Here is a 57671-nt window from a genome sequence, read left to right as displayed (position 1 = left end):
GGCCCGCAACGGCACGGCCGTGCTCGTCCCCTGCGTGAGCCCCTACAAGTCGAGCCGCGAGGAAGTGCGCCGCTCGGTGGGCAAGTACGTGGAGGTCTACGTGGACTGCCCCACGGAGAAGCTCATCGAGCGCGACACCACGGGCAAGTACAAGAAGGCGCTCAACGGGGAGATCCCCAACTTCATCGGCATCACGGAGCCGTACGAGCCGCCCACCTCCCCTGAGGTGACCATCTACTCCGACACGGAGTCGGTGGAGGACGGCGGGACGAAGATCTTCCAGGCGCTGCTGGACCTGGGCCTGATGTCCACGGACGAGCTGAAGACCATCACCGGGAAGAAGATGAAGGCCAACCCGCTGCCGCCGAAGAAGGCGCGCCGCGACGAAGAGGACCCGCCGGCCCGCGTCGCCGCCGTGAAGGCCGCCAAGGCCCCCAAGGCGGACAAGGGGTCCAAGGGCGCCAAGGCGCGTCCGGCCACCCGTGCCGCCCGCGTGGGCAAGCCGGCCCCGGCCGCGAAGAAGAAGGCCGCCAAGGGCAAGGCCCGGTAGTCCCCACCGCAGTCCTGACTGTCGAAGGGCTCCAGGTTGCCCGCGCGATGCGCGTGCAATCCGGGGCCCTTCCGTTTTAGGAGTTCCCCCATGCTGAGCCCCGAGCGTATTGAAGCCCTGTGTGAAGCGTCCCGCCCCAAGCTGGAGGCGATGCGCACCGCCCTGCGCGCCCATGGCAGCGCGCTGGTGGCGTTCTCCGGCGGCGTGGACTCCACCTTCGTCCTCGCGATCGCGGCGGAAGTGCTGGGCGAGCGCGCCCTGGCGCTCACCGCGCTGTCCGCCTCCGTCGCCCCGGAGGAGGAGCGCGAGGCCCGCGAGCTGGCGGACCGGCTGGGCGCCCGGCACGTCGTCGTCTCCAGCAACGAGCTGGCGAACCCCAGCTACGCCGCCAACCCCACCAACCGCTGCTACTTCTGCAAGACGGAGCTGTACGACCTCTGCGAGGCGAAGCGCGCGGAGCTGGGCCTCGCCGTGGTGCTGGACGGCTTCAACGCGGACGACTTCAAGGATCACCGCCCCGGCCACAAGGCCGCGAAGGAGCACCAGGTGAGCTCGCCCCTGGCCCAGGCGGGGCTCACCAAGGATGAGATCCGCGCGTGGAGCCGCAAGCTGGGGCTGCCCACCTGGGACAAGCCGCAGATGGCGTGTCTGGCGTCGCGCATCCCCTATGGCACGTCCGTGACGCGCGACCGGCTCCTGCAGATCGCCGCCGCGGAGTCGGAGCTGCGCGCGCTGGACTTCAAGCAGTTCCGCGTCCGCTACCACCAGGACGTGGCGCGCATCGAGCTGGCCAGCGAGGAGTACCCGCGCTTCTTCGAGGCCGGCATCCGCGAGCGGATCAACGGCGCCTTCAAGTCCCTGGGCTTCAAGTTCGTGGCCCTGGATCTGGAGCCGTTCCGCTCCGGCCGCCTCAACGAGGCCGCCGGCATCGCCCCCGCGGCCGGGGCAGGGCAGGGCAAGGCCGAGGGCTTCAAGCTCCCGGTGGTGGGGTGAGGGGTTTCCTGATCGCGCTGCCCCTGTTGCTGGCCACCCCCGCTGGCGCCGTGGAGTACCTGGACGACAGTCCCTACGCGCGCCGGCGCTCGCTGATCCTCACGGTGGGGCCCGGGGCCACGTACTCCGAACGGATCAGCGAGGAGGCCGCCGTGTCCGGGCTCGCCGGACAGCTGGACCTGGGGGCCGCGATCACCGTGGGCTACGAGGGAGATGAGGTGTTCCTCCTCGCGCGCGGCAGCACCGGCCGCCCGGGGGAGGAGCTGGCGCTGATCACCGGCTACCGCAGCATGTTTGGATCCGAGTCCTGGCGGACCTTCTTTGATCTCGGCGTTTCCGTGCGTCCGATTTCTGGGCCGTGGCTGGGGCCTCGCATAGGGTTCGGCGCCAGACACACCCTCTCGGATCATTTCGCGCTGTACGGCGGGCTCGGCTTCACGTTCGGGTTCGGCTCCGGACTGCGCGCGGACACCGAGCTCTTCACCGGGTTGCAGTGGATCATCCCGGTGGGTTCGGCCTCGTAGGTTGTTTTCTTGAGGTTGTCCGACATTGTGAGAGGGTGTGTGCATCTGTCGGAGGCCACGCACTTGGACATGAATCCCCGCCTCACCTCGGTCGTGTTTCGTCTCAACCGCGAAAAGCTGGACGCCCTGAAGGAGCTGTCGCGCACCACGCGCATCCGTCAGAGCGAGTACCTCCGGGAGGCCATCTCGGATCTGCTGGCGAAGTACGAAGCGCGCTTCGTGGACTGAAGCGCCACGTCAGCCCGGCGGCGCTCCCGTGAAGGGTGGCGCGTCGGGCAGACCGGGCGGGTGGAGGCGCTCGCCGGGCCCGAAAGGGTCCACCGCGGAAGGATAGCGGACCTCCCACAATACCAGCCCATGCGCCGGGGCCTTGAAGCCGGCCAGGGCGGTCCCCGAATCCAGCGCCGCGTGCCACTGCTCCTCGGACAGGAGCCCCGCGGCCACCTTCAGCGCGCTGCCCACCAGGTACCGCACCTGGTAGCGCGCGAAGCCGTCTCCTTCCAGCCGCGCCTCGAAGAGCCCTCCGCCCAGCTCCCGCAGGGTGGCGGACTGGAGCGTGCGCGGCTTCTGGGGACTGGAGCGCTCGTGGAACGCGGTGAAGTCCCGCGTGCCCACGGCGCGGGCGAGCAGCGCCTCCAGCTTCTCCGGCGTCACCCGGTGGCCTGCCTGGAGGGTTTCGTCCGCCGCCACGTCCAGCGCGTACGGCCTCCAGGTTTCCGGAGGCGGAGCGCCCAGCGTCAGGTGGTAGCGGTACTCCTTGCCGCTCGCGCTCCACTGGGCGTGGAACGCGCCCGGCGGCCGCTTCGCGATGCACAGCCCCACGTCCGGGGACAGGTGCGGCGCGAGCTTCGCGGGCAGCGACTCCAGGGGCACGTCCTCATTGAGGCGCAGGCTGATGACCTGCATCCGCGCGTGGACGCCCCGGTCGGTGCGCCCGGACGGCATCACCGTGGCCGGTGAGCCTGCCTGCTCCAGGGCGTTTTCGAGCGCGTCCTGGACCGTGGGACCTTCCACCTGGCGCTGGAAGCCGCGGAAGTTTCCACCGCGATACCAAGTCCACAGTACGGCGGGAATTCGTTTGGGCGAGGACCTGGCCACGGCGTTGCGGTGTCGGCGGGAGAAACACGATACTCCCGCGCGAATGCTGGCCGCTCAAGAACTCGCGATGGACAGTGATGGGCAGTGGCTTTTCCGACAGGGCGACCTGGTGCTGGGGCCCATCACCGCGTCCCAGGTGGTGGAGAAGCTCTACACGGGGGAACTGACCCCCGACAGCCCGGTGGCCCCGGCCGGTGAGCGGGAGTTCCGCAACCTCCGGGACACCGCCGCCTTCCAGGTGCACATCGCGCGCTTCGAGGCGCAGGGCCGCGTCGCCCAGACGATGCTCGTCGAGCAGGCCCGCAACCAGAAGCGGGTGAAGGTGCTGGCCGGCGTCGCCGCGGGCGTGGCGCTCCTCTTGGGCGTCACCGGCTGGTACCTGGCGCGCAACGCCGCCGTGTACGGCCTGTTCGGCGCGACGGAGGAGGGCGACGGCATCACCATGGACCCGCCCACCATCCGCCTGGCCCAGGCGCGCGGGGACGACGAGGACCTCTTCGCCTACCCGACCCATGATCCGCGCCGCCCGGATCGCCCCGCGGGGCAGGGCAGTGGTGGCACCAAGACAAGCGGAAGTGGCGCGGTGGCCACCGCCGCCGTCGCGGGCAGCCGGCCGCCGCCTCGCACGGGCAGCGTCTCCACGGATCCGGACGGCCTGGAGATGGCCCAGCAGTTCGACCAGGGCGCCATCAACCGCGTCGTCGCGGGCAACCAGTCCAAGCTCTTCCGCTGCTTCAAGGAAGAGGCCGAGCGCACGCCCGGCCTGGCCGCGAAGATCCCCATGGAGTTCGTCATCGGGAACGACGGGCGCGTGAACAAGCTCTGGGTGGACAACCCCCAGTTCAAGCAGGGCCCGCTCTACGAGTGCTTGTTCTCGGAGCTGAAGAAGTGGCCCTTCAAGGCCTACGACGGCGAGCGCGCGACCGTGGGGCTGTCGTTCAATATCGGCAAGCGAGGGTAGGGCGACTTTCTTGCCCACCCTGCGGACGTGCCCGATACAACAGGCATGTCCGCCTCTGTCGCCGAAGTCGAAATCGCCAAGAAGGCCATGAGCGTCCCCCCGGGGACGTTCCGCCACACCGTCCTGCTCGCCGCCAAGCGCTTCAAGTCCACCTGGGCGGAGCTGGGCAAGCTGCTCGTCCAGGTCCGGGACGAAGCGAAGTACGAGGAGTGGGGCCACGCCTCCTTCGAGGCCTACTGCCTCAAGGAGCTGCACATCAAGAAGCAGACGGCGCTCAAGCTCACGCGCTCGTTCAGCTTCCTGGCCAAGCACGAGCCCCCGGAGGAGCTCCAGCAGCACGAGTTCCCGGAGAAGGCCCCCGCCTTCGAGGTGGTGGAAGTCCTGGCCGACGCCGAGGAGCGGGGCCAGCTGTCCCCCACGGAATACAAGTCGCTGCGCGACAGCATCTGGAGCCCGGAGAAGTCCCCCACGGAGCTCAAGAAGGAGTTCGCCGAGCGCTTCCCCCGGCCCCCGCCGGAGCCGCCCCCGGAGAGCATCCAGGTGCGGAAACTGGCGCAGCTGGCGCGAAAGCTCGCCTCCGAGCTGGCGGGAAGCCGTCGAGTCCCCAACGCTGTCGCCGAGCGGGCGGCCTCCCTGGCGGACGATGTCGAAGAACTCGCGTCGAGCGTGACGGACGCCTGAGTCGCTGTTATCCAAGACCGACCCGTTGACCTGGGCTGAACGCTCCCAGGAAAGGGCGCTTCCACCGGGCTTCCTGCCCGACGGGGAGGGCCCTATAGTGGGTTCAGGGCCTGTAGCATGTGGGCCTGGAGCCGTCGTAAAGACGTGGGCGGCTTCGCGGGTGTTGGAGTGCGGTGGTCGGCGGAGAAGGTCCCGAACCGGGACCGGCGAACTCGGAGGCGGCAGTGAAGAAGGAGCACCACGTCAACCTGTCCTGCTCGTTCTGCGGCAAATCGCAGCGCGAGGTTCGGAAGCTCATCGCCGGACCCACGGTCTACATCTGCGACGAGTGCATCAAGCTGTGTAACGACATCATCGCGGACGAGAACGAACGCGAGGAGGGCAAGCCGCAGGTCAGCCTGCCCACGCCGCTGGAAATCAAGGCGTTCCTCGACGACTACGTCATCGGCCAGGACCAGGCGAAGAAGGTCCTCTCGGTCGCGGTGTACAACCACTACAAGCGCATCTATCAGAAGAAGCCGGCCGCCCGGCCGCGCCCCGGGGTGAAGGCCCCTGGCGGCGAGGACGTGGAGCTGCAGAAGAGCAACATCCTGCTCATCGGCCCCACGGGCTCCGGCAAGACGCTGCTCGCGCAGTCCCTGGCGCGCTTCCTCAACGTCCCCTTCACCATCGCGGACGCCACCAGCCTCACCGAGGCCGGCTACGTGGGTGAGGACGTCGAGAACATCATCCAGAACCTCCTCCACAACGCCGATTACGACGTGGAGAAGGCCGCGCGCGGCATCGTCTACATCGACGAGATCGACAAGATCGCGCGCAAGGGCGACATGCCCAGCGCCACCCGCGACGTGGGCGGCGAGGGCGTGCAGCAGGCCCTGCTGAAGATCATCGAAGGCACCCGCGCCAACGTCACCCCGCGCGGCGGCAAGAAGTACAACCAGCAGGAGTACGTCCAGGTCGACACGACCAACATCCTCTTCATCTGCGGCGGTGCCTTCCACGGCATCGACGGCGTGATCAAGCGCCGCGTGGGTGAGAAGGGCCTGGGCTTCGGCGCGAAGATCACCCACAAGGAAGAGCGCAGCGTGGGTGAGCTGCTGGCGATGACCGAGCCGGAAGACCTGATGAAGTTCGGAATGATTCCGGAGTTCATTGGCCGTCTGCCGATGATCGCGACGCTCAACGACCTGAAGGAGGATGACCTCGTCACCATCCTCACGATCCCGAAGAACGCCCTGGTGAAGCAGTACCAGAAGATGTTCGAGATCGAGAAGGTGAAGCTCACCTTCACCAAGGAAGCGCTGCGCGCCATCGCTCGCGAGGCGATGCGCCGTCACTCCGGAGCGCGCGGCCTGCGCGCCATCATGGAGGACGCCATGCTGGAGATCATGTACGACGTGCCGTTCCGCGAGGGCGTCAAGGAGTGCAAGATCACCGAGCAGGTGATCACCAAGCACGAGCCTCCGCAGATCGTCATGGAGAAGGAAAAGAAGACCGCCTGAGGTTTCCCTCGGCGGTCGTTGTTCCCACCCGGCGCCCCTCGCCTCACAGCAGGCAGGGGCGCCGTGGTGTTCCTGGCGCCTTTCAGCTCTGCGTGACGCGCACCGTGGTCTTCATCTCGCGGCCGGTGGCGGGGTCCTTCGCGCGCATGGTGAGGATGCCCTCCACGCTCACGTCGAAGATGATCTCCACGTTCACCGTGCCGGCCTTGGCGGGCATGATCCCGGAGAAGGTGAACTCGCCCAGCAGGTCATTGCGCGCCACCGTGTCGTGGTCGCCCTGGTAGATGCGCATGGCGAGCTCGGTCTGGTTGTCGATGCTCGTCGTGGCCAGCAGTTGCTTGGCGTTGGGGATGGACGCGTTGCGCGGGAAGACGACGTGGAAGCCGCCGTCGCCGCGCTCCAGGCCAATGGCCATGGGAATCACGTCCAACAGCTGGATGCGCAGGTTGGTGTTGTCCTCCAGCGAGTGCGCGTAGAGCGCCGCGCCAATGGCCACGGCCTCGTCCGGGTGCACGCCCTTGCTGGGCGGCTTGCCGAAGAACTTGGTGAGCCGGTCCTGCACGACGGGCATGCGCGTCTGGCCGCCCACCAGCATGACTTCGTCGATGTCCTTGGTGGACAGGCCCGAGTCCACCAGCACGCGCGCCACCATCTGCAGGGTGCGGTCCACCAGCTGGTTCGTCAGCTGCTCCAGCATCTTGCGCGTGAACTTCATCTCGATGTTCAGCGGCTGGCCCTGCGCCGTCATCGTGATGAAGGGGATGTTGAAGGGGACTTCCTCGCGCGCGGACAGGTCGATCTTCGTGCGCTCGGCCAGGTCCTTGATGCGCTGCATGGCCACCGGGTCCGTGGCCAGGTCGATGCCCGTCTTGGCCGCGAAGTCCTTGAGGACGTGGTGGATGATGGCGTTGTCGAAGTCGATGCCGCCCAGGAACACATCGCCGCCGGTGGCCTTCACCTCGAAGACGCGGTCGCGGATCTCGATGATGGAGACGTCGAAGGTGCCGCCGCCCAGGTCGTAGATGACGACCTTCTCCTTGAGCGTCTTGCCCACGCCGTAGGCGAGCGCCGCCGCGGTGGGCTCGTTGATGATGCGCACCACCTCCAGGTCAATCAGCTTCCCGGCGTCCTTCACCGACTGGCGCTGCCGGTCGTTGAAGTACGCGGGCACCGTCACCACCGCGCGCTTGATGGGCGTCTTCAGGTAGTTGGAGGCGACATCCCGGATCTTCCCCAGGATCTTGGCGCTGATCTCCTGGAGGGAGAATTCCTTCTTGCCGACGTCCAGGGTGACGTCGTTCTTGGCACCGGCGCGCATGTTGTACGCGACGGCCTTCTTCATCGTGCCGACGACTTCGCTGCTGTAGCTGACGCCGACCAGGCGCTTGGAGCCGTAGACGGTGTTGCGCGGGTTGAGCTGCCACTGGCGCTTCGCCTCGAAGCCGATGAGCTCGTTGCCCTTGTCGTCGATGGCGAAGATGGAGGGGATGGTGTACTCGCCGCCCTTGTAGGGGATGAGCTTGACGTTCCCGCTGTCCTCGACGATCGCCGCGCACGAGTTCGTCGTGCCGAGGTCGATGCCGATGATGGGCTCCTTGTGCATCGCGTGTGGGCTCCGGGTGAGGCGCTGCGGCGTGAAGGGGTGTGGCTTCCCGGGACCGTATCTCACCCATCCCGGGTGCGCGAATCACGAACCATCCGTCATCCGGCGGACGCCCTCAAACTTCCAGCGCGCCTGAACCTGCCACCCCCGGGCCGCCCGCCTGGCCGGGTGGGACACGGCCGGTACCCAAGCGCGCGACCCCGAACACACCGGCCCCCAGGGGAGGGCCCGTCGCTTTACATCCCCATGGCCGGGAACGAAGGTCGTCCCCGGGGGTTCACATGCGACGGCGAAGCGCCGTGGCTACATCCGAGAGACCACCCATCCACAGAGGGGAGCCGCCGTGGAAGCGAAGGGCTATCTGCAGGAGGTGGGCGCACAGGTCAGCGCCGACTTCGTCAAGAACCGGTCCATCCTGTCCTTCGAGGAGTACCTGTCGCTCTTCTTCACGGACCCGAAGGGGCAGTCGCGCAACGCGGCGCAGTACCTGCGGGATGTGATGGACCACTACGGCACGGAGCTGGTGCCGCACCCCACCGGCACCATCCGGCGCTTCAAGGTCTTCGACGTCCCGTCCGCCGAGCATGACGGCCGCGTCGCCGGGCAGGAGGAGGTGCAGAACGCCCTCTACCGCATCCTGGGCAACTTCGTGCGTGCGGGCCGCATCAACAAGCTCATCATGCTGCACGGCCCCAACGGCAGCGCGAAGTCCAGCCTGGTCAACGCGCTGAAGCAGGGCATGGAGGACTACTCCCGCCAGGCCCAGGGGGCCCTCTACCGCATCGCGTGGGTGTTCCCGTCGGAGAAGCTGATCAAGGGCTCCATCGGCTTCGGCGAGCGCGCGGGCGCGAAGTCCGCCGAGGACGACCTCACCACGTACGCCCACCTGGACGCGGAGGCGCTGGACCTGCGCATGCCCTGTGAGCTGCGGGACCATCCGCTGTTCGCGGTGCCTCCGGCGGAGCGCAAGGGCCTGCTGGAAGGGGCGCTCAAGAAGAAGGGCCTGGGCAACGGCGACGGGGCGACGGGGGACTTCCTGTTGTCCGACTACGTGCGCGAAGGCGAGCTGTGCGCCAAGTGCCGCCGCATCTACACGGCACTGCTCAACGCCTACGGCGGGGACTACCTCAAGGTCCTGCGCCACGTGCAGGTGGAGCGCTTCTACGTGTCGCGCCGCTACCAGGTGGGCACGGTGACGGTGGAGCCGCAGATGAGCGTGGACGCCGCCGCGCAGCAGATCAGCGCGGACCGCACCCAGCTCAACATGCCGGCCGCGCTGCACAGCACGGTGCTCTTCGAACCGCACGGCCCGCTGGTGCACGCCAACCGCGGCCTCATCGAGTACGCGGACCTGCTCAAGCGCCCGCTGGAGGCCTTCAAGTACCTGCTGGGCTTCAGTGAGACGGGCGAGGTGCCCCTGGAGCCCTTCGTGCTCCAGCTGGACGAGGTGCTCATCGCGTCCTCCAACGAGAAGCACCTGGGGGCCTTCAAGGAGCTGCCGGACTTCGCGTCGTTCAAGGGCCGCATCGAGCTGGTGCGCGTGCCGTACCTGCGCCGCTACAAGGTCGAGCAGGAGATCTACGACGCGCAGATCACCGCGACGTCCGTGGGCAAGCACGTGGCGCCGCACGCGACGGAGGTGGCCGCGATGTGGGCGGTGCTCACGCGCCTGAAGAAGCCCATCCCGGACCGCTACCCGGCCCACGTGAAGCCGCTGGTGGATCAGGTGGCCCCGGTGGAGAAGCTGCACCTGTACCAGGAGGCGGGAGTGCCCGCGCGGCTGTCCTCCGCGAACACCAAGGAGCTGCTCAAGCTGCGCGAGGAGATGTACGAGGAGTCCGACGCGTACCCCAACTACGAGGGGCGCTCCGGCGCGAGCGCGCGCGAAATCAAGACGGCCCTCTTCAACGCCGCGCAGAACCCCGACTACAAGTGCCTCCACGCGCTGGCGGTGCTGGAGGAGTTGCACGCGCTCTGCAAGGACAAGAGCGTCTACGAGTTCCTCCTCCAGGAGGTGATGGACGGCTACCACGACCACGAAACCTTCGTGCGCGTGGTGGAGGGCGAGTACCTGGACCGCGTGGATTCAGAGGTGCGCGACTCCATGGGCCTGGTGTCCGAAGGCCAGTACCGCGAGCTGGTGGAGCGCTACATCCAGAGCGTCAGCCACTGGGTGCGCGGGGAGAAGATGCGCAACCGCGTGACGGGGGAGATGGAGAAGCCGGACGAGGCGCGCATGGCGGAGGTGGAGGCCATCGTGATGCCGCAGGGCGAGGCCCCTGCGGACTTCCGCCGCGGGCTGATTGCCAGCATTGGCGCGCACCGGCTGGACAACCCGGATGGCGCCATGGACTACCCGCGCATCTTCCCGGACATGTTCAAGCGCCTGCGCGACCACTACTTCGAGGAGCGCAAGCGCGTGCTGCGCAAGAACAAGGAGAACGTCCTCAAGTACCTCTCCGAGGACCGCAACCAGCTCTCCGCGCGCGAGCAGGCGCAGGTGCAGGACACGCTCAAGACGATGGCGGAGCGCTACGGCTACTGCGAGTTCTGCGCGAAGGACGCCATCCTGTTCCTGATGCGTCAGCGCTACACCTGACGGGTGGGGGAGGGCAGGCATCCTGGAAGCCGATGCCTGCTCGTCTGCTTCCCAATCCGGGCCGAGGCTCGGGATGATGGGACTTCGCACCGAGTTTGCGCGTGTGTCGTCGTCTTTTCGTCCCGCCTCATCCTTGCGCCTGGAGAGTTGATGAACCGGTTGCTGTTGGGCACCCCCCTCCTGTGGGCCCTCGTGTCGTGCGCCAGTGCCCCGTCGCAGTCCTCCGAGGACACTCCGGTCGCGACGCACACGCAGGCTCCGCTCCGGGTGGAGCGGGCGCTGTCCCGGCCCGAGCCCACGCCGCAGCCCACGCGCAAGGCGATGGTGCGGCGCATCCTCCCGCTCAACGTGCGGCTGGTGACGACGGAGGACGGCAAGGTGCGCCGCTCGGCGTCGGGCGTCGTCATTGGCACGGAGGCCGGTGAGGCCGGGCCCGTCAGCTACGTGCTCACCAACGCGCACGCGGTGGAGCAGGGCGACCTGAAGGACCCCGTGCTCAAGGTCATGTTGGACCGGCGCGCGGAGACGCACGAGTACCTGGCGGAGGTGGTGGCCACGGGCCAGGTGCCGGACCTGGACCTGGCGCTCCTGCGCGTGACGGGCGTGACGTGGCCCGTGGCGGAGCTGGCCGCGGACGACGAGCCGGAGCCCGGCGAGGACGTGGTGGTGGCGGCGTCCCCGTACGGCCGCGCGCTGTCCATCTCCGGCGGCATGGTGTCCCAGGTGGAGTGGGACAAGGAGACGAAGCACCCGCGCATGCTGAAGACGGACGCGCCCATCGGCTACGGGGCCTCCGGCGGCGGCATCTTCAGCCTGGAGACGGGGCGGCTGTTGGCCATCGTGGAGGGCTACCGCACCGCGAAGGTGGACTTCGAGGTCGCCTCCCAGAACTTCAGCTTCGACGTGCCCATGCCCGGCGAGACGTTCGCCGCGCCCAGCGCCAAGGTGCGCGGCTTCCTCCAGGCGAAGGGCTTCGGCCGGCTCCTGGAGCGCTCCGCGGACCCGGAGGGTGCGGGGCCCCAGAAGACCGCGAGTCGTTGAGCCAACAGCCCCGGACCGAGAAATTGGTGCGGGCCTGATCCAGCGTTAGAGCTGCGGGCTCTTTCGCTGGAGGGTTCACGCGCATGTCCGCTCGGGGCAATTGGGATCAGTACTTCATGGACATCGCCCAGCAGGTGGCCACCCGCGCCACCTGCGACCGCAAGCACGTGGGCGCGGTGCTGGTGCGGGACAAGACCATCCTGTCCACCGGCTACAACGGCGCCATCCGCGGCCTGCCCCACTGCGATGAAGTGGGCCACATGATGGAGAACGGCCACTGCGTGGCCACCGTCCACGCGGAGGCCAACGCCATCATCCAGGCCGCGAAGAACGGCGTCGGAATCGACGGGGCGACCATCTACACGACCGCCAGCCCCTGCTGGCCGTGCTTCAAGCTGATCGCCAACAGCGGCTGCACCCGCATCGTCTTTGGCGAGTTCTACCGGGACCCGCGCATCTTCGAGTACGCGGCCCGGCTGGGCCTCCAGCTGGTGGGCCTGGGCGCCGCCGCGCAGCCGCCGTCGCCCGCAACCGGCACCTGAGGGCGGACGCGGTGTCCGGGGGTGGACACCCCCTGGACACGCTGATCGCGCAGGGCGGGGTTCCCGTTCGTTGAATGACACTTGCGAGTGGTCCTAAGTGGCTGTTCCGACACGGGAATTTTAGAACTCCGGCAAGAATTACCGACCCAGGGTTGACGATCCCAGGGGTGCTCCCTAAATCCTGGCCTCGGTAGGGCGGCGGCGGGGGTGGGGCGACGGAAATTCCTAGGAGTTCCAGGTGGTTAACTCATCTCTCATGGCCAGCAGTGTGCCTTCTGTCCAGGATGTGTCGGACCCGGTGGTGGGCGCGGCCCGCTACGACGCGGTTCCGCCCTTGATGGACAGCCTGCTGCACGACGTGCGCAACCCGCTCAACGCGCTGGCCATCCATCTCGAAGTTCTCTCCGAGAAGCTCAAGGGCGAGTCCGGCCAGGTGCCGGCCACGCAGGAGAAGAACCTCAAGGCGATGCGCGAGCAGATCGCCCGCGTGGACGGCCTGCTCAAGCTCTTCTCGGACTTCATCGTGTTTCGCGGGGCGGGCCCCTCCGGGGACGCGCCGCTGTCGGACGCCACCGGCAAGGCCCTGGACGTGCTGGGCCATGAGAGCCGCCGGCGCCGCCTCCAGGTCCAGCGCCTCATCGAGCCGGACGTGCAGGCCCACCTGGAGGACACCACCGAGCTGGGGTTCTTCCTGGTGCAGGTGCTGATGCGCGCCTTCCAGCGCGCGGAGTCCGGCGCCACCGTCGTCGTGTCGGTCCGCGCCGAGGGCGCGAACGCGGTGCTGGAGGTGTCGGACGGCTCCTCGGCGCCCGAGCGGGCGACGGACACCGTGGCCGCGCTGACGCTCCGCTCGGCCCAGCTGGGCCTCGAATTCTTCGTGGAGGCGGGGACGTGCCGCCTCGTGTTCCCGCGCGCCTGACCTTCCCCCCAGGCGCGGTCGGTTATCCATCCGGTTTCATCACGCTTCATCGCAGTGGAGGTTTTCACCTTGGGCAGCGCACGAATCCTGGCCGTGGATGACGAACGTGAGACCTGCGAGGCCCTGGCGGAGATGTTGTCCGCCTGGGGTCACAAGGTCGAAACGGCGTTCGACGGGCATGACGCCCTCCGCAAGGCCGGTGAGTTCCGGCCCGACGTCGTCCTGTCGGACCTCGCCATGCCGGAGACGGACGGCCTGTGGCTGTTGCGCAACCTGCGCGACGAGCTGCCGGATTGCCCGGTGGTGTTCCTCACCGGCCGCGGCACCATCGACACCGCCGTGGAGTCCATCCGCGAGGGCGCCTACGACTTCATCGTGAAGCCGCTGGACACCGCGCGGCTCAAGGTCTGCATCGACCGCGCGCTGGAGAAGAAGGAGACGATGCGCGAGGTGCAGACGCTCCGGCGCCGCCTCAAGCAGCTGGGCTCCACGGACCTCATCGCCGGCTCCACCGGGATGCGCAAGGTCATCGAGATGATCGAGAAGGTGGCCCCCTCCAAGGCCAGCGTCTCCATCAGCGGCGAGTCCGGCACGGGCAAGGAAGTGGTGGCCCGCACGGTGCACAACCTGTCCCTGCGCCGCGACAAGCCCTTCATCGCCATCAACTGCGCGTCCATCCCCGCGACGCTGATCGAGTCCGAGCTCTTCGGTCACGAGCGCGGCGCCTTCACCGGCGCGGATCAGCGCCGCCCGGGCGTGTTCGAGATGGCCCACGGCGGCACGCTGTTCCTGGACGAATTGGGTGAGATCCCCATCGACCTGCAGGCCAAGCTCTTGCGCGTGCTGGAGGAGGGCCGCCTGCGCCGGCTGGGTGGCAAGGTGGAGATCGAAGTGGACGTGCGCGTGCTGTCCGCCACGAACCGCGACCTGAAGCAGGAGATCAAGAACCAGCGCTTCCGCGAGGACCTCTACTTCCGCCTCAACGTGTTCCAGCTGCACCTGCCGCCCCTGCGCGAGCGCCGGGACGACGTGCCCATCCTGGTCCAGCACTTCGTGGACAAGTTCCGCGGGGACTCCGCCAAGCGCGTCTCCGGCGTGCACCCGGACGCGATGGAGGTCCTCAAGAACTACGACTGGCCGGGCAACATCCGCGAGCTGCGCAACGCCGTGGAGCGCGCCGTCATCCTCTGCGACGGGGAGCTGATCACCCGCGAGCACCTGCCACCTGACATGGCCGGCAAGTCCCCGGAGCGCCACACGTTCAAGCTGCCGTTCGGCCTGAGCCTGGACGCCGTGGAGCGCGAGTACATCCTGGGCAGCCTCCAGCGCAACGGGAACAACAAGGCCCGCACGGCGGAGGTCCTGGGCGTGAGCGAGAAGACGCTCTACAACAAGCTCAACCGCTACGCGGCGGAGAACCGGGCCCAGGGCACCCCGGGTGGCGGCAGCCCCCTGGGGGGACAGGGCAACGACGGCCCCTTGAGCGCCAGCAGCTTCCTGACCCGCTAATCCGCACCCTGGCCCCCGGCCCGGCGGCCCACGGCCGCTCGCCCCCTTGAGCGCCAGCAGCTTCCTGACCCGCTAATCCGCACCCTGGCCCCCGGCCCGGCGGCCCACGGCCGCTCGCCGCTGACCTGACGGGTAGGCAAGAAGGCCCGGATTCCGGGCCCTTGGCAGGGCTCCTGGAGAGCGCGCACGGGGCCTCCCCAGGCCGGTTTAAAGGGGCGGGGGAGGTCTCGAAAACCCCTGTCAATTCTTGACTTTTCCCCCCTGAACGGGGGATCCTCAGGGCCTCTCCCACCCGTTGGTGAGGGCCCGGCCGGGACGTTTCATTTCGGGCCACGTCCGCCCCCCATGGTGCGGTCGTCCGACGTGAGTCATCTGGGGTGCCGCCGGGGGGGCACAAGGAAGGCCACAACGCAATGAGCGACGCGCGAGTTCTTCACTTCTTCGGCGGCAAGGGCGGGGTCGGCAAGACCACGCTTGCGGCAGCGTACGCGGTGAGGCTCTCCGAAGAAGCGCCCAAGCACCGGGTGCTGGTCGTCTCGTTGGATCCGGTCCAGTCCCTGTCGGACCTCGTGAAGAAGAAGCTGCCGGCGAAGCCCACCAAGCTCCAGGCGGGCAAGGGCGAAGGCGGCCTCTTCGGCGCGGAGCTGAACCCGCCCGCGCTGCTCAAGCCGTTCCTGGCGGAGTACCTGCCGGCGCTGGCGAAGGCGGCGGTGAAGGGCACGCACCTGTCGGACGAGGAGCTGGGCAAGCTCTACCAGCAGGCGGTGCCGGGGCTGGAGGAGCTGGTGGCCCTCTTCCACGTGGTGGAGCTGCTGGAGTCCGGCGACTACGACCGCATCGTGGTGGACACTGCGCCCACCAGCCACACGCTGCGCCTGTTCGACATGCCGGCGCAGCTGCGCAAGTTCCTGGGCTTCGTGAAGGCGGGCCAGGACCGCGCCGCCCCGGCCCCCAGCGGCAAGGGCAAGAAGGCGGCCGCTGCCGCGGCAGCGGCGGAGGGCTCTGGCGGCTTCCTGGATCAGGTGGGCCAGAAGGCGGAGAAGCTGCTCGCGCTGCTGAAGGATCCGGCGCGCACGGCCTTCCATCTGGTGGCGCTGGCGGAGCCGGTGCCGGAAGCGCAGACGCGCATGTACTTCACCCAGCTGCGCGAGCGCGGGCTGCCGGTGACCGAGGTGGTGGTCAACCAGGTGGAGGACCACGAGGGCTGTCCGGCGTGTCAGGGCCGCCGCGGCCTGCAGGCGCCGCACGTGCGCAAGTACCAGGCGCTGGACAAGACCGTGCCCGTGAACCTGCTGGGCCGCCGTGAAGTGGCGCCCCGGGGGCTGGACGGGCTGAAGGAGTTCGCCAAGGAGTGGGCGGCGGGCAAGGAGACCAAGGCGCTGGAGTTCAGCGCGGCCGAAGGGCCTCCGGCGCTGGTGCGCGCCCCGTCCATGCCGCCCATCGCGGCGCCTCCGCTGCCGCCCACGCGGCTCATCTTCTTCGTGGGGCAGGGCGGGGTGGGCAAGTCCTCCTGCGCGGCCGCCGCGGCGGTGACGCTGACGGAGAAGGAGGGGCCGGTGCTCCTCATCTCCACGGACCCCGCGCACTCGCTGTCGGACGTGCTGCAGAGCCGGCTCACCGACACCGAGACCCAGGTGAAGGGCACCAAAGGCCTGTACGCGCGCGAGCTGGACATGGCGGGTTGGTTCAACGCCCTGCGCAAGCGGCTGAAGGAGAAGGCGGAGAAGGCCTTCGAGGGCGCGCCCAAGGCGGGCAACGACGTGCCGGCGGACCTGCTCTACCTGCGCAACCTGCTGGAGTGCGCGCCCCCGGGCATCGACGAGCTGGCGGCCATGTCCGTGCTGACGGACGCGCTGGTGCAGGAGCGCTTCAAGCGCATCGTGGTGGACTCGTCGCCGCAGGTGACCAACGTCCGCGTGGTGGAGCTGGCGGATACAGCGAAGACGTGGCTGGGCGCGCTGCACGGCATCCTCAACAAGCACCGCGCCAAGGGCCTGGGCGAGCTGGCGGATGACCTGGCGGCGATGCTCAAGCATGTGAAGCGCTTCGAGGACGCGCTGGCGTCCCCCAGCGAGTCGCGCTTCGTGGTCGTCACGCGCGGCGAGGACCTGGCGTCGTCCCGCACGGAGCGGCTGGTGGAGTACCTCAAGGAGAAGAAGCTCCAGGTGGAGCGGGTGCTCGTCAACCGCGTGGGCCCCAAGTCCACCTGCGACAAGTGCGAGAACCGCCGCAAGCTGGAGCTGAACGCGGCCAAGGCCATGGAGAAGAAGATTGGCCTGCCCGTGACGATGGCGCCCGCGCTGGGCCGTCACCCCGCGGGGCTGCGCGAGCTGAAGGCGTTCCGCACCGCCTGGTACGCGCTGTCCGCGCCGCCGGCGAAGGTCAAGGCGGCCTGAGTCCTTCCGCCGCGCCGGGCTCCTCTAGCGGGGGCCCGGCAGCAGCAGGGACAGGGGCAGCCGGTGGGGATCCGCCCGGCGCACCCGGCCCAGCAGGTCCACGGCGGTCGCCTCGAGCGAGCGCGCCGTCGGGGCCGCCGGCACCTTCAGGTGCTGATGGAGCACCCAGCCTGGACCCAGGAGCATCAGCGCCACCGCCGGCACGATGCACAGGGTCACCACCGCGCTGGCGCCGCCCACCGTGCCCAGCACGCGCAGCACCGGGGAGGCCTGGATGCGCGGGCGCTGCAGGGCCGCGAGGATGCGCGCGAAGAGGGCACCTCCCACGAGCCCCAGCACCGTGGCCAGCCCCCAGCTCAGCCCGCCCACCGGAGTTCCGAGCACCGGCTCCAGCAGCTGGGGCGCCAGGGCTCCCAGCACGAAGGCGAGGATGACGGGCGCGACCGCGACGATGGCGACCAGCCCCCAGTGTCTGGCGTTGAGTCGATGCACGGCTTCCCCCTCGGCTACACGGGGAAGGTGGTCACCGGCAGGCAGGCGCGCCAGGGCGGTGTCCCCCAGGGCGCGGGTAGGCGTGCACGGGGCGTCACTTCACGTCAGGCGTCGCACTCCGACGGGCTGTCGGTGAAGCCGCCCAGGGGCTCCGGGAAGGTGAGGGCGCCCGCCTCGCTGAGGGTGCCGGTGACGGGCGCGGCGTTGGGGAGCTTCACCTCCACCGTGCGGCCCTTGACGGTGTACGTGCCTGGGGTCCGGGACTCGCGGGGTGTGCCGGAGTCGTCCACGTCCCTCTTCCAGAGCTCCACGCGGCCCCCATTCTGGAACTTCAGGGCACGGGTGGTGCCGTAGACGCCCACGCCGGGGCCGTACCAGGACACCGCCCGCAGGAGGGCCGGCACGTCGGCCACCCTTTCGGGCGTGCGGCCCAGCAGCTTCTGCCAGCCGAGTGTGTCCCGGATGACGTCCAGGTCCCGGTCCTCCTTCGCCCGCTGGAGGCGGCGCGCGTCCAGGCGCACGGCGGTGGCCAGCTTCTCCACGATGACGTCGCGGTGGGCGCTGTACTCGCACACCTTGCCCTGCTTGCGCAGGAGGCCCAGGGTGGCGGCGGCGTTGTAGTGGGCCAGGGCGTAGTCCGGGCTGGCCTGTGCGGCCGCCTGGAATTTCTCCAGCGCCTCCGGATAACGGCCGGACTGGTACAGCCGGAACCCCTGCGTGTTGAGGGCCCGGCCGGAAGAGGGGGCCGCCGGAGCGGCGGACAGCGTCAGGGCCAGCAGGGACAGGGCGAGGACCATGTTGCTCCAGACGGGCGGTCCCCCCGGACATTCCAGGGGTGCGTAACCGCTTGCGCGTTGATTGGCCTGAACCCTGGTGCTAGTTCGGCGCCATGGCAACCGGCATTGGCTACGCGCTCGACTTCGAGCGCCCGCTCATCGAGCTGGAGAAGAAGATCGAGGAGCTGAAGGCCCTCTCCACCAGCGGCTCGGTGGATTTCTCCTCTGAAATCTCCAAGCTGGAGAAGAAGGCGAAGAAGCTCCAGTCGGAGATCTTCAGCGACCTGACCCGCTGGCAGATGGTGCAGCTGTCGCGCCACAACTCGCGTCCGTACTTCCTGGACTACGTCCAGCACCTGTTCACGGACTTCTTCGAGATGTGCGGCGACCGGCACTTCGGCGAGGACCCGTCCATCGTCGGCGGCTTCGCGCGCTTCGACGGCAAGACGGTGATGGTCATCGGCCACCAGAAGGGCCGCAACACGCGCGAGAACATGGCCCGCAACTTCGGCATGCCGCGCCCGGAGGGCTACCGCAAGGCGCGCCGGCTGATGGAGCTGGCCGAGCGGATGGAGAAGCCCATCCTCACCTTCGTGGACACGCCGGGCGCGTACCCGGGCATCGGCGCGGAGGAGCGCGGGCAGGCGGAGGCCATCGCCGTGAACCTGGAGGTGATGAGCCGGCTGCGCGTGCCCATCATCGCCACCGTGATTGGCGAGGGCGGCTCCGGCGGCGCGCTGGCCATCGGCGTGGGCAACCGCGTGCTGATGCTCCAGAACAGCGTCTACTCCGTCATCACCCCGGAGGGCTGCGCGTCCATCCTCTTCCGTGACGCCAGCAAGGCGGACAAGGCCGCGGACGCGATGCGTCCCACCGCGCCGGACCTGCTGGAGATGAAGATCATCGACGAGATGATTCCCGAGCCGCCGGGCGGCGCGCACCGCGACCCGGCCAAGACGGCGGAGACGCTGGGCAAGGCGCTGCGCAAGCACCTGGGCCAGCTGGCGGAGCTGAGGCCGGACGCGCTGGTGCGCGACCGCTACGACAAGTTCCGCGCCTTCGGCGTGTTCTCCGGCAAGTAGGGGGTTCTCACCACATGCGACCGCTCGTTCCTCCCTACGTCGAGACGCTCAAGGCCTACGTTCCGGGCAAGCCCATCGAGGAGACCGAGCGGGAGTACGGCCTCAAGGGCGTCATCAAGCTGGCCTCCAACGAGAACCCGCTGGGCCCGTCGCCCCGCGCCGTGGAGGCCATGCGCAACGCCGCCGCGCAGGTGCACCTGTACCCGGACGCCACCAGCTTCCACCTGGTGCGCAAGCTCGCCGCGCACCTGGGCGTGAAGCCGGAGGAAGTGGTGCTGGGCAGCGGCTCCAACGAGCTCATCGAGCTGTTGATGCGCACGTTCACGACGCCCGAGGAGGAGATCCTCCTGTGCAAGGGCTCGTTCCCCGCGTACCGCATCTCCGCGCAGGCGCACGGCCGTGCGTTCGTGGAGGTGCCCATGCGCGAGGGCTTCCGCTACGACCTGGAGGCCATGGCCCGCGCCGTCACGCCGCGCACGCGCATGGTGTTCCTGGCCAACCCGGACAACCCCACGGGCACCACGTTCGGGCGCAAGGACCTGGAGACGTTCCTCGCGGCGGTGCCGAAGGACGTGCTCGTCGTCCACGACGAGGCCTATGCGGAGTTCGTGGACTGGCCCGACTACGCGAGCGCCGTGGAGCTGTTCCACGCGCACCCGAACCTGGTGGGGCTGCGCACCTTCAGCAAGATCCACGGGCTGGCCGGCATCCGGCTGGGCTGCGCGGTGATGGACGCGAAGCTCGCGGGCTACGTGCACCGCACGCGCATGCCGTTCAACCTGACGACGGTGGCGCAGGCGGCGGGCATGGCCGCGCTGGAGGACACCGAGCACGTGGAGCGCACGCGCGAGAACAACCGCGTGGGCCTGCGCTTCTACGGAGAAGAGCTGCCGAAGCTGGGGCTCACGCTGACGGACAGCCACGCGAACTTCGTCTTCGTGGACTGCCACCGTCCGTCCGGTGAGGTGTACGAGCAGCTCTTGCGCCGGGGCGTCATCGTGCGGCCCATGGCGGGCAACGGCCACCCGAACTGCCTGCGCATCTCCGTGGGCTCGCCCCAGGAGAACGCGCGCTGCGTGGCCGCGCTGAAGGAGGCCCTGTCATGAGCACGCGTCCGTTCATCGTCGCCATCGACGGGCCGGCCGGTGCGGGCAAGTCCTCCGTGTCCAAGCTGCTCGCGCGGCGGCTGGGCTTCGCGCTGGTGGACACCGGCGCCATCTACCGCTGCGTGGCGCTGATGGCCTCGCGCGAGGGCATTGCGTTCGACGACGACGCGAAGCTGGGCGAATTGCTCGGGCGCGTGCGCATCCACTTCCAGGTGGTGGGCGAGGAGAACCACGTCTTCCTGGGCGGCGAGGACGTGTCGTCGGAGATCCGCACGCCGCCCATCTCCATGGGCGCGTCGCAGGTGTCCGGGCGGCCGGTGGTGCGCGCGGGGCTGCTCGCGCTCCAGCGGCGGCTGGCGCTGGAGGCGGCGTCGGGTGCCATCCTGGAGGGCCGGGACATTGGCACGGTGGTGTTCCCGGACGCGGACGTGAAGTTCTTCCTCCAGGCGAACCCGGAGGTGCGCGCGCGCCGCCGCTTCGAGGAGCTGTTCCAGAAGGGAGTGGACAGCAGCCTGGAGGGCGTCCTCCAGGATCAGACGCGCCGCGACGCCGCGGACTCCGGCCGTGAAGTGGCGCCCCTGAAGCCCGCCGAGGACGCGGTGCACGTGGACTCCAGCAGCATGCCGCTGTCGGAGGTGGTGCGGTCGCTGGAGCAGGAAATCGAGCGCCGCCGGGCCTCGCGCGGCGCCTGAGTTCGTCCCCTAGAAGCTGACGCCGTCCGTGGTGGGGGCGGGCACCGTCATGGTCAGCCGGGCCTGGGTGCCGTCCTTCTCGTAGAAGCGGTGGTAGAGGTACAGGTCCGCCATCACCTGCTTCACGTAGCCGCGCGTCTCCCGGTACGGGATGGACTCCACGAACAGGTCCAGGGGCAGGCCGCCGCGCTCCTGCGTCCAGCGCACCGCCGCCTTGGGGCCCGCGTTGTAGGCCGCCGCCGCCAGCGCCGGGTGCGCGAAGCGCTTCATCAGCTGCGCCAGGTACCACGCGCCGTAGCGGATGTTGCGCTCCGGGGCGAACAGGTCCGCTGGCGCGGGCGCGGGCTCCGCCATCTTCTGGGCGATCTCCGTCGCCGTGGGCGGGATGATCTGCATCAGGCCGCGCGCGTCCGCCGCGCTCATGACCTCCGGCCGGAAGGCGCTCTCGCGCCGCATGATGGCCCACACGAGGAACGGATCCAGCGCCTGCCGCGTGGCCTCCGTCTCCACCGCCTGGGCGAACGCGCGCGGGTAGAACGCGGCCAGCGCGTCCGGTGCCTTCGCCCCGAAGGCGCGGCCCCACAGGTGACGCGCCGCCACGACGTGCGCGTGGCCGTACTCGCCCAGCTGCAACAGGGCGTGCGCGAACGGCAGCGCCTGGTCCGCGCCGCGCAGGCCCGACACGCGCGACTGCACCTCGTCCGCCGCGTCGCGGAAGAGGCCCGCGCGCGTCAGCGCCACCGCCAGCTCCAGCTCCGGCGGGCGGGGGAGGGTGAGCTGCTTCGGAGGCTGCGGGAAGGCCGCGGGCGGCGTGCGCCCCAGTTCGCGCAGCCGCTCCGTGGCGAGCAGCGCGTAGAACGACGCGGGCGCCGCGCTGATGACGGCCTCATAGGCGGGCCCCACCGTCGCCGGCTTGCCGCCGCCCAGCTCCTCCGTGCGCGCCTGCCAGTAGCGCGCCTGCGGCGCCATGCTCGTCTTCGGATAGGCCGTCACCAGGTCGTCCAGCGCCTGGCGCGCCTTCGCGTACTGCTCCAGCCGGATGTGCGAGAGCGCGCGGAACCACATCGCCTCGTCGCGGCGGCGCGAGCCCTTGTAGCGCTTCTCGTAGTCCGCGAAGGACTTCGCCGCGTCCTCGAAGCGGCCACCCTGCAGGTCCAACCACGCGGCGAAGAACGCGCCCTCCTCACCGGCCGCTTGGGAGGGGTAGGCCTTGTCCAGCGCCGCCATCAGCTTGCGCGCCTTCTCGTTGTCGTCCGATTTCAGCGCCCGGCGCGCCACCACCAGCGCGGCCTCCGCGGCGATGGCCGGCGGCCCCTTGCGCGCCACCGCGAGCGCCTTCTCCGCCTCCTCGCGCTTGCCTCGGGCGAAGAGCACCTGCGCGCGCAGGAGCGCCACCTGTGCCTGGGCGGGCACGCCCTTCACCAGCCCCCGCTTCTCCGCCGTCAGGAGCTCGTCCTCGGCCCGCGTCGCCGCGCCGTCGGAGAGCAGGCCCCGGGCGCGCTGGAGATGCTCGGGCAGGGTGAGCTTCACCGCGGGCTTCAGCGCGGCCAGCTGCTCCAGCGCCTCGTCCGCGTAGGGGTGGGTGGGGAAGCGCAGCGCCACCGTCTTCAGGTCCGCCCGCAGGCCCGCCGCGTTGCCGGTGGCCGCGCGCGTCTGGGCGCGCTGGAAGAGCAGCTCCGGGGTGGGCTGCGCCGCCGCCGCGGACTCCAGCACCGGGGCCGCGTCCTTGGGACGGTGTGCGTCCAGGAGCGACTCACCCAGGCGGGCGCGGGCGCGCACGGCCAGGGCAGGGGAGGCCTTCTCCAGGGCCCGCTCGAAGTCCTTCGCCGCGCCGTTGGGGTCGCCCGCGTAGAAGCGCGCCTGGCCCAGGTAGAAGGCGTGGAAGGCCTCCAGGGGCGCCGGGGGCGCATGGCGGGTGAGCAGGTCCCGCGCCTGAGCGGCGTCCCCGTCCGAAAGGACGAGTGTCCCGGCGAGCAGGCCCAGGCGGCCCGCGTCCGGGCACTTCGCCTGCTCGCAGGCGGTGAGCTCCGCCCGGGCGAGCGACGCCGCGTCGGACCGGTGCAGGCGGACGGCCTCCAGCGTCGCCGGGGACTGCCCCAGCGCCACCCCCGTCACCCAACCCGCCACCCAGCCGGTCCAACTCATGGGATTCTTCCTTTCACTTCGCGGCCTTGCGGCTTCCGAACGAGAGGTTTGCAGCCGACATTCCCCACCAGGTGGGCGGGGGTCGGTTTGACAGTCGGCCCGACAAGTCCTAGATCCCGCGCCCACGGGCTGGTCCCGCGGGGTTGTCGGCCCGTTGCGCTATCCGGAGGGAATCCTTACGTTGCGCCGCCGTTGAGCGCTACTCCGGACCGCCGTCGTGTCAGGAAGACCTGTCGTCGCAGGAAGACCTGTCGTCGGTAGCACCTGCTCGTTCACAGACCTCGGGGGGGGAAACAGCTCATAGGGGAGGCTCCATGAAGCCGTGTCCATCCGATCTGCCGCAGACCATCAATCCCGAAGCCGGCCCGAAGCGGGCAGGCGTCGAGACGCATCGCAACCTGAACTGCAACCACTACGACAACTGCCTCGATGAGGCGGTCCGTCGCGGCTGGCAGTCGTTCACGTGCATGAAGTGCCCGATGTACGCCAACCTCGCTCCTCCGCAGATGGGGCTGGAGGCGTACGCCACGCAGCGCCGTCCTGTCTAACCGGGACGTCTGACATGGGGCCCGTTGCACCGGGCCCGCGCGAGCTTGCACCCGGTCACGCCCGAAGCCCGGTCGTGGCCGGCGTCCGCGTCGGCGTTCCTCTTTCGAAGCGGGTGCTTCAGGGGACCGCGGCGTAGATGACGGCCACCCAGTACTGGCCCTGGCCGAAGCGCTTGGAGTTGCCCCGCACCAGCCCCACACCCACCCGGGTGTAGGTGGCGGTGGCCAGGCTGCGTGACTCCGGTACGGCGCCCGGGTCGCCCACGACGAAGAAATCCACCGAAGCGGTGCCCGCGTCCGGCAGCGCGGAGAACACGCGCTCGTGCAGCGGGGACGGGTCTCCGTCTCCGGCGGTGGGTTCGTCCTGCGCCAGCGCGCGGCGGGCGTGGTCGCGCGCCAGCTGCTCCAGCGCCTCGCTGCGCACCAGGGGCGGCAGCTTGAGCGTGGCGCGGTGCCGGGACAGGGCGTCATAGACGTCCGACACCGGGTCCACCGGGAGCGCCGCGCCGGGCGAGGCCGCGGTGAAGACCTCCGTGACGATGGCCTGGTCGCGGCCGTCCACCTTCTGGAACGCCACGCCCACGCCCATGAAGCGGAACGCGGGGTCCAGCAGGTTCTTGCGGTGGCCGGGGCTGTGCTCGATGCCGAAGTGCGCCGCGAGCGGGCCCGCCGCCAGGCCCAGGTTTTCTCCGGCGCGCACGTAGCGCGTGCCCTCCGGGAGGCGGCGGGTGAGCGTGGAGCCGTCCGGCGCGATGTGCGCGAAGAAGCCCTCCGTCGCCATGCGCGTGCTGTAGCGCAGCGACACGTCCTCCAGCGTGGGATCCGGCGTGAGCTCCGGCACCTGGTGCGCGCGGCGCAGGGTGTTGATGCGCTCGTAGAGGGCGGTGCGGGCCTCGGCCAGCGTGGTGGGTTCGCGCTGGGACTCCTGTCCGTCGCGCGTGGAGCGGGCTCCCACCTGCACGAGGAACAGCGACGTCACCTCCGGCCCCGCGCTCGCCTGGCCCACCACCTCCACGGTGTAGCTGCCGGGGGTGTTGAAGCCCACCAGGGCACAGAAGCCGTTGGTGCCGGAGGGCGCGCGGCTCAGGGCCACGGCCTCCACCTCGCCATCCGGCCGGGTGACGAAGACCTGCGGGCTGCGCAGCGGCGGCACGAGCCGGCCGCACACGCGCTTCTCCGTCCCGGCCCTGGCGATCTTCCGGGGGAAGGGGAGCACCTCCGCCTTGCGGTCCGCGACGAGCAGCACCAGCGCGGCGCGCTCGCCCAGGAAGGCCACGCCCACGCCGAAGTGGCTCACGCGCTCGTCGTTGAAGTCCGTGCGGGCGAGGAACGTCTCGATGGCGTGCGCGTGCACCCAGGCGCGGATGACCAGCACCTTCGGGGATGGATCCGCGGCGCCCGAGTCGCTGACCGCCTCCGTCAACGTGAGCAGGTCCGGGGCGCCGGTGGTGAACCCGCTCAGGGCCTCGCGCGCGAGCCTCCGGGCCGCGGCCTCCAGCGCCTTGTCGCTCGTGGGGGCGCGGCGGCCCACGCGCTCGAACTCGCGCAGCACGTGCAGCCGGGCCCGGGCCTCCTGGGCCTGGGGCGTCTCCTCCGGGGCCTGGGGCGTCTCCTCCGGGGCGGGGGCGGAGACGGAGGCCACCGCCGGGGACGGCGGCGCGGCGGACGCGGGCAGGACGGCGGCGCCCGCGAGCAGCAGGCCCAGAAGCGCGCGCTTCATCGCGACTCCAGCTGGAAGGCGAGCGTCTTCACGGTGCCAGCGCCCAGCTTCTCGTTGAGCCGCTCGCGCAGGGAGTCGGCCTGGCGGGAGAGGACCTGGGCCCACTCGGCGCTCTCCACGGAGATGATCAGCGTGCTTCCGTCCAGCTGGTGCGGCCGGCTGTGGCGCGCGATGTTCTCTCCCACCGCGGCGGTCCAGAGCGGCATCAGCGACGACGCGCGGCCTGACTCTCCCGCCAGGCGCGCCAGCACCCGGGGCAGGAGGCTCTCCAAGGTCTTCGGTTCACCGCGCGCCATCGTCGCTCCGATTCTGGAACCCCTGGCGACGGAAGCCAACCGACACTTGCCTGCCCGCCCGTCCGATTTTTTCAGGGCCCCGGGTTCCGCCCCGGGTTCTGGACGTTCAGCGAAAGAGGTTCCGCTGCCATCGCCGGTCGCGTCGCGGCCCTTCCCCCTGTAAGGTCGGGGCAAGGCCGGTCCCCCTCGGAGTCCCCATGCGTCCCATCCCCCATCCGGTCCGGTCCCCCGGCCTCGTGCTCGCATGCCTGCTGGCGTGCGCCATGGGCTGCGCGATGTCCGACGTGGATGCGCCGTTCATCCGCGGGGGCCCGACGGACGCGTTCTGCACGGTGGATCAGGACTGTGGGGATCCGGCGCTGTTCTTCTGCAACACCGCCCTGTCGCGCTGTGAGCCCGCGTGCCGGACGGACCTCGACTGTTCGGTGAAGCGCCGCGGGGAGCTGAACGCCATCGCCGCCTGTGAGTCCCTGTCGCTGGGCTGCCGCTGTGACGCCAGCCGCTGCGTCCCCGCCCTCTGCACCGGAGACAGTGACTGCGAGGACGGGGAGCTGTGCCGCGACGGCGCCTGTGGGGCACCCCCGCCGTCGTCCAGCGCCAAGGCCTGCCGCGTGGTGCCCGAGCGCATCATCGCGCCCGTGGGCACGACCCTGCGCTTCGAGGCCTGGGTGTCCGATGCCACGGGCCAGCCCTTCGTCCCGCCGAGCGGGCTCACCTGGTCCGCCGTGTCGGCGCGCGTGAAGGGCGGAGGCACCGGCTCCGGGGCCACGTTCACCCTGGAGATGGCGGGCCCGGAGGAGGAGGCGGTGGAGGCCCGGGTGGGCACCGTCGCGTGCCGTGCGCGCGTCACCGTGCTGCCTCCGCACACCGCCTCGGGGCAGGTGCGGGTGGTGGTGACGGACGCGCTCTCGGGCTACCCCGTCGAGGGCGCCTCGGTGGTGGTGGCGGACGCGCTGGGCGGCGTGACGGCGAGCGGGTCCACGGACGCGCAGGGCGTGGCCGTGCTGGTGGCCCGGAGTGATTCTTCGACGGTGTCCGTCTTCCACCCGGACTTCGGCTACCTCACCGTGGCGAACTACGACATGACCGGCTCGCGGGACCTGCGGCTGCCGCTGCGCCGCAACCCGACGGACCGCGTGGGCGGAGTGAGCGCCCGGTTCACCCACCTCGCGCCCGTGGGGGCGGGCGGCGCGTTGGCCCTGGGGATGGCGGGGCTGTCCGTGCCGGGCCTCCTGTCCGAAGCGGCCCCCGCCCAGGTGCAGGGGCCCGAGCGGAACGTGGAGCTTTCGCTCAGGGGGGTGATGCGCCCGTTCCAGCTGCCCGCCAACGTCTGGGTGAACGGGCTGGGCGTCCTTCCTCAGGAGTCCGTGGAGGCGCCGGGCATCTCCGGGGTGTGCGACACGGCGCTCGCGGACGGAACGGATCCGGAGACGGCCACGCGCTCGGGGACCTGTGGCACGCGCACCGCCTGGGCCCTCACCGCGCAGGTGCCGTCCGGCGAGCTGCCGGCGGGGATGATGGATCCAGGCACGGATCCGCTGCTGCTCCTGGCGCGCGCGCTGCCGCAGTCGGGGCGGTTCTCCTCCGCCGTCCAGCGCGACGTGCGCTTCCCCCTGCATGCGCCAATCGAGGGGAAGCTTCCGCCCCGTGGGCCCGTCACGTCGCTGGACTTCCAGCAGGTGCCGCTGGCCTTCCCGTTCGTGGTGCGCGTCCCGCCGCTTCCGCGCTTCCGCGACACCTACCTGTGTCGCACGCTGGTGGTGGGTTCGGTGACCGCGCCCGGCCAGGGCATGGTGCCGCTGGGCCTGGGCGCCGCCGTCAACGCCAACCCGGTGGATCCGAACACGGACACGCAGCCCCTGTTGTCCTCGCCGGGCCTCGTGCGCGTGCGCATGGCGCCGGCCCATCACGGCCTGGAGGGACAGCCGTACCGGCTGGTCGCGGTCGCGTCGTCTGGAGTGCTGGGCGGCGAAGAGGCCGTGGGCGTGGCCACCAGCGCGGTGATGACAAAGCTGGACGCGCCCCGCTTCGATCCGGAGGGCCTTCAGCCGGTGACGCTCGGGGACATGTTCCTCGGCATCCCGGTGGGCGCGCACTACAACCCGGACGCGGCGCCGTGGCACGGCCTGCTGCCGCGCGAGTGGCGCATGGACAGCTTCCTCCCGGGCGCGACCATCGTGCGCGCGACCTTCACCAACGCGGCCGGCCGGCGCTGGACGGTCTGGGTGGACAGCCGCAGGTCCGTGACCGGCGTGCGCCTGCCCGTGCCTCCTTCCGGGCTGGAGGACCGCACGTTCCAGGGCGACACGGAGGGCACGCGCGCGTCGCTGTCGGTGGAGGCGTTGAACGTGGCCATGTCCGAGGGCCGTCCGATGAACCTCTCCGCGCTGGCGGAGTCCGGAGGCATGGCACCCGAGCGGCTCGCCGAGTCGGTGCTCGCCGCGTCCACGCTGAACTACGGCCGGCCCCAGGTGACCTGGCTCGCTCCTGCCGAGGGCGCGTCGCTGGCTCGCGGCGCCACCGTGCGCGTGCGGGTGGACGGCTTCCAGGTGGGGACGGACGCCGCCAACGGTGACGAGGGTGGGGTGCTGCTCACCGTGCGCGATGGCGGCCCTGGCTGCGACCTGTCGGTGGTGCGCGGCGACGTGGCCACGCATTCGGGCGAGGTGGAGCTCGCCCTGCCCACCGCCTGCTCCGGGGCGGAGGTCACGCTGGTGGCGTCGCTGGTGGACGGGCTCGGGCTGCCGCTGCGCCCCGCCGTCAGTGCCGCCCGCACGGTGCGGGTGCCCTGACGTGCTGGGGTGTCAGTGCGTCTGCGACCTGGCGGGGTAACCCGGTCCGGCCGTGAATTCGCTTTCGCGAATTGCGCGGTGATACGTTTCGCTCCATGGGCCAGAAGGAGACGGTCGTCACCGTCATCTCGAAGATCTCCGAGCGCCCCGTCAACCTGGACGCGGCGCTGGTGGTCATCTACGGCCTGGATCTGGGGCGCAAGTACGACCTGGCGCGTGAGGAGACGCTGATCGGCCGGTCGTCCAAGGCGGACATCCAGATTGATCAGGAGGCGGTGAGCCGCAACCACGCGCGCATCACCAACACCACCAAGGGCGTGCGCATCGAGGACCTGGGGTCCACCAACGGCACGTTCGTCAACGACGACGTCGCGTCGTCGGCGCGGTCGCTGCAGAACGGCGACCTGGTGAAGATTGGCCGCACCATCTTCAAGTTCATCGCGGGCGGCAACATCGAGGCGGCGTACCACGACGAGATCTACCGGCTGACCACCATGGACGGCCTCACGCAGATCTACAACCGCCGCTACTTCGACGAGCAGCTGGACCGGGAAATCTCCCGCAGCCGCCGCTACGAGCGCGTGCTGTCGCTGGTGATGTTCGACCTGGATCACTTCAAGGACGTGAACGACACCTACGGGCACCTGGCCGGGGACTCGGTGCTCAAGCAGCTGGCGTCCACGGTGCGCACGCGCATCCGGCGCGAGGACGTCTTCGCGCGCTACGGCGGTGAGGAGTTCGCGCTGCTCCTGCCGGAGATCAACCTGGCCGGCGCCCGTCAGCTCGCGGAGAAGGTGCGCAAGCTGGTGGAGCGGCAGCGCTTCGAGTTCGACAAGCAGGTCATCCCCGTCACGCTGTCCATGGGCGTGGCCACGCTGGAGCCGCAGCACCGCGAGCCCGCGGACCTGGTGCGCACGGCGGACGAGCACCTCTTCACGGCGAAGAGCCAGGGGCGCAACCGCATCTGCGGCTGACGCCCCCGGAGTACCGCTCGAAGCTCAAGCCGAAGCTCAGCCCGTGAAGACGGAGCGGCGCTCGCGCAGCAGGGCCTGGAGCATGCCCTGGATGGACTCGCGGGTGCGCTCGGTGAGCCGCTGCACCTCACCCAGGTCGTCCGCGGCCTCCGGGGCCAGGCCTTCCATGGTGATGGGCTCTCCGAAGCGGATGGTCCACTTGGCGGGCAGCGGGCCGGGCGCGGTGAGCGGCAGCGACGGGAACCCCAGGAAGCCACCAGGGAGGCGGCCCAGCAGCGGCGACGTCTCCTCCGCGCCGACGATGGCCACCGGGACGATGGGCGCGCCGGTGCGCAAGGCCAGCTTCACGAAGCCGCCGCGGCCAAAGCGCTTGAGCCGGTAGCGCTCCGCGAACGGCTTGCTCGCGCCCTGGTAGCCCTCCGGGAAGACGACGAGCGGCCGGTGCTCGTCCAGCAGCCGCAGCGCGTTCTCCGGCGAGGCGCGCACGGCGCCCAGGCGGTTGAAGAGGGTGCCGAGCATGGGCGCGTGGAAGACCTGATCCTCCACCAGCCAGCGGGCCTCGGGCAGATCCGGGCGCTCCCGCAGGAGCGCCTGCGCCATCACGAGGCCGTCGTAGGGCAGGGCGCCGGAGTGGTTGGCGACGAGGATGGAGGCGCCGCGCGGCACCTGATCCACGCCCTCCACGGAGACGCGCCAGTACTGCTCGTAGAGGAAGTCGAGGACGGGCTGGAGGCTCTCCACCAGGCCCGCGTCCTTGCCGTAGTCATCCAGCCGGCTGCCGCCGCCGGCGCCCAGGCTGGTGCGCATGGCCTCCATCAGGCCGTGCATGGCGCCCACGGCGCGGCCCAGGCCTTCGCTCGCGAGCGCCTGTCCGGCGATCTCCTTCGCCAGGGAGAACATGCCTGCGGCGCGGCCCGCGAAGCCGGACGACGGGGCCGGTTCCTCCGGACGGTCGAAGCCCCGCGCATCCCGCTCCGCTTCCTCCGGGAGGGGCGCCTCGCCGGGGTCGCTCACGAGAGACAGGGGCCGGCGGCTGGGGGGCAGCTCGTCGTGGGACTCGTCGGGCAGCTCCACCTCCGGCTCCACGTCCGTGGGGGCGGCGCCCTCGATGATGGAGACGGAGATGTGCACGCCGTTCTCCTCGACACGCTCGACGCCGGTGACCAGGTCGTCATCCTCGTCCGGGTCCTCTGGCGCGGCCATGCCGTCCGGGTCGCGGCGCCAGGCGTCCGCGGTCCAGAGGTCCCCGGCGTCCTCGGGAGGGGGCACGTCCTTCGGGTCGCGGACCCAGGCGTCGGCGGGCCAGGTCTCCTCGGCGTCTCCGACCTCGTCCAGGTCCCGCGGGTCGCGGTCCTCGGCGGAGGGCAGGGCCCGCTCCTCGGGGCTGGTGGCGTTGCGGTCCAGCACCTGGTCCACGGCGACGCCCGCGGTGGCCTCGGCCACCTGGGTCGCGACGGCGGTGGCGACCTGTCGCTCGGCGGCGTCGCCATTGCCATTGTCCAGCACCTGCCGCACGGCGGACTCGGCCACCTCGGCGACGAGCTCCGTCGCGAGGACGCGCTCGATGTCGCGGTCCGGCCCCTGGCGTCCCTCGAACAGCTCGTCCACGGCCGTCTTCGCGGCGGCCTCCGCCGCGTCCGACGCGAGGGCCTCCGTCAGGGCGCGGTCCACCTTGCGCTCCTGGGGACGCGAGGCATGCACCTCGTCCGCCAGCACCTGGGGACGTGACGGCCGGGGCTCGGCGGCGGGGACCGGTACGGAGGGCTCGCGCAGGGGCGAGACCTCTTCGCCGACGGGATGCTGCTCCGCGGCGTGCGGGTCCTTCGCGGGCGGACGCCCGTTCCCCGCTCCCGAGGCGTGCTCCACGTCGCGCGCGTCCTCTTCGTGCCTCGCGCCGCCGCGTCCGTTGGCGCGGGCCTCGAACATGTGGACCTTGGCCGCGGGCGTCTTCGGCGTCGCGGTGGCCTGCTTCGCCTCCGCGGCCTTGCCGCCCCTGGGCGCCTTCGCCTGGGCGCCGGCCTTCGAAGCGCCACCCTTGGCGCTCTTCGCCTTGCCCGCTGACTTCGCACCCTTCGCGGACTTCGACGCCGCGGACTTCTTCGCGGCCTTCGGGGCGGCCGCGTCGTCCTTCACCTCGCCCGTGCGAGGCGCGGCGCCCCGCTGGAAGGGATCATTCCCGAGGACACCCTTGGTCATGACTGGCTCCTTCTGAGCGCCGAGGCGGCGTCCCTGACATGGTGGAGGGGCACGAACCCCAGCGCGGACTCGGCGCGCTCCCCGTCCGCGACCCAGGAGTAATGCATGTAGTCGAGCAGGGCCACCGGCAACGTGCCCGCTCCCACCACCCCGAGCGCGCGAAGTGCTCCACGAAACAACGGCCCCGGCAGGGGGAGCGGTTGCGCGCCCGCCTGGCGGATGAGCCCGGACAGGGGCAACACTCCGCGCCCCACGACGTTGAATTCTCCCGCTGCGTCCGCCCGCAGGGCCAGGTGCAGCGCCCGGCCCGCGTCCTCCTCGTGGATGGCCTGCCAGAGCGGGTCGAATCCCAGGAGCGTGGGCACCACCGCGTGCGACAGCAACCGCGTCGCCGGATTGTCCAGGCTCGGGCCGAGCAGGGGAGCGAAGCGCAACACCAGCGTGCGGGTGTCGGGGTTGCGCTCGCGGAAGGCCCGCACCTGTCCCTCCACCTCCACCTTGTCGTTCACGAAGCGGCTGTGCGGACAGCCGAACAGCGGTGAGCCCTCGCGCAGGAGCGCCGGGTTGTTGCCCCGCGCGCCGTACGTCGCCGTGAGGGACGGCACCACCAGCCGGGGCAGCCGGGCGCGGCCCACCGCCGTCAGCACGTTCATGGTGCCGATGACTTCCAGCTCGTGCGCCAGCGGACCGTTGAGGATGGGCCCGAAGAGGAACGCCAGGTGGAAGAGGGCGTCCACGGGGCGCTCGGTGAGCGCGTCCGTCAGCTCTCCTTCCGCGTCGTAGCGGGTGAGGTCCACACGGTGGAACTCCACCTTGCTCATCGGCTGAGGCTCCTTCGTGTCCAGCACGAGGATGCTCTCCACGCCGGGGTCCGCTTCCAGCCTCGGCAGGAGCAGCCTGCCGTAGTCGCCATTGGCTCCTGTCACCGCGATGCGCATCGGGCCCTTGCCTGCTCGGATCACTTCCATTCGCAGGGGCGGGTGTTAGCCCAGCCGTCCAGGAATGTCAGCCGAGTGCGCCCGTGATGTTCTGGACAACGTCATCCAGGTGGCGGAGGGTGGTTGATCGCCATGTCCCGAATCGCGCGCCTGAGCGACGTGCTCATCAACAAGATCGCCGCCGGCGAGGTGGTGGAGCGCCCCGCCTCCGTGGTGAAGGAGCTGTGCGAGAACTCGCTCGACGCTGGCGCCCGCACCGTGCGCGTGGAGCTGGAGGCCGGCGGGGTGGGGCGCATCACCATCTCCGACGACGGCCACGGCATGAGCCGCGTGGACGCCACGCTCTGCCTGGAGCGCCACGCCACCAGCAAGCTGCGCGAGCTGGACGACCTCTTCCACATCGACTCCATGGGGTTCCGGGGCGAGGCCATCCCCGCCATCGCCTCCGTGTCCCGCTTCACGCTGCACACCGCGGAGCCGGACGCGCACGAGGGCACCCAGGTCACGGTGGAGGGCGGCGGCCCGCCCACGGTGGAGGACGCGCCGCCCCGCGTGGGCACGGTCATCACCGTGCAGGACCTGTTCTTCAACGTGCCCGCGCGCCGCAAGTTCATGCGCCAGGGCGCCACGGAGCTCAAGCACTGCGAGGAGGCCGTGGTGCGCCTGGCGCTCGCGCACCCGGAGGTCGGCTTCTTCGCCTCGCACGAGGGCAACGAGCTCTTCTCCAGCCCCGCCAGCGGACACGACCCTCGCGAGCGCATCGCCGCGGCCCTGGGCCCCGCGTCCTTCCCGCACCTGTTCCCGGTGGAGGAGCGCCGGCTGGGCGTCGTCGTCACGGGCTACCTCGCGTCGCCGGAGTACACGCTGCCCAACGCGCGCGGCCTCTACACCTTCGTCAACCGCCGCTACATCCGCGACCGCGGCCTCATCAGCACCGTGCAGCGCGCGTTCCAGGACTTCCTGCCCGCGGGCCGGCAGCCGGTGGTGGTGCTGCACATCGACGTGGAGCCCGCCGCGGTGGACGTCAACGTGCACCCGCAGAAGATGGAGGTGCGCTTCGCGGACGCCCGCGGCGTGCAGGACGCGATCAGCGCCGCCCTCTCACGCGTGCTGCGCGCGGCCCCGTGGCTGGGCTCGCCGGAAGAGCAGGCCGCGAACCCGCAGCCCCGGGACGCAGCGCACTACGCGCACGCCGTGGAGCGCTTCCTCACCCGCGCGCAGGAGGCCACCTGGGGCGCGCCGCTGCCCACCGCGATGGACGCACCGGGAGGCTCGACGCCCGCGCGCCCGCTGACGCCGTCCTACTTCACGCCGAACGGTGGAGCGCAGGGCGGCGCGTTCCCGGGTCCGTTCCAGGCCCCCCAGGTGCCGGGCCGCACGCTCGGGTTCGGCGAAGCGCAGCCGCAGCTCAACGAAGCTCCGCCCCCGGGCTACTTCGCGGCGCTGCGCCCCATGGGAATGCTGGGCAGCCGCTTCCACGTATGTGAAGGCCCCGGCGGCACGCTGGTGGTCCTGGATCCGCACGCCGCGCTGGAGCGCGCGCGCCTCACCGCGTACCTGCGCCGGCTGGAGGACGACACGAAGGCGCCGCCGCCGTCGCTGTTCGGCACCACGGTGGACCTGTCCCTGGCGGCGGTGAAGGCGCTGGTGGACGGCCGCGAGGCGCTGCTCAAGCTGGGCGTGGACGTGGAGCCCTTCGGCGGCACGGCGCTCGCGCTCAAGTCGGTGCCGGCGGGACTGGAGGGCGTGGACCCCCGCGCGCTCCTGGAGGCCCTGTCGCGCGCGCTGCCTCCGCGCAGCGCTCCGCTGGACGTGACGAGCCTGGCGGAGGCCGTGCGCGTGATGGCCTGTCATGCCGCGCGCCGCGCGTCCTCCTCGCCGCTCACCGACGCGCAGCTGCGCGCGCTCCTGGGCGAGCTGGATCGCGCGGACTTCACCCCCCCGTGCACGCACGGCACGGTGGTGGTGCTGGAGATGCCGCTGCTGGAGCTGGAGCGGCGCGCTCGCTGACGGCTCAGGCCTTGGCCTTCGCCTCGACCTGGGCGCGCAGCGCCTCTTCCTTCGCGCGCAGCTCGCCCGTGGGGTCGCTGGGCGCGAAGTCCTCCGCCATGGCCACCTGGCGGATCTCCACCTGGCCGTCCTGGAAGGGGATACGGCGCGCCCAGGCGATGGCCTCCTCGCGCGACTTCACCTCGATGATCCAGAAGCCGGCGATCAGCTCCTTCGTCTCGGAGAAGGGGCCATCCGTCACCGTCGTCCCCGTCTTGGAGAACGACACGCGGGTGCCCTTGGAGCTGGGGTGCAGCCCTTCGCCCGCGAGCAGGATGCCGGCCTTCACCAGCTCTTCGTTGTACTTGCCCATCTCGGTCAGCTCCTCCGTGGAGGGGAGCCGGCCGGTCTCGCTGTCTTTGGTGGCCTTGACGATCATCATGAAGCGCATGGGGAGTTCTCCTGGAACGTCGGGTTCAAAATGGCGACGAATGGTAGGGCGCGAAATCGACACGGTGGGGGACGGACCGGAAAGTTGACGCGGCAAGGTCCCCGGGTACGGTGTGCGACACGCCTGTAGCACCGGGCCGCGAGCGCCCGTGCCGGCAGAAAGCCCCGGGAACCGCGCCTTGATGCTCCGCCGTCTGCCGCTCGTCTTCGCCCTCGCCACCGCGCCCGCCCTTGCCCAGGAGGAAGGCGACTGGAGCGCGGCGCGGGCCCCCACCAACCTGGACGGCGTGGGCCGCATCACCGTGCAGGCCGGCTACCGGCTCACTTCTAACGGCACGCTCTACGACGCCTGGTACGGCGCCAAGGGGCCGGGCAACGGCCTGGAGCGCGCGCCGGAGTCCTCGGGTGGGCCCCTGGGCGTGGCCACGTTCGCGTACGCGATGTCGGACCTGGTGGAGGTGGGCATCGACCTGTTCGGCACCGCGCAGACCCTGCGCCTGTCCGAGCCCGGGGCCGACGGCGCCACCGTGTCCCGCAAGGTCAGCACCGTGTCGTACGGCGCGCTGCTCGGCGTGCGCTTCCAGGGCGTGCTCGACATCGGGCCGCAGGGGCTGATCCCCTCCGCGGGCGTGCTCACGGGGCCCGCGGTCATCTCCTCGACGCGCGAGGGCTCGTCCATCCAGGAGCGGGTCTCCCAGGCCTGGGTGGGCTCGCTCGGCGCCACGCTCCGCCTGTCCGCGGAGTGGGGTATCACCGCCGAGTACCGCTTCATGCTCCTGCGCGGCCCCGTGGAGTCTCCGAACGCCGAGGCGTTCAAGGGGCCCTTCAGCTTCAGTCACGGCGGCAACTGGTTCGGGCTCGGCGTGACGTATGCGTTCCCGCCCAATCCATCCCGTCCCATGGCCTCGTTCTAGAGGCTCGGGAAAGTTCCAACACGAAAGCAGGCGAGCGCGCGCGGAGCAGGGACTTCCGGGGAATGGTGGGCACCAAGGGCCCTGTTTGGGAGCGGAAAAAGAACCCGCCCCTCATCCCGGAGAGTCCCCTAGCATGCGTGAGTCGGCCGAAGTCATTTCCGGTCCCAGGAAGATGTCCATGCCCCCCTCTGAACAGCCGAAGACCGACCTCGAGAAGGAACTCTCCGAGCTCCGCCGCGAGGTCATCGAGTCGCGCAACCTCGTCATCAAGACGGACAACCTGCTGAAGAACCTCCATGCGGAGGTGAAGGCGGTCGGCAAGCGCCACGAGGACTTCCAGAAGCGGCAGTGGCTCTCCTCGGCGGTGGCCTACACGCTCTTCGCGGTTCTGACGGTCGGTGGCGCGGTGCTGGTGAACGGCGCGCGCAGCTCCAGCAACACCAACGAGCGCGAGCGGCTGGAGAAGCAGGTGGCGGACCTCTCCGGGCAGCTGGAGAAGCAGCGCGCGGACACCACCGCGCACCTGACGGCCCAGCGCGCCGCGAACGAAGTCTACAAGATGATGACCACGCTGCCGGGTGACGAGCGCCTCAAGGGCATCGACGCGCTGGTGAAGCTGGACACGCAGAAGCTGTCCTCGCTGGAGCGCCAGGCGCTGAACGACCGCGCCGCCATCCTGCGCCGCGAGACGGGCGACGCCGCCCTGGAGCGCGGGAAGATCGCCTTCCGCAAGAACGAGATGCCCGCCGTGGTGGAGAACCTGTCGCGCTTCCTGGCCATGAACCCGCAGGAGGCGGACGCGCTGGACGCGTCCTTCTTCCTGGGCACCGCCTACAACCAGCTGCGTCAGCACGACAAGGCCGTGCCGCTGCTGGCCCGCTTCGTGGAAGGCGACAGGAAGTCCAAGACGCGTGACTACGCCATGCTGCTGCTGGCCCAGTCGTACCAGGAGACAGGCTCGTTCGATAAGGCGGCGGACACGGTGCGCGACGCGCTGGCCACGTACCCGGCCACCCAGTACCTGTCGCAGTTCCGCGGCCGGCTGAACTCCGCCAAGCGCGCCGCCGCCGGTGGTGACGCCGCCGCGGTGCCCGCCGCCGCTCCGGCCGCCGCGCCCCAGGCCGCTCCGGCCGTGGCAGCCCCCGCCGCGGGCCAGTAGTCCCCTCACCGCCGCCGTCCGGGCAGGGTTCGCCTTCCGGACGGTGTGCAAGGGAGGCATTGCCACCCGGGGGGCCAGGGTCGTAAGACCTGGGCCCCGTGTCCGCTCCCGACTCGCAGAAAGACCCCCGCTTCCGCCGCTACCGTGGCGCCGCGTACGCGGTCCACATCACGCTGGCCTCGCTGGTCTCGCTGTGGCTGATCTGGAACGTGGGGCACTCCGTCGCGGCGATGACGCCCCCGAGGCCCCCGGCCGTGACGCCGCCGCTCACCGTGCGCGAATGCCTGGACGCCGCGGACGCGCACTGGAAGGACCTGGAGTCCGAGCGCGAGAAGCTCGTGCACGTCCTCCCCGCCCGCAAGGTCGACCAGGAGTGGATGCGCTTCCGCACGGACTGGCTGACGCGCGTGCGCAAGTCCGAGTCCGAGTGCGCCCTGGAGTCGCGGGATCCGGCGCGCGTGGAGCTGCGCTCGGTGTACCGCCACCTCACGAAGGTGCAGGACCTCTACACCATCCACGCGGTGCAGTACGCGGGCGAGGTGGGCGGCGCGGTGGACGCGCTGCACGCCGCCTTCGACACCGCGCGCCGCAAGGACAGCGGCCGGTAGACACGCTGCTTTCAGCGCGTGGGCAGCACGGTGGAGTAGCGCCCCGTGCTGTCGGACACCGTCTGCGCCAGCAGGATGGACTCCGGCCGTCCCCCCACCGTCACCACGCGGAAGAAGCGCACGGACGCGTTCGCCGCGATGCCGTCCGGCGCCAGCGCCGGGTCCGGGGGCAGGGTGATGCGGCCGCTCAACGAACGGCCCCGTGACAGCGTGAAGGCCGCCAGCGTCATCACCTCCGAGTCGGCGGTGCCGGCCGGCACGGTGACGAAGCGGCTGACGCGCGGCAGGTTCTCCCCGGGCAGGAAGTCCAGCCGGTACTCACCCGGGTCCAGGGCCAGCGCGAAGTTGCCGTTGCTGTCGGTGGTGAGGGACGACTCGAAGCCCAGGGGCGGCTGCGGGTAGCCTTCCAGGGCCCCCACCGGCTCCACCACGACGCGCACGCCCGACGCGGGGCCGGTGCCCTCCGGGTTCTTCACGCTGCCCACCACCGTCATGCGCTCCGGGCACGTCACGTCCGGCAGCACCGTGTCCACCGCCGCCACCGTCACCGGCTGGGGCGTCAGGCGCGAGCGCGAGCTGTGCGGCGGGACGATGACCAGCGTGAGCGGGGACTCCGCGACGCCGGGCAGGGACTGAAGCTGGTAGCGCCCCTCCTTGTCCGTCAGCACCGGCACGCCCTTGAAGGTGCCGCCGCCCGCCACGCTGCCCTGGAGCGACACGCGCGCGCCGGCCATGGGCGTCTGGCCATCCATCTCCAGCACGCGGCCCTCCACCTTCACGGCCACGCCCGAGTCGCCCAGCTCCAACGGGATGGGCGAAAGGGTGGATGGGTCCACCACGAAGGTCTTCCAGGGCACCAGGTCCGCGGCGTTCACGGGCGTCGCGCGCACGAGCACCGTGGCGCGCCGGGCGTCGTCCTCGCCCAGCACCAACTGGAACGCGCCCGTGTCGCGGGCCACGCGGACGCGTTGGGACAGCGGGCGCAGGGACTCATCCAGCACCTGCACCTCCATGTCCGCGTCCACCCGCTTCGCCCCCTGGAGCAGCAGCGTCCCCGTCAGCGTCACCACGCGCGACGCGATGGGCAGGTCGAAGGCCACCATGCCGCCCGAGGAGGGGTCCACGAAGGCGTCGCGCGACAGCGGCGGCAGGCCCGGGTCCAGGGGCGTGAGCGTCACGGTGTACTGGCCGCTGCCCACGGGCAGCGCCCACGCGCCGTTGTCTGGGAAGAGCGTCGTCTCATGGCGCCGCGCCACGCCCGGGATGAGGCGGCTGGCGCCCGTGGCCAGCAGGTGGATGGGGGCGCGGTAGGGGACGGGGGCCGTGCCGCCGTCCGCCGCGGTGGAGGTTCCGCGCGTGACGGTCCCCGTCAGGCGCACGGGGCTGAAGAGCTCCAGGTTCTGCTCTGGCCGCAGCCGGTCCACCGGGAAGTCCTGCGCGAGCAGGCCCGCCTTGGGGTGGGCCTGCACCTCCACGACGATGTCGCCGCCGGGGTTGCCGCAGCCGTCCACGAAGCACACCTGGCCGGCGGCGCACTCCGCGTCGGAGCGGCACACCAGCTGCTCCGGCGGAGGCTCGTCCTCCAGGAAGCCGCACCCGGGCCCGGTCAGCCCGAGCGCCAGCGCCAGCGCCGCTCGCTTCACTGGCAGTCCCCCGCCACGGTGTTCACCACCCACGAGTACGAGGTGACGAAGCCCGGGTTCTTCACCACGCCGCCGTCCGCGAGGAGGACCTCGTCCGGAGGATCCGGCTGGCGGTTGGTGAGGCTCCGGTCGGTGACGAGCGCCTCCACCAGGTGGATGCCCGGCGGCGCCAGCGGGTTGTTGGCCGTGCGCAGGTCCATGGTCAGCTCTCCGCGGTCGTCACGGCCGGGCCGGCCGGTGTTGGCGAGGACGAACTGCCGGTAGTAGCCCGTGGGGTTGGACGGGTTGTAGTCCACGTACCACTCCACGGTGATGCGATCGTCGACGTCCGGGTCCTCCACCACCACATTGAACTTCTGGACGCAGTTGCCCACGCCGAAGGTGCGCAGGATGCGCTCGGAGGGCTCCACCTGCTCCTCCAGGATGCGCGGCGGCCGGTTGCGGAACTGGGGCACGCTCTCCAGCAGCGCCACGTCCTGGGGGATGAGGCACCCGGAGCCCGCCGCGATCGCCGCGAGCCCCAGGGCTGTCACCAGCGGCTGGAGGATGCCCCGGGACTGTCGCGTCGCGTGACGGTGCATGGCGTGGCTTGGAGGAACGCTATAGCAGTTCCTCGTTCTCGTCGGGAGGCAGCGGCCCGCCCGTCTTCTCCGCCTCCAGCTTCTCCAGGTGGCGGAAGATGGTGCGCGGGTCCACGCCCAGGTCCTTGGCCGTCTTGGTGCGGTTGCCGTTGTTCCGGGCCAGGACCTCGTTGATGTAACGCTTCTGGAACTCTTCCTTCGCCTGGAGCAGCGGCATGATGGGCTCCAGGTTCTCCGGCTTGAGGTCCAGGTCGTCCGCGCCCAGGAGCGGCTTGTCCGCCAGCACCACCGCCTTCTTCAGGCGGTTCTCCAGCTCGCGGATGTTGCCCGGCCAGCCGTACTTCTTCATGGACACGGCGGCCGCGGGCGTGAAGCCGCGCGCCTTGGAGTTGAACTCGCGCGCATACTTCTGGAGGAAGAAGCGCCCCAGGACGATGACGTCCTCGCCGCGCTCGCGCAGGGGCGGCAGCTTCACGGTGACGACGTTGAGCCGGTAGTAGAGGTCCTCGCGGAACGTGTTCCGCTTCACCTCTTCCTCCAGGACCTTGTTCGTCGCGGCCACCACGCGGATGTCCACCGGCTCGCCGCGGTTCTCGCCGACCTTGTAGACGACCTTGTCCTGGAGCGCGCGCAGGAGCTTCACCTGGAGCTGGAGCGGCATCTCGCCGATTTCGTCCAGGAAGAGCGTGCCGCCGATGGCCGCCTGGAACTTGCCGGGCCGCGTGGCCACCGCGCCGGTGAAGGCGCCCTTGGCGTGGCCGAACAGCTCGCTCTCCAGCAGGTTCTCCGGGATGGCGCCGCAGTTCACCGTGATGAACGGGCCCTTGGTGCGCGGCGAGCGGCGGTGGATCTCCCGGGCGATGAGCTCCTTGCCCGTGCCCGTCTCGCCGGTAATCAGCACGGAGATGTCCGTGGGCGCGATCTTGTCGATGCGCTTGTACACGTCCCGCATGCCCTGGCACGCGCCCACGATGTCGCCGTAGCGCTGGTCCTCCAGCTTGCGGCGCAGCTCCGTGTTGTCGAGCTTCAGGTCATTCACGAGCAGCGCGTTCTGCAAGAGCAGGGACGCCTGCGCCGCGAACACCGTGAGCATGTCCAGGCTCTTGGGCTCGAAGCGGTTCACCAGCCGGTCATTGCCCACGTAGAGCACGCCGAACAGGTCGCCCTTGTGCATGACGGGCACGCACATGACGGAGTGGACCTTGAGGTTCACCACGGACTCGCTGGCCTTGAACTCCGGCGCGTCCAGCGCGTCCGCGACGATGATGGCCTTCTGGTCCTTCACCACCTTGGCGATGATGGAGTCGGACAGCTTCTCCACCGCGTCCTCGATGTTCTCCCGGGCCACGTTGCGCGCGGCCTTCACGCGCGGCTCGCCGCTCTCCATCAGGATGAGGAAGCCCTTGTCGGCGCGGGTGACCTCGATGGCCTCGTCCAGCAGGCTCTCCAGGATGCGGTCCACGTCGTAGCTGCCGAAGAGCCGCTCGCTGAACGCGGTGAGCCGCTTGAGCAGCACCAGCTCACGGCCCACCACGCCGGGCAGCTCCGCCGTGTGCGAATCCGACGACGCCATGGCGGCGGAGGGCAGGGACACCTCGCGCTCGGGCACCTCGCGGCGCACGGGCTCGCGGGGGGCGTCCTCGCGGGAGAAGGTCAGCTCGGTGCCGCCGACCTTGACCACGTCGCCGGTGGAGAGCGCGTGGTTGTCGCGGCGCTTGCCGTTGACGTGGAAGGTGGCGCCCAGGCTGCCCACTTCATAGCGGGTGCCGTCGAAGGTGACGTGCAGGGCGCTGGCGGGGACGTTGGCGTCCTCCAGCGGCACGTCGTTGTCGGATCCCCGCCCCAGGCTGGTGATGCGCTTGAGCAGGGAGACCGTGCGGACCTTTCCATCGGGGGTGCGGACGGTGAGGCTGGCCATGGGCGGACTTTGGGTTCTTGGGGCTAGAACGTGAGGGTGAAGCCGGCGCCCAGCCCACCACGGGTGGAGTACAGCCGCATGCGCGGCGGCGCGGCCTGGGAGACGGAAGGAGAGGGCTTCGGTTCGGGGCGGGACTCGACGGTGGTGCTGGTCACCACCTGGTCCTCGTGGTGGTAGACGGCGTCCACCACGCCCAGGGTGTAGACGGTGTAGAAGCCGGTGGCGGACGCGAGCTTGAGCAGCTGCCAGGTGTCCGCCTGCCGGGCGCGGTCCGTGGGGATGTAGCGAATGGGGATGGACGCGCGGCCATCTTCATCCAGCACGTTGTCCAGGTTGATGAGCCGCTCCTCGAAGAGCGAGTCGTACGCGAAGAACGCGATGATGCTGGTGATGGCCAGCACGCCCTCCGTGGCGGCGAAGGCGATGCCCATGCCGTTGCGTCCCTGCTGGAACTGGCCGGCGCCGAACGGGACGAAGTTGACCAGGAAGTTGCGCTTCTCCACGGTGCGCACGGTGACCTGGCGGGCCAGCTCCTCCGCGCGGCGGCGCTGCGTCTCCAGTGCGACGCGCTCCTGTTCCCGGCGCTCCTGTTCGGCCTTCTCGCGCTCCAGGCGCAGGCGCTGCTCCTGGCGGAGGAACTCGCGCTCGCCGGACATCTGGTTCTTGAGATCCTCGAAGTAGGCGACGGCCGGGGGCGGGACGACGAAGGGGTCCAGGCTGAAGTCGGGATCCAACCGGAGCACGGCGCGCAGGTGGCGTTCGGCGTCGTCCGTCTTGTTGAGGTTGAAGGCGGACAGGCCCGCGAGCTTGTGCAGCTCCACCAGGTCCTCTTCCGGCAGGTCGCCCCGGTCGATGCGTTGGCCCGCGCGCTCCAGCACCTCCGCGTACTTGCCGTATTCGAACGACGAGCGCAGCGCGGCGACCTCCGGATCCGCGCCCATGGGCGTCTGGGCGCGCGCGGACGCGGGGCCGAGCAGGGCGGCCAGCAGGAAGAACGCGAGAAGCAGCGGGCCGCGGCTCATTCGGGCGCCAGGCTCCCGCGCAGGGTGGTGGGCTTGCCGGGCTCCAGCAGGACGACGCGCTTCTCCGTCTTGTAGCCGGGGGAGGAGATCTCCACCTCCACGCGGTGCTGGAAGCTGGCGGGGCCGCGGGGGGAGCGGATGTCGAAGGGGTGCTGGAGGCTGTCGTTCGCGGTGCGCTCCACGTCGCCCACGCGCACGGTGGCGTCCGGCGGCTGGTAGTCCATGGCCAGCTGCGAGGCCTTCAGCAGGGCGCGCAGGCGGAAGACGTTCTCGCGGTCCGGCTTCACGTCGATGGTCTCCGTGGCGTCCTCGCAGTAGCCGCAGGAGACGGTGACGGTGTGCTCGCCCGGGGTCAGGTGCACGTCGTGCTGCGCGAGCTGCTGGGTGCCGGCGGGGCCGCCGTCCACCCGGATGGAGCCGTAGGGGCGCACGAGGATGGACACGGGGAGCTTGCCCGCGCGCGAAGACTTGGAGTCGTCCTGCGGGTCGAGGCTGGCGACCACCGCGGGGCGCGCCGGCGTGCGTTCCGGAGGGGAGGGGACGCGCGGGTTGGAGTCGGGAGGCAGGATCGCGTCTCGGCCGGGCGTGCCCGTGCCGCCCGTGCCCTGCGCGCCGTTGGGACGCGAGCCCGTGGCCTGCGAACCCTGAGGAGTGCCCGTACCATCGGGCGAACCCGTCGTGCCGCCCGCGCCCTGGCCGCCGTGAAAGGTGCCTGTGCCGTCGGGTGAACCCGTCGCGCCACCGGTGCTCCGCGAGCCGTTGGGGGCGCCCGTGCCCTGCGTTCCAGTGGACGTAGCGGCGCCGTCCGGGGCCTTCGGGCCATCCGCGCGCGGAGCCGCCGGTTGCTCTTTCGGTGTCTCGGGCGCGCTCGCGTTCATGCGGTACACCTGCCAGCCGCCCAGCCCCAACGCGAGCGCCACGCCCGCCCCGATGCCCACGCGGATGCCGCGCCTGCGCCACGTGCGCCGCCGCTGCTGACGCTGGATGCCCTTGAGCAACCCCAGCGCCCGTTCATTCGTCGCGTCCAGCGCGAGCACGTGGTTGAGGCACGCCAGCGCGCGCGGCGTCCGCTTCTCCGCGAGCTGCCGTTCCCCGCGCTCCAGCAGCGCCGCGACGATGCGCTGGCGCGCGAGCCGCTGGTACGACGGCGGATCCGCGAAGAACGAGATCAGCTCCTCGCCCACGCGGGAGAACCCCAGCCCCGCGAGCGCATCCGCCAGCGCGTCGCGCAGCTTCCCCGCGTTCGGATAGCGCCGCGCCGGATCGCGCTGGAGGCATGTCGCGCAGATCTCCGCCAGCTCGTCCGACAGCGTGGGCACGCGGCGGCGCGGGTCTTCATACGCCCCGTCCAGGATGCGCTTGAGCGTCGCGGTGGTGTTCGACGCGGTGAAGGGCAGCCGGCCCGTCATCAGCGCGTAGAACATGATCCCCAGGCTGAAGACGTCCGCCTCCGGCCCGGCCTCCAGGCCCTCGATGATCTCCGGCGACATGTGCGCGGGCGAGCCCACCAGCGCGCCCGTCACCGTCATCCGGTCCTCGATGTCCAGGAGCCGCGCGATGCCGAAGTCCATGAGCTTGAGGACCCCGTCCTCGCGCACCATGACGTTCTCCGGCTTCAGGTCGCGGTGGATGACGCCCGCTTCGTGCGCGTGCGCCAGCGCCGCCGCCAGCTCGTGGATGATCATCGCCGCCAGCTCCGGCGGCTCCAGCGGGCCCTCGTCCAGGTACGTCTTGAGCGTCCGGCCCCGGATGTACTCCGTGACGATGAAGGCGTCGTGCGCCTCCGCCGAGGAGAAGTCGAACACCTCCAGGATGTTGGGGTGGTGCAGCTTCGCCACCGCGCGAGCCTCTCGCGCCAGGCGCCGCCGCGACTCGTCCTTGCCGGCCAGGTGCGGGTGCAGCACCTTCACCGCGACCTCGCGGTCCAGGGCCGTGTCCAGGCCCTTGTACACGACGCTCATGCCCCCGGAGCCCAGCTCCTCCAGGATGCGATAGCGACCGATATGGCGGCCGACGAGCGTCATGGCGTGCGGTGCGCGCTCTCCCCTCAGTCCCCGAACCCGATGCCCATGCTCCGCGCGAACCGCACCAGGTCCCCCTGGACGTCCACGCGTCGCTCCTTGCGAGACTCACTCAACGGCACGGGGACGACCTCGTTGTTCCTGAGCGCCACCATGTGGCCCCACTGTCCGTCCCGCACCAGGTCCAGCACCTTGCACCCGTAGCGCGTGGCCAGCACCCGGTCCGCCGCGCTGGGGCTGCCGCCGCGCTGCAGGTGGCCCAGCACCGTCACGCGGATCTCCGCCTCGATGTGGCTCGCCAGCAGATCCGCGCACACCTTGCCGGAGCCGCCCAGCCGCACCACGCCGCGGCCCGGGATGTCCGCGGCCTCCGCCAGCACGGACAGCGCGCCGCCCTCCGGATACGCGCCTTCGGAGATGGCGATGATGGAGAAGCTGCGCCGCCGCGTGGCCCGCCGCTTCAGCGTCTCCAGCAGGGACTCCACGCGGTACGGAATCTCCGGGATGAGGATGAGGTCCGCGCCGCCGGCGATGCCGCTCTCCAGCGTGAGGAAGCCCGCGTGGCGGCCCATGATCTCCACCACCATCACGCGGTCATGCGCCTCCGCGGTGGAGTGCAGCCGATCCAGCGCCTCCGTGACGATGAGCCGCGCGGTGTCGAACCCGAACGTCTGGTCCGTGCCGGACAGGTCATTGTCGATGGTCTTCGGACACCCGACGACCTTCAGCCCCTTCTCCGCCAGCTGGTGCGCGATGGACAGCGTGCCGTCCCCGCCAATGGCGACCAGACCGTCCAGCCGCAACTCCTCGCAGCGGCGCAGGACCTGATCCGACACGTCCCGCTCCACCCAGCCCGAGCCCTCACGCACCGGGTAGGAGAACGGGTTCGCCTTGTTGGACGTGCCGAGGATGGTGCCGCCCTTGGGCAGGATGCCGCGCGTGTCCTCCACCCCGAGCGGGCGGACGAGCTCCGGCTCCACCAGGCCCATGTATCCGTTCTCGATGCCGACGAACGAGTGGTCGAACTCGTGCACGCCCCGTCGCACGAGGCCTCGGATGAGCGCGTTGAGTCCGGGGCAGTCACCACCGCCGGTGAGGACGCCGAGTCGAAGAGGTCGAGCCATAGGAGCGAAGAAAGTCGGACGCGGGTGTCAGTGGGAACGGGCGACACTATGACAGCAACGTCGGTGCGGATTGTAGGTGCCACCCCAGGGGGGTGCAACGCACGAATCAGCGCTGACGTCGGATCCGCGCTCGCAGGGACGCGGGGGCGACCCCTCAGTCGCGCTTGAGGCGACGCCGGGAGGCCAGCCGGTCCAGGAGGGCCTGGAGGCGATCCTCCTTCTGTGCGGGAAGGGCCCGGTCCGTGGGGGACTGCACGGGCATCTCGCGGGCCATCCGGTACAGCTCTTCCAGCCGCTCCAGCACCAGCTCGTTGCCGGGGCGCTCCTGGAGGGCCCTGCGGTACGCGGCGGCGGCGCCCACGTAGTCACCCAACGTGAAGAGCCGCTCGCCCTCCTGCATGGGCGAGGGCGGGCCCAGCGGGAGCCGCTGGGGTTCGCGCACGCGGTTCTTCAGGTGCTGCAGCTCCTCCGGCTGGAGGCTGTCGCGCAGCTGGGCCAGCCTGGCGGCCAGGGCCTCCTCGCGCGGAAAGGCGGCGAGGAGGTGCTCGAAGAGCTCGAACGCCTCCGCGAGTTCGCCCCGGCGCAAGGCGCGGTCGGCACGTGCTTCCATGTCGGCCCGGACGGCAGGGGTCATCTCGGGCGGGAGAGTAACTGTTGCCCACCCGGGATGTCACATGCGGAAAAGCCTGCGCTCGGCGGGCCGCAAGGCCTCTCAGGCGGGCGTCGCGGACGACTCCGGCAATACCGTGCTTTCCGGGACCTGCGCGCTCCGCCTCCAATGGCGGAAGATCCACACGGCCACCAACCCGTGGAGCAGCACGCCGAAGACGCCCTCGCCGTTGAAGACCCAGACCTGACCGCCGAAGAGCCCCGGCCGGCCGTTGTAGACGCTGCCGAAGAGCTGCGGGTTGATGAGGTTCCAGCTGATGTGGAAGAGGGCGGGCGGCCAGATGGAGCGCGACGCCATGTAGAGTTGCGCGAACACCACCGCGGCCACGGCGATGGACAAGAGGAACGTCACGTTCTGCCCCACGTGCCCGCGCTGCACCTTGGAGAAGATGAGGGGCAGGTGGAACGCGGCCCACACCGGCATGGTGATGGCCGCGGCCAGCGCCGGCCGGTGCATCCACCAGCGGGTCAGCGTTCCGCGCCAGCCCACCTCTTCACCCAGCTCGCTGGGGACGCCGAAGCCCACAACGGGCGACCACACCAGCGCGAACAGGCCGTAGCGCAGCCAGCGCCAGCGCTCGGGCAGCTTCGCGCCCAGCTTCTCCACCCAGCGCCAGCGCACGGACGCGGCGGCCAGCCACCACGTCACCGTCATGGCCCAGAACATGAGGATCATCACCGGCACCGTCGCCACGCCCGTGACCCCGAACGGGCCCTTGAGCAGCTCCGGCTGGTACGTGATGAAGGACGCGTCCCCCGTGATGAACCGGATCGCGTAGGCCAGCGGCGCGATGACGGCGGCGTACGCCAGGGGCAGCGCCAGCCCCAGGAACCACCACTTCCAGCCAGGGAAGGAGAAGCCCACCGCGGACGGGGGCTCGCGACGGAAGAACCACGAGCACGCGAGGCCCACGATGCCGGGCACGCACATCATCCAGCGCATCAGCCACACGGACTCGCGCGTCTCGCCGCCCATGATGAACAGGACGGCCATCGTCCAGCTCACGGCGAGCGTCACCGCGAGGAACGTGAGGGTTTCTTTCCGGGGATTCCTCATGTTCCGGAGCATACCGGTTGAACTCGTCCCGTCGAGCCCAACCTACGAGGGGAGGGCGGCCGGGCCGCCCTGCGCCCGCGTGCGCCTTCAGCTCTTGAGGACGACCTCTCGCGCGCCCTCGAGTCGTTCGGCCTGGAGGCCGCGCTCGCGGGCGGTGGTGAGCAGCAGATCCGACTCCTTCATGCGGGGCGTCTCCGGCGTGGCGGCGGGCCCGATGATGTGCTCCATCCAGGGCTCCAGGCCCATGGCGTAGTTGAAGAGCCGCTTCGCGCCCACGAGCTCCAGGAGGCGCAGGCCTTCGGCGGAGTTGCTGCCGCGGCAGCGGCGGTTCTTCTCCAGCTTGCGGTCGCGCTTCTTGGGGAAGAAGCCCTCCAGCATCCACGTGTGCGGCGCGCCGACGATCTCCGTGTTCATGAAGACCGTGTGCAGGTCGCCCACGGTGCTGCGCAGGTCGCGGTACGTCGTCTCGTCCACGCACATGGAGTCGGCGGCGAAGAACAGCCGCTCCTCGCCCGTGCGGATGATCCACGCCGTCTTGGCGTGGGCCACGTCGCCGTGCTCGCCCATGAACGGCGCGGCGATGATCTCCCCGTCCGGGATGGGCAGGGACTCGTAGAAGTAGGGCTCCAGCACGTTCTTGAAGCCGAGCGCCTTGCCCAACAGCCGGGGCGAGTAGTCACCCGCCAGGGCGCCGCTCGCGCGCGGCACCATCAGCGTGCCGACGCGGTGGCGCAGGCGCAGCAGCGTCTCGATGTCCAGGTGATCCGGGTGGCTGTGGGTGATGACCACGTAGTCGATGCGGCGGGGCAGGTCCGCGAAGGACATGCGCGCCAGCGGGCCCATCTTCTCCGGCCGCACCGGCACCACCGCGTCGATGAGGATGGACGTGCCCTTCCACTCCACCAGCACGCACGCGTGGCCCACGTAGCGGATGCGCACCCCCGGCCCGTTCCACGTCTCGGGAAGGGTCTGCGGCGCCTCCGTGAGCAGGGGCATCAGGTCCGCGTCGGACTGCACCGCGTCGCCCAGCACGTCGCGGATCCACTCCAGCGGCTTGGGCTCCAGGTCCAGGCTGAACAGCTTGTCCAGGCGCTCGTCGTGGAAGGGCACCTTCCAGTCCAGCTGCCCCGCCTCCATCAGGCGCGGCGTGGTGAGCAGCGAGTCGCGCTCCGCGTCCGCCTTCAGCCGGCGGAGCCGCATCGACTGGAGGTCCGTCTTGTGGTGACGGCCGCGGTACAGCAGGCCTTCGTGCACGCGCATGGACGGGCGGTTCACGTAGTCGTACACCAGCTCCACCACGCCCTTGAGTGGCTCCGGCAGCCGCGCGTACAGCGGCTCCAGCGACTGGCCCTTGGCCTCCGCCAGGAGCTGCGTCTGGAACTCGTCGAACGCCTCCGCCAGCTTGATGTTGTCCTCCTGCGCGGTGGTCATCCGCTGCATGAGCGCCCGCACCTCTTCGGCGCGCTCCGGCGCGATGCCCACGAAGGAGCTGCCGCTCAGCTCCGGATCCTTCGCCGCCTTCGCGTGGAAGTCCGGCGTCTGCAGGTAGGCCTTGAGCAGCGGCAGCAGGTAGGCCTGCAGATGCAGGCTCGCGGGCATGGGCGCCACCGTCATCCACCAGGCCTGGAAGTCCTGGACGAGCGGTTCGACGAGGGTGGCGTCCGCGAGGCGATACAGAGGAGCAGTCATGATGGGCGATCGCGAGGAGACACCCGCGCCCGGACTCGATTCACGGCGGTTCCGGGAAAGGGAACTCGCGGAGTCAAGGAAGGGCGGGGTGAGAGCTGAAGACCAGGAAGCAGGGCTGACGAGCGAATGTGAGCGATTCGAGCAATTTGTTCAAGTTCGGTAGAACCCATTCGTAGTGGTATTCTCGTATCCAGTTCTGCTCCCCCGGACACATTGCAAGGGCGCCTGTGCCACGCACATCGTGTGCGTGAGTCCCACAGGAAGTCGGCCCACTGAAGCCCTTGCTGCGTTCTCCGGCCTTCCACATGGGTTCTTCCTTGTCGCGTTCCCCTGAGCTGACGCCCTCGAATTCCACCCTCGTCGAAATCTTGCGGAGCCGGGCCGAGTCGCGGTCCGAACAGCCGCTGTACACCTTCCTGGATGACGCGGGGCAGGAAGACGGAACGCTGAGCTACGCGGGGCTGGACGCGCGAGCGCGGCGGATCGCCGTGGCGCTGCGGAAGGTGGCGAAGCCGGGCGAGCGCGTGATGCTGCTGTATCCGCCCGGCCTGGAGTACGTGGCGGGGTTCTTCGGGTGCCTCTACGCGGGGCTCATCGCGGTGCCGGCGTATCCGCCGGATCCGATGCGGCTGGAGCGCACGCTGCCGCGCCTGCGGGCGATCATCCAGGACGCGAACGCGACGGTGGTGCTCACCACGTCCGGCATCCTGTCCATGACGGAGTTCGTCTTCGAGCAGGCGCCGGATCTGCGCTCGCTGCACTGGGTGGGGACGGACGAGATCCCGGCGGGTGGGGAAGCGGAGTGGACGCCGCCGGCGGTGGACGCGTCGACGCTGGCGTTCCTCCAGTACACGTCCGGGTCCACGGGCTCGCCCAAGGGCGTGATGCTGAGCCACGGCAACCTGGCGCACAACCTGGCGCTGATCACGGACGCGTTCGAGCTGGGCCCCAGCAGCTCGGCCGTCATCTGGCTGCCGCCGTACCACGACATGGGGCTCATCGGCGGCATCCTCACGCCGCTGTACGCGACGTTCCACGCGGCGCTGATGTCGCCGCTGACGATGCTCAAGAATCCGCGCGTGTGGCTGGAGGCCATCACCCGGTACAAGGCCACCATCAGCGGCGGGCCGAACTTCGCGTTCGACCTGTGCATCCGGCGCATCCCGGCGGAGGAGCGGCAGTCGCTGGACCTGAGCTCGTGGAAGGTGGCGTTCACCGGCGCGGAGCCCATCCGTCCGGCGACGCTGGACCGCTTCGAGCAGGCCTTCGGGCCGCACGGCTTCAAGCGCGAGTTCTTCTTCCCGTGCTACGGCCTGGCGGAGGCGACGCTGCTGGTGTCGGGCGGGCGCGTGGAGGCGCCGCCGGTGCGCTGCGCGCTGGATGCTCCGGCGCTGGAGCAGCGCCGGGCGGTGCTGGTGGACGCGGCGAAGCCGGAGGCGCGCCTGCTGGTGGGCTGCGGCGAGGAGCGTCCGGGACACCCCGTGGTCATCGTGGATCCGCAGACGCGCGAGGCGTGCGCGCCCGGCGGCGTGGGTGAGATCTGGGTGCGTGGTCCCAGCGTGGCGCTGGGCTACTGGAGCAAGCCGGAGGCGACGGCGGAGGTGTTCCAGGCGCGTGTGAAGGGCACGGACGAAGGGCCGTTCCTGCGCACGGGCGACCTGGGCTTCATGCGGGACGGCGAGCTGTTCGTCACCGGCCGGGCCAAGGACCTGATCATCATCCGCGGCCGCAACCACTACCCGCAGGACATCGAGCAGACGGTGGAGGAGAGCCACCCTGCGCTGCGCGCTGGCAGCGTCGCGGCGGTGTCTCTGGAGGTGGCGGGCGAGGAGCGCCTGGTGGTGGTGCAGGAGATCGACCTGCGCAAGGCGGGCAACCTGCGCAAGCAGGTGGACATGGCGGAGGCGGCGGTGAAGGAGATCCGCCAGCGCGTCGCCGAGCGTCACGAGGTCCAGGTCCACGCCGTGGCGCTGATCGAGCCCGGCAGCATCCCGAAGACCTCCAGCGGGAAGATCCAGCGGCACGCGAGCAAGGCGCAGTTCCTGGCGGACGAGCTGCGCACGGTGCTGGTGTGGCGCGAGCCGGGGTTCGAGGAGGCGGAGGAGACGGAAGCCGCCGCGTCCAATGAGCCTGCCGCGGCGCCGGTCCGTGAGGACGTGCCGGAGGCCGCGCGGGCCACGCTGACGTGGCTGGTGGAGCGCGTGGCGGAGCAGCTGAAGGTGCCGGCGAAGACGGTGGACGTGCGTGAGCCCATCACTCGCTACGGCCTGGATTCGCTGAGCGCGGTGGAGCTGGCGCACGCGGTGGAGAAGGGGCTGGGGATCGCGCTGCCCATGGAGCTGCTGCTCCAGGGGCCGAGCTTGGTGGACCTGGCGAAGCGCATCACGGCGTCGAAGCTGGAGCCGAAGGCGGCGGTGCTCGCGCCCCGGCCGCGCGGGGCGACGCAGCCGCTGTCGTTCGCGCAGCAGCGCCTGTGGTTCCTGGACCGGCTGGAGCAGGGCAGCGCGCTCTACAGCATCCCGGGCGCGGTGCGGCTGGACGGCGCGCTGGACGCCGAATCGCTGCGCCGGAGCCTGGAGGAGATCGTCCGCCGGCACGAATCGCTGCGCACGACGTTCCGCGAGGAGAACGGCGAAGCGGTGCAGCTCATCCACCCGGCGAAGACCTTCGAACTGCCGGTGGTGGACCTGACGGGCTCCCCGGAGGCGTCGCGCGAGGCGGAGGCGCGGCGGTGCGTGGATGAAGAGGCCGTGCGCCCGTTCGACCTGGGCGCGGGTCCGCTGGTGCGCGCGCGGTTGCTGAAGCTGGGTGACGCGAAGCACGTGCTGCTGGTGACGATGCACCACATCGTCTCCGACGGCTGGTCCATGGGCGTGCTCGTGCGCGAGGTCGCCGCGCTCTACGACGCGTTCCGTGGCGGACGGGGTTCTCCGCTGCCGGAGCTGCGCGTGCAGTACGCGGACTTCGCGCAGTGGCAGCGGGAGTGGCTGCTGGGCGGCGTGTTGGAGAAGCAGGTCGGCTATTGGAAGCAGCGGCTGGCCGGGGCTCCCGCCGTGCTGGAGCTGCCGACGGACTTCGCGCGTCCGGCGGCGCAGACGTATCGCGGCGCGACGGTGCCGGTGAAGCTGGGCGCGGAGCTGAGCAAGGCGCTGGGCGCGCTGGCGAAGAAGGAAGGCGTCACGCCGTACATGCTGCTCCTGGCCGCGTTCCAGGTGCTGTTGGGGCGCTACAGCGGGCAGGACGACATCTCGGTCGGTTCGCCCATCACGGGCCGCTCGCGCGCGGAGACGGAGGGCCTCATCGGCTTCTTCGTCAACACGCTGGTGCTGCGCACGAAGCTTTCGGGCAACCCGAGCTTCCGCGCGCTGCTGGCCCAGGTGAAGGAGACGACGCTGGGTGCGTACGCGCACCAGGACGTGCCGTTCGAGAAGCTGGTGGAGGAGCTCCAGCCGCAGCGCAGCCTGAGCCACGCGCCGCTGTTCCAGGTGATGTTCGTGTTGCAGCAGGACGTGCTGCCGCACTTCCGTCTGCCGGGCGTGGAGCTGTCGCCGTACGAGGTGGAGTCGAAGACGGCGAAGTTCGACCTCACGCTCTACCTGACGGAGACGGTGGGCGGGCTGGAAGGGACGCTCGAGTACAACACGGACCTGTTTGCCGCGGCGACGGCGCGCCGGATGATGGAGCACCTGCGGGTGCTTCTGGAGTCGCTGCTCACGGATCCGGGCGCGAAGCTGTCCGACCTGTCGCTGATGGGAGCACAGGAGAAGCAGTCGCTGCTGAAGGACGTGTCGGGGACGGACCTGTCGGCCCCGGTGAGCGGGACGATGCAGGCGCTCTTCGAGGCGCAGGCGGTTCGCACGCCGGATGCGCCCGCGGTCCACTTCGACGGGCAGATGCTGACGTACGCGCAGCTGGACGCGCAGGCGAATCAGCTGGCGCACCACCTGCGTGGCCTGGGCGTGGGCCCGGACACGCTGGTGGGCGTGAGCCTGGAGCGCTCCGCGCGGATGGTGGTGGCGCTGCTGGGCGTGCTGAAGGCCGGTGGCGCCTACGTGCCGCTGGATCCGGCGTACCCGCGTGACCGTCTGGGCTGGATGTTGGAGGACGCGCAGGCGCCGGTGCTGCTGACGCAGCAGAAGCTGCTGGGCGTGCTGCCCGAGCACTCCGCGAAGGCCGTCTGCGTGGACACGGACTGGGCCGTCATCGCGCGGCAGCCGACCACGCCTGTCGCGACGAGCACGGGCGTGGGGAACCTGGCGTACGTGCTGTACACGTCGGGCTCCACGGGCCGTCCGAAGGGCGTGGCGATCGAGCAGCGCAGCGTGGTGGCGTTCCTGCACTGGGCGACGGCTGCGTTCACGAAGCAGCAGCTGGCCGGCGTGCTGGCGGCGACGTCGCTGAACTTCGACCTGTCGGTGTTCGAGGTCTTCGCGCCGCTGAGCAGCGGCGGTGCCGTCATCGTCGCGGAGAACGCGCTGGCGTTGCCGACGCTGAAGGACGCGGGTCGCGTGACGCTGGTGAACACGGTGCCCTCCGCGATGGCGGAGCTGGTGCGCAGCCAGGGCGTGCCGGAGTCGGTGCGCACGGTGAACCTCGCCGGTGAGCCGCTGCTGAACCGGCTGGCTCAGGCGCTGTACGGGCTGAAGAACGTGGAAGGCGTCTACAACCTCTACGGCCCGACGGAAGACACGACGTACTCGACGTACACGCGCGTGGAGAAGGACGGCGCTCGGGAGCCGACGATTGGCCGCCCGCTGACGGGCTCGCGCGCCTACGTGCTGGATGCGTGGCTGCGTCCGGTGCCGCAGGGCGTGCCGGGCGAGCTGTATCTGGCGGGTGCGGGCCTTGCGCGTGGCTACCTGGCGAAGCCGTCGCTGACGGCGGAGCGCTTCGTGCCGAACCCGTTCTCGGAGCAGCCGGGTGCGCGGATGTACCGCACGGGTGACCGCGTGCGCTGGCTGGCCACGGGCGAGCTGGAGTACCTGGGCCGCATCGACTTCCAGGTGAAGGTGCGCGGCTTCCGCATCGAGCTGGGCGAGGTGGAGTCGGCGCTCGCGTCGCAGCCCGGCGTGCGCGAGTCGGTGGTCGTGGTGCGCGAGGACGTGCCGGGCGACAAGCGCCTGGTGGCGTACGTGGCGGGCGCGTCCCTGGACGTGGCGGAGCTGCGCAAGGGCCTGAAGGCGCGGCTGCCGGAGTACATGGTGCCGTCGGCCTTCGTGGTGCTGAACGCTCTGCCGCTGACGCCGAACGGGAAGGTGGACCGCAAGGCACTGCCGGTTCCGGAGGCGCAGGCCCAGGCCCAGTACGTGGCACCGAGCACGGCGACGGAAGAGCAGGTGGCGACGCTCTTCGCGCAGTTGCTGCGCGTCGAGCGCGTGGGCGCCGAGGACTCGTTCTTCGAACTGGGCGGCCACTCGCTGCTGGCGATGCAGCTGGTCTCCCGGCTGCGCACGGCCTTCGGCGTCGAGGTCCCGCTGCGTTCGCTCTTCGAGCTGAGCACGGTGGCGTCGCTCGCGGCGTTCGTCGACGGGAAGAAGCAGCAGGCGGAAGGCGCGAACCTGCCGCCGCTGAAGCGGGTGTCGCGTGAGGGCGTGCTGCCCCTGTCATTCGCGCAGCAGCGCCTGTGGTTCCTGGACCGGTTGGAGCAGGGCAGCGCGCTCTACAACATCCCGGGCGCGGTGCAGTTGGAGGGCGCGCTGGATGTGGAGGCCCTGCGGCTGACGCTCCAGGAGATCGTCGCGCGGCACGAGTCGCTGCGCACGACGTTCCGTGAGGAGAACGGCGAGGCGGTGCAGATCATTCACACCGCGGGCCGGATGGACCTGCCCCTGGTGGACCTGTCGACCGCGGCCGAAGCAGAGACCCAGCGTCTGGTCAACGAGGAGGCCGTGCGGCCCTTCGACCTGGGCACGGGGCCGCTCTTCCGCGCGAAGTTGCTGAAGCTGGGTGAGGCGAAGCACGTGCTGCTGGTGACGATGCACCACATCGTCTCCGACGGTTGGTCGCTGGGTGTCCTCGTGCGTGAGATGGCCGCGCTCTACGAGGCGCACTCGCAGGGCCGCGCCATGCCGCTGCCGGAGCTGGCGGTGCAGTACGCGGACTTCGCGCAGTGGCAGCGGGAGTGGCTGCTGGGCGGGGCGCTGGAGAAGCAGGTTGGCTACTGGAAGCAGCAGCTGGCCGGGGCCCCGGCGATGTTGGAGCTGCAGACGGACTTCGCGCGTCCGGCGGTGCAGACGTACCGTGGCGCGACGGTGCCGGTAAAGCTGGGCGCGGACCTGAGCCGCACGCTGAACGCGCTGGCGAAGCAGGAAGGCGTCACCCCGTACCAGCTGCTGCTCGCGGCGTTCCAGGTGCTGCTGGCGCGGTACACGGGCCAGGACGACATCTCCGTCGGCTCGCCCATCGCGGGCCGCACGCAGGCGGAGACGGAAGGGCTCATCGGCTTCTTCGTCAACACGCTGGTGCTGCGCACCAAGCTCGCGGGCAACCCGACCTTCCAGCAGGTGCTCAAGCAGGTACGCGAGACGACGCTGGGCGCGTACGCGCACCAGGACGTGCCGTTCGAGAAGCTGGTGGAGGAACTCCAGCCGCAGCGCAGCCTGAGCCATGCGCCGCTGTTCCAGGTGATGTTCGCGCTGCAGCAGGACGTGCTGCCGCACCTGAAGCTGTCGGGCGTGGAGCTGTCGCCGTACGAAGTGGAAGCGAAGACGGCGAAGTTCGACCTCACGCTCTTCCTCACGGAGACCGCGGGCGGCCTGGAAGGAACGCTCGAGTACAACACCGACCTGTTCACGGCGGCGACGGCACAGCGGATGACGGAGCACCTGCGGGTGTTGCTGGAGTCCGTGGCGGTGCGGCCCATGGCGAAGGTGTTCGACCTTGCGCTGATGAGCGCGCAGGAGAAGCAGACGCTGCTGATGGACGTGTCGGGGACGGATCTGCCGGCCCCGGTCAGCGGGACGATGCAGGCGCTCTTCGAGGCGCAGGCGGTTCGCACGCCGGATGCAGCGGCCGTCTACTTCGACGGACAGGTGCTGACGTACGCACAGCTGGAGGCGCAGGCGAACCAGCTGGCGCACCACCTGCGTGGCATGGGCGTGGGCCCGGACACGCTGGTGGGCGTGAGCCTGGAGCGTTCCGCGCGGATGGTGGTGGCGCTGCTGGGCGTGCTGAAGGCCGGTGGCGCCTACGTGCCGCTGGATCCGGCGTACCCGCAGGATCGTCTGGGCTGGATGCTGGAGGACGCGCAGGCGCCGGTGGTGCTGACGCAGCAGAAGCTGCTGGGCGTGCTCCCCGCGCATTCGGCGCGCAACGTGTTCCTGGATACGGATTGGGAGACCATCTCCAAGAACCCTGTTTCGCGCGTCGATGCGCGCACCGGCCTGAGGAACCTGGCGTACGTGCTGTACACGTCGGGTTCGACGGGCCGTCCGAAGGGCGTGGCCATCGAGCAGCGCAGCGTGATTGCGTTCCTGCACTGGGCGACGGCGTTCTTCACGCCGCAGCAGCTGTCGGGCATGTTGGCGTCGACGTCGCTGAACTTCGACATCTCGGTGTTCGAAGTCTTCGCGCCGCTGAGCGTCGGTGGTTCCGTCATCGTCGCGGAGAACGCACTGGCGCTCCCGACGATGAAGGACGCGAGCCGGGTGACGCTGGTGAACACGGTGCCCTCCGCGATGGCGGAGTTGCTGCGCAGCGGGGGCGTGCCGGAGACCGTGCGGACGGTGAACCTCGCCGGTGAGCCGCTGCTGAACCGGCTGGCGCAGGCCGTCTACGGGCTGAAGAACGTGGACGCCGTCTACAACTTCTACGGCCCGACGGAAGACACGACGTACTCGACGTACTTGCGAGTGGAGAAAGGCGCGACGCGGGAGCCGACGGTGGGCCGTCTCCTGACGGGCTCGCGGGGGTACGTGCTGGATGCGTGGCTGCGTCCGGTGCCGCAGGGTGTGCCGGGCGAGTTGTACATCGCGGGTGCGGGCCTCTCGCGAGGCTACCTGGCGAAGCCTGCTCTGACGGCGGAGAGGTACGTCCCCAACCCGTTCAGCGACGAGCCCGGCGCGCGGATGTACCGCACGGGCGACCGCATCCGCTGGTTGCCGAACGGCGAGCTGGAGTACCTGGGTCGCTTCGACTTCCAGGTGAAGGTGCG

Annotated in this window: 43 protein-coding genes (2 of these 43 cut by a window edge); 24 read left to right on the top strand and 19 right to left on the bottom strand. The window is 70.4% G+C overall.

Annotated features, from left to right (window positions below):
• The 4 genes from cysC to D7V80_RS01360 form a co-directional block, all read left to right on the top strand.
• Nucleotides 1–550, top strand: the 3' portion of a protein-coding gene (gene cysC, locus D7V80_RS01375; RefSeq protein WP_120586449.1) for an adenylyl-sulfate kinase. It extends 221 nt beyond the left edge of the window; only the last 550 of its 771 coding nucleotides appear in the window; the start codon falls outside the window, past its left edge; the stop codon is at nucleotides 548–550.
• A gap of 90 nt (nucleotides 551–640) precedes the next feature.
• A complete protein-coding gene (gene larE, locus D7V80_RS01370) occupies nucleotides 641–1543 on the top strand; it encodes an ATP-dependent sacrificial sulfur transferase LarE (RefSeq protein ID WP_120586448.1) in 903 nt (300 codons plus the stop codon).
• Entirely contained in the window at nucleotides 1540–2067 is a 528-nt protein-coding gene (locus tag D7V80_RS01365) for a hypothetical protein (RefSeq protein ID WP_120586447.1), read from the top strand. Before larE ends, D7V80_RS01365 begins: the two co-directional genes overlap by 4 nt.
• A gap of 63 nt (nucleotides 2068–2130) precedes the next feature.
• Nucleotides 2131–2295, top strand: coding sequence for a ribbon-helix-helix domain-containing protein (locus D7V80_RS01360; protein WP_014396701.1), 165 nt, complete (start codon nucleotides 2131–2133; stop codon nucleotides 2293–2295).
• 9 nt (nucleotides 2296–2304) lie between these two features.
• On the opposite strand, the gene D7V80_RS01355 is transcribed toward D7V80_RS01360, so the two are convergent.
• Nucleotides 2305–3165 carry a tRNA pseudouridine(38-40) synthase TruA gene (locus D7V80_RS01355; RefSeq protein ID WP_120586446.1) on the bottom strand — a complete coding sequence of 287 codons (861 nt, stop codon included), beginning with the start codon at nucleotides 3163–3165 and terminating at the stop codon, nucleotides 2305–2307.
• Nucleotides 3166–3208: 43 nt separating this feature from the next.
• On the opposite strand from D7V80_RS01355, the gene D7V80_RS01350 reads away from it, so the two are divergent.
• The 3 genes from D7V80_RS01350 (at nucleotide 3209) to clpX (ending at nucleotide 6309) form a co-directional block, all read left to right on the top strand.
• Nucleotides 3209–4126, top strand: a complete 918-nt coding sequence (locus D7V80_RS01350) for an AgmX/PglI C-terminal domain-containing protein (RefSeq protein WP_120586445.1) — start codon at nucleotides 3209–3211, stop codon at nucleotides 4124–4126.
• A 27-nt stretch (nucleotides 4127–4153) separates the two neighbouring features.
• Entirely contained in the window at nucleotides 4154–4807 is a 654-nt protein-coding gene (locus D7V80_RS01345) for a hypothetical protein (protein ID WP_014396704.1), read from the top strand.
• Nucleotides 4808–5031: 224 nt separating this feature from the next.
• On the top strand, nucleotides 5032–6309 hold the full coding sequence (clpX, locus tag D7V80_RS01340; RefSeq protein WP_014396705.1) for an ATP-dependent Clp protease ATP-binding subunit ClpX: 1278 nt from the start codon (nucleotides 5032–5034) through the stop codon (nucleotides 6307–6309).
• 82 nt (nucleotides 6310–6391) lie between these two features.
• On the opposite strand, the gene D7V80_RS01335 is transcribed toward clpX, so the two are convergent.
• On the bottom strand, nucleotides 6392–7912 hold the full coding sequence (locus D7V80_RS01335) for an Hsp70 family protein (RefSeq protein ID WP_120586444.1): 1521 nt from the start codon (nucleotides 7910–7912) through the stop codon (nucleotides 6392–6394).
• 343 nt (nucleotides 7913–8255) lie between these two features.
• Here D7V80_RS01335 and D7V80_RS01330 point away from each other — a divergent pair, with 343 nt between their 5' ends.
• From D7V80_RS01330 to D7V80_RS01305, 6 genes are all read left to right on the top strand, one after another.
• Complete coding sequence (locus tag D7V80_RS01330) at nucleotides 8256–10511, top strand: PrkA family serine protein kinase (protein WP_120586443.1); 2256 nt, start codon at nucleotides 8256–8258, stop codon at nucleotides 10509–10511.
• A 150-nt stretch (nucleotides 10512–10661) separates the two neighbouring features.
• A complete protein-coding gene (locus D7V80_RS01325; protein ID WP_120586442.1) occupies nucleotides 10662–11552 on the top strand; it encodes a serine protease in 891 nt (296 codons plus the stop codon).
• 83 nt (nucleotides 11553–11635) lie between these two features.
• Entirely contained in the window at nucleotides 11636–12094 is a 459-nt protein-coding gene (locus D7V80_RS01320) for a cytidine/deoxycytidylate deaminase family protein (protein ID WP_014396709.1), read from the top strand.
• Nucleotides 12095–12350: 256 nt separating this feature from the next.
• Nucleotides 12351–13013 carry a histidine kinase dimerization/phospho-acceptor domain-containing protein gene (locus tag D7V80_RS01315; RefSeq protein WP_199738333.1) on the top strand — a complete coding sequence of 221 codons (663 nt, stop codon included), beginning with the start codon at nucleotides 12351–12353 and terminating at the stop codon, nucleotides 13011–13013.
• Nucleotides 13014–13082: 69 nt separating this feature from the next.
• Nucleotides 13083–14522, top strand: a complete 1440-nt coding sequence (gene nla6 / locus D7V80_RS01310; protein WP_120586440.1) for an enhancer binding protein Nla6 — start codon at nucleotides 13083–13085, stop codon at nucleotides 14520–14522.
• A 413-nt stretch (nucleotides 14523–14935) separates the two neighbouring features.
• Nucleotides 14936–16918, top strand: a complete 1983-nt coding sequence (locus D7V80_RS01305) for an ArsA family ATPase (protein WP_120586439.1) — start codon at nucleotides 14936–14938, stop codon at nucleotides 16916–16918.
• A 24-nt stretch (nucleotides 16919–16942) separates the two neighbouring features.
• On the opposite strand, the gene D7V80_RS01300 is transcribed toward D7V80_RS01305, so the two are convergent.
• The gene (locus tag D7V80_RS01300) at nucleotides 16943–17410 is read right to left on the bottom strand and encodes a hypothetical protein (protein WP_120586438.1); all 468 of its coding nucleotides are present in this window, start codon (nucleotides 17408–17410) and stop codon (nucleotides 16943–16945) included.
• A 104-nt stretch (nucleotides 17411–17514) separates the two neighbouring features.
• Nucleotides 17515–18207, bottom strand: a complete 693-nt coding sequence (locus tag D7V80_RS01295) for a tetratricopeptide repeat protein (protein ID WP_120586437.1) — start codon at nucleotides 18205–18207, stop codon at nucleotides 17515–17517.
• A 92-nt stretch (nucleotides 18208–18299) separates the two neighbouring features.
• On the opposite strand from D7V80_RS01295, the gene D7V80_RS01290 reads away from it, so the two are divergent.
• From D7V80_RS01290 to cmk, 3 genes are read left to right on the top strand one after another with little or no spacing between them, the layout of a single operon-like run.
• Nucleotides 18300–19268 carry an acetyl-CoA carboxylase carboxyltransferase subunit alpha gene (locus D7V80_RS01290; protein ID WP_120586436.1) on the top strand — a complete coding sequence of 323 codons (969 nt, stop codon included), beginning with the start codon at nucleotides 18300–18302 and terminating at the stop codon, nucleotides 19266–19268.
• Between the two features lie 14 nt (nucleotides 19269–19282).
• Nucleotides 19283–20374, top strand: a complete 1092-nt coding sequence (hisC, locus tag D7V80_RS01285; RefSeq protein WP_120586435.1) for a histidinol-phosphate transaminase — start codon at nucleotides 19283–19285, stop codon at nucleotides 20372–20374.
• Nucleotides 20371–21066: a (d)CMP kinase gene (gene cmk, locus D7V80_RS01280; protein ID WP_120586434.1), complete on the top strand. Its 696-nt coding sequence runs from the start codon at nucleotides 20371–20373 to the stop codon at nucleotides 21064–21066. The genes hisC and cmk overlap by 4 nt, the downstream gene beginning before the upstream one ends.
• Before the next feature lie 9 nt (nucleotides 21067–21075).
• On the opposite strand, the gene D7V80_RS01275 is transcribed toward cmk, so the two are convergent.
• Complete coding sequence (locus D7V80_RS01275; RefSeq protein WP_120586433.1) at nucleotides 21076–23211, bottom strand: transglycosylase SLT domain-containing protein; 2136 nt, start codon at nucleotides 23209–23211, stop codon at nucleotides 21076–21078.
• 314 nt (nucleotides 23212–23525) lie between these two features.
• On the opposite strand from D7V80_RS01275, the gene D7V80_RS01270 reads away from it, so the two are divergent.
• Nucleotides 23526–23759, top strand: a complete 234-nt coding sequence (locus D7V80_RS01270; RefSeq protein ID WP_014396719.1) for a hypothetical protein — start codon at nucleotides 23526–23528, stop codon at nucleotides 23757–23759.
• Nucleotides 23760–23877: 118 nt separating this feature from the next.
• Here D7V80_RS01270 and D7V80_RS01265 read toward each other — a convergent pair whose 3' ends face one another.
• Together D7V80_RS01265 and D7V80_RS01260 are read right to left on the bottom strand one after the other, a co-directional pair.
• Entirely contained in the window at nucleotides 23878–25479 is a 1602-nt protein-coding gene (locus D7V80_RS01265; protein WP_199738332.1) for a CAP domain-containing protein, read from the bottom strand.
• The gene (locus D7V80_RS01260) at nucleotides 25476–25775 is read right to left on the bottom strand and encodes a DciA family protein (RefSeq protein WP_120586432.1); all 300 of its coding nucleotides are present in this window, start codon (nucleotides 25773–25775) and stop codon (nucleotides 25476–25478) included. Before D7V80_RS01260 ends, D7V80_RS01265 begins: the two co-directional genes overlap by 4 nt.
• Before the next feature lie 197 nt (nucleotides 25776–25972).
• Here D7V80_RS01260 and D7V80_RS01255 point away from each other — a divergent pair, with 197 nt between their 5' ends.
• Both D7V80_RS01255 and D7V80_RS01250 read left to right on the top strand, forming a co-directional pair.
• Complete coding sequence (locus tag D7V80_RS01255) at nucleotides 25973–28567, top strand: carboxypeptidase-like regulatory domain-containing protein (RefSeq protein ID WP_120586431.1); 2595 nt, start codon at nucleotides 25973–25975, stop codon at nucleotides 28565–28567.
• Nucleotides 28568–28662: 95 nt separating this feature from the next.
• Nucleotides 28663–29541, top strand: coding sequence for a GGDEF domain-containing protein (locus D7V80_RS01250; RefSeq protein ID WP_014396723.1), 879 nt, complete (start codon nucleotides 28663–28665; stop codon nucleotides 29539–29541).
• Nucleotides 29542–29577: 36 nt separating this feature from the next.
• On the opposite strand, the gene D7V80_RS01245 is transcribed toward D7V80_RS01250, so the two are convergent.
• A complete protein-coding gene (locus tag D7V80_RS01245) occupies nucleotides 29578–31737 on the bottom strand; it encodes a lysophospholipid acyltransferase family protein (protein ID WP_120586430.1) in 2160 nt (719 codons plus the stop codon).
• Nucleotides 31734–32705, bottom strand: coding sequence for an SDR family oxidoreductase (locus D7V80_RS01240; protein ID WP_120586429.1), 972 nt, complete (start codon nucleotides 32703–32705; stop codon nucleotides 31734–31736). Before D7V80_RS01240 ends, D7V80_RS01245 begins: the two co-directional genes overlap by 4 nt.
• Nucleotides 32706–32807: 102 nt before the next feature.
• Here D7V80_RS01240 and mutL point away from each other — a divergent pair, with 102 nt between their 5' ends.
• A complete protein-coding gene (gene mutL, locus D7V80_RS01235; protein ID WP_120586469.1) occupies nucleotides 32808–34685 on the top strand; it encodes a DNA mismatch repair endonuclease MutL in 1878 nt (625 codons plus the stop codon).
• 4 nt (nucleotides 34686–34689) lie between these two features.
• Here the strand turns inward: mutL and D7V80_RS01230 are convergent, their stop codons facing one another.
• Nucleotides 34690–35115 carry a YciI family protein gene (locus D7V80_RS01230; protein ID WP_120586428.1) on the bottom strand — a complete coding sequence of 142 codons (426 nt, stop codon included), beginning with the start codon at nucleotides 35113–35115 and terminating at the stop codon, nucleotides 34690–34692.
• 181 nt (nucleotides 35116–35296) lie between these two features.
• On the opposite strand from D7V80_RS01230, the gene D7V80_RS01225 reads away from it, so the two are divergent.
• The 3 genes from D7V80_RS01225 to D7V80_RS01215 all read left to right on the top strand — a co-directional run bounded on the left by D7V80_RS01225 (nucleotide 35297) and on the right by D7V80_RS01215 (nucleotide 37795).
• A complete protein-coding gene (locus D7V80_RS01225; protein ID WP_120586427.1) occupies nucleotides 35297–36028 on the top strand; it encodes a hypothetical protein in 732 nt (243 codons plus the stop codon).
• A 133-nt stretch (nucleotides 36029–36161) separates the two neighbouring features.
• Nucleotides 36162–37187, top strand: coding sequence for a tetratricopeptide repeat protein (locus tag D7V80_RS01220; RefSeq protein WP_120586426.1), 1026 nt, complete (start codon nucleotides 36162–36164; stop codon nucleotides 37185–37187).
• Between the two features lie 98 nt (nucleotides 37188–37285).
• A complete protein-coding gene (locus tag D7V80_RS01215; protein WP_199738331.1) occupies nucleotides 37286–37795 on the top strand; it encodes a hypothetical protein in 510 nt (169 codons plus the stop codon).
• An 11-nt stretch (nucleotides 37796–37806) separates the two neighbouring features.
• Here the strand turns inward: D7V80_RS01215 and D7V80_RS01210 are convergent, their stop codons facing one another.
• The 9 genes from D7V80_RS01210 to D7V80_RS01170 form a co-directional block, all read right to left on the bottom strand.
• Complete coding sequence (locus tag D7V80_RS01210) at nucleotides 37807–39438, bottom strand: carboxypeptidase regulatory-like domain-containing protein (protein ID WP_233585060.1); 1632 nt, start codon at nucleotides 39436–39438, stop codon at nucleotides 37807–37809.
• Entirely contained in the window at nucleotides 39435–40019 is a 585-nt protein-coding gene (locus D7V80_RS01205; RefSeq protein ID WP_199738330.1) for a hypothetical protein, read from the bottom strand. Before D7V80_RS01205 ends, D7V80_RS01210 begins: the two co-directional genes overlap by 4 nt.
• A gap of 19 nt (nucleotides 40020–40038) precedes the next feature.
• Complete coding sequence (locus D7V80_RS01200; protein ID WP_120586423.1) at nucleotides 40039–41937, bottom strand: sigma 54-interacting transcriptional regulator; 1899 nt, start codon at nucleotides 41935–41937, stop codon at nucleotides 40039–40041.
• 23 nt (nucleotides 41938–41960) lie between these two features.
• Nucleotides 41961–42959, bottom strand: coding sequence for a hypothetical protein (locus tag D7V80_RS01195; RefSeq protein ID WP_120586422.1), 999 nt, complete (start codon nucleotides 42957–42959; stop codon nucleotides 41961–41963).
• Complete coding sequence (locus D7V80_RS01190) at nucleotides 42956–44983, bottom strand: serine/threonine-protein kinase (protein WP_120586421.1); 2028 nt, start codon at nucleotides 44981–44983, stop codon at nucleotides 42956–42958. Before D7V80_RS01190 ends, D7V80_RS01195 begins: the two co-directional genes overlap by 4 nt.
• Nucleotides 44984–45006: 23 nt before the next feature.
• Nucleotides 45007–46104, bottom strand: coding sequence for a 6-phosphofructokinase (locus tag D7V80_RS01185; RefSeq protein WP_120586420.1), 1098 nt, complete (start codon nucleotides 46102–46104; stop codon nucleotides 45007–45009).
• Between the two features lie 154 nt (nucleotides 46105–46258).
• Nucleotides 46259–46738: a hypothetical protein gene (locus D7V80_RS01180; protein WP_120563043.1), complete on the bottom strand. Its 480-nt coding sequence runs from the start codon at nucleotides 46736–46738 to the stop codon at nucleotides 46259–46261.
• A gap of 78 nt (nucleotides 46739–46816) precedes the next feature.
• Nucleotides 46817–47830 carry a CPBP family intramembrane glutamic endopeptidase gene (locus D7V80_RS01175; RefSeq protein WP_158616530.1) on the bottom strand — a complete coding sequence of 338 codons (1014 nt, stop codon included), beginning with the start codon at nucleotides 47828–47830 and terminating at the stop codon, nucleotides 46817–46819.
• A gap of 87 nt (nucleotides 47831–47917) precedes the next feature.
• Entirely contained in the window at nucleotides 47918–49519 is a 1602-nt protein-coding gene (locus D7V80_RS01170) for an MBL fold metallo-hydrolase (protein WP_120586418.1), read from the bottom strand.
• A 317-nt stretch (nucleotides 49520–49836) separates the two neighbouring features.
• Between D7V80_RS01170 and D7V80_RS01165 the strand changes: the two genes are divergently transcribed.
• A protein-coding gene (locus D7V80_RS01165) for a non-ribosomal peptide synthetase (RefSeq protein WP_158616529.1) crosses the window boundary here: on the top strand, nucleotides 49837–57671 show its start. The gene runs 23665 nt beyond the window's last position; 7835 of the gene's 31500 nt are visible here — the first part of the coding sequence; the start codon lies at nucleotides 49837–49839; its stop codon lies off the right edge, out of view.

This window comes from Corallococcus sp. CA054B (assembly GCF_003611625.1).
Lineage (GTDB): Bacteria > Myxococcota > Myxococcia > Myxococcales > Myxococcaceae > Corallococcus > Corallococcus coralloides.
This window is presented reverse-complemented; position numbering and strand designations above follow the sequence as displayed.

Coding starts and splice junctions, on each gene's coding strand:
- larE (WP_120586448.1), top strand. CDS start 641: ATGCTGAGCCCCGAGCGTATTGAAGCCCTGTGTGAAGCGTCCCGCCCC.
- D7V80_RS01350 (WP_120586445.1), top strand. CDS start 3,209: ATGCTGGCCGCTCAAGAACTCGCGATGGACAGTGATGGGCAGTGGCTT.
- D7V80_RS01335 (WP_120586444.1), bottom strand. CDS start 7,912: ATGCACAAGGAGCCCATCATCGGCATCGACCTCGGCACGACGAACTCG.
- D7V80_RS01325 (WP_120586442.1), top strand. CDS start 10,662: ATGAACCGGTTGCTGTTGGGCACCCCCCTCCTGTGGGCCCTCGTGTCG.
- D7V80_RS01320 (WP_014396709.1), top strand. CDS start 11,636: ATGTCCGCTCGGGGCAATTGGGATCAGTACTTCATGGACATCGCCCAG.
- D7V80_RS01315 (WP_199738333.1), top strand. CDS start 12,351: ATGGCCAGCAGTGTGCCTTCTGTCCAGGATGTGTCGGACCCGGTGGTG.
- D7V80_RS01305 (WP_120586439.1), top strand. CDS start 14,936: ATGAGCGACGCGCGAGTTCTTCACTTCTTCGGCGGCAAGGGCGGGGTC.
- D7V80_RS01295 (WP_120586437.1), bottom strand. CDS start 18,207: ATGGTCCTCGCCCTGTCCCTGCTGGCCCTGACGCTGTCCGCCGCTCCG.
- D7V80_RS01290 (WP_120586436.1), top strand. CDS start 18,300: ATGGCAACCGGCATTGGCTACGCGCTCGACTTCGAGCGCCCGCTCATC.
- hisC (WP_120586435.1), top strand. CDS start 19,283: ATGCGACCGCTCGTTCCTCCCTACGTCGAGACGCTCAAGGCCTACGTT.
- cmk (WP_120586434.1), top strand. CDS start 20,371: ATGAGCACGCGTCCGTTCATCGTCGCCATCGACGGGCCGGCCGGTGCG.
- D7V80_RS01275 (WP_120586433.1), bottom strand. CDS start 23,211: ATGAGTTGGACCGGCTGGGTGGCGGGTTGGGTGACGGGGGTGGCGCTG.
- D7V80_RS01270 (WP_014396719.1), top strand. CDS start 23,526: ATGAAGCCGTGTCCATCCGATCTGCCGCAGACCATCAATCCCGAAGCC.
- D7V80_RS01265 (WP_199738332.1), bottom strand. CDS start 25,479: ATGAAGCGCGCGCTTCTGGGCCTGCTGCTCGCGGGCGCCGCCGTCCTG.
- D7V80_RS01260 (WP_120586432.1), bottom strand. CDS start 25,775: ATGGCGCGCGGTGAACCGAAGACCTTGGAGAGCCTCCTGCCCCGGGTG.
- D7V80_RS01255 (WP_120586431.1), top strand. CDS start 25,973: ATGCGTCCCATCCCCCATCCGGTCCGGTCCCCCGGCCTCGTGCTCGCA.
- D7V80_RS01250 (WP_014396723.1), top strand. CDS start 28,663: ATGGGCCAGAAGGAGACGGTCGTCACCGTCATCTCGAAGATCTCCGAG.
- D7V80_RS01245 (WP_120586430.1), bottom strand. CDS start 31,737: ATGACCAAGGGTGTCCTCGGGAATGATCCCTTCCAGCGGGGCGCCGCG.
- D7V80_RS01240 (WP_120586429.1), bottom strand. CDS start 32,705: ATGGAAGTGATCCGAGCAGGCAAGGGCCCGATGCGCATCGCGGTGACA.
- mutL (WP_120586469.1), top strand. CDS start 32,808: ATGTCCCGAATCGCGCGCCTGAGCGACGTGCTCATCAACAAGATCGCC.
- D7V80_RS01230 (WP_120586428.1), bottom strand. CDS start 35,115: ATGCGCTTCATGATGATCGTCAAGGCCACCAAAGACAGCGAGACCGGC.
- D7V80_RS01225 (WP_120586427.1), top strand. CDS start 35,297: ATGCTCCGCCGTCTGCCGCTCGTCTTCGCCCTCGCCACCGCGCCCGCC.
- D7V80_RS01220 (WP_120586426.1), top strand. CDS start 36,162: ATGCGTGAGTCGGCCGAAGTCATTTCCGGTCCCAGGAAGATGTCCATG.
- D7V80_RS01205 (WP_199738330.1), bottom strand. CDS start 40,019: ATGCACCGTCACGCGACGCGACAGTCCCGGGGCATCCTCCAGCCGCTG.
- D7V80_RS01200 (WP_120586423.1), bottom strand. CDS start 41,937: ATGGCCAGCCTCACCGTCCGCACCCCCGATGGAAAGGTCCGCACGGTC.
- D7V80_RS01195 (WP_120586422.1), bottom strand. CDS start 42,959: ATGAGCCGCGGCCCGCTGCTTCTCGCGTTCTTCCTGCTGGCCGCCCTG.
- D7V80_RS01190 (WP_120586421.1), bottom strand. CDS start 44,983: ATGACGCTCGTCGGCCGCCATATCGGTCGCTATCGCATCCTGGAGGAG.
- D7V80_RS01185 (WP_120586420.1), bottom strand. CDS start 46,104: ATGGCTCGACCTCTTCGACTCGGCGTCCTCACCGGCGGTGGTGACTGC.
- D7V80_RS01180 (WP_120563043.1), bottom strand. CDS start 46,738: ATGACCCCTGCCGTCCGGGCCGACATGGAAGCACGTGCCGACCGCGCC.
- D7V80_RS01175 (WP_158616530.1), bottom strand. CDS start 47,830: ATGAGGAATCCCCGGAAAGAAACCCTCACGTTCCTCGCGGTGACGCTC.
- D7V80_RS01170 (WP_120586418.1), bottom strand. CDS start 49,519: ATGACTGCTCCTCTGTATCGCCTCGCGGACGCCACCCTCGTCGAACCG.